50 protein-coding genes are annotated in these 52226 nt (G+C 72.2%); 34 read left to right on the top strand and 16 right to left on the bottom strand.

Annotated elements, in window-relative coordinates; translation table 11 throughout:
- Nucleotides 1-96 precede the first annotated feature (96 nt).
- The 9 genes from cydC (at nucleotide 97) to folP (ending at nucleotide 8348) form a co-directional block, all read left to right on the top strand.
- Nucleotides 97-3834 carry a thiol reductant ABC exporter subunit CydC gene (cydC, locus tag Asi03nite_RS26740; RefSeq protein WP_239102943.1) on the top strand — a complete coding sequence of 1246 codons (3738 nt, stop codon included), beginning with the start codon at nucleotides 97-99 and terminating at the stop codon, nucleotides 3832-3834.
- 10 nt (nucleotides 3835-3844) lie between these two features.
- Entirely contained in the window at nucleotides 3845-4396 is a 552-nt protein-coding gene (locus Asi03nite_RS26735) for a TetR/AcrR family transcriptional regulator (RefSeq protein WP_239102942.1), read from the top strand.
- Between the two features lie 129 nt (nucleotides 4397-4525).
- Complete coding sequence (locus tag Asi03nite_RS26730; RefSeq protein ID WP_203683226.1) at nucleotides 4526-4960, top strand: hypothetical protein; 435 nt, start codon at nucleotides 4526-4528, stop codon at nucleotides 4958-4960.
- Nucleotides 4957-5289, top strand: a complete 333-nt coding sequence (locus Asi03nite_RS26725; RefSeq protein ID WP_203683225.1) for a type VII secretion target — start codon at nucleotides 4957-4959, stop codon at nucleotides 5287-5289. Before Asi03nite_RS26730 ends, Asi03nite_RS26725 begins: the two co-directional genes overlap by 4 nt.
- A complete protein-coding gene (locus Asi03nite_RS26720) occupies nucleotides 5286-5777 on the top strand; it encodes a WXG100-like domain-containing protein (protein WP_239102941.1) in 492 nt (163 codons plus the stop codon). Before Asi03nite_RS26725 ends, Asi03nite_RS26720 begins: the two co-directional genes overlap by 4 nt.
- The gene (locus Asi03nite_RS26715) at nucleotides 5770-6324 is read left to right on the top strand and encodes a nucleotidyltransferase domain-containing protein (protein WP_203683224.1); all 555 of its coding nucleotides are present in this window, start codon (nucleotides 5770-5772) and stop codon (nucleotides 6322-6324) included. The genes Asi03nite_RS26720 and Asi03nite_RS26715 overlap by 8 nt, the downstream gene beginning before the upstream one ends.
- Nucleotides 6325-6334: 10 nt before the next feature.
- Entirely contained in the window at nucleotides 6335-6691 is a 357-nt protein-coding gene (locus Asi03nite_RS26710) for a hypothetical protein (protein ID WP_203683223.1), read from the top strand.
- 9 nt (nucleotides 6692-6700) lie between these two features.
- A complete protein-coding gene (locus Asi03nite_RS26705; protein WP_203683222.1) occupies nucleotides 6701-7252 on the top strand; it encodes a 3'-5' exonuclease family protein in 552 nt (183 codons plus the stop codon).
- 238 nt (nucleotides 7253-7490) lie between these two features.
- A complete protein-coding gene (gene folP, locus Asi03nite_RS26700; protein WP_373872169.1) occupies nucleotides 7491-8348 on the top strand; it encodes a dihydropteroate synthase in 858 nt (285 codons plus the stop codon).
- 263 nt (nucleotides 8349-8611) lie between these two features.
- Here folP and Asi03nite_RS26695 read toward each other — a convergent pair whose 3' ends face one another.
- Nucleotides 8612-9388: an LLM class F420-dependent oxidoreductase gene (locus Asi03nite_RS26695; protein WP_203683220.1), complete on the bottom strand. Its 777-nt coding sequence runs from the start codon at nucleotides 9386-9388 to the stop codon at nucleotides 8612-8614.
- A 9-nt stretch (nucleotides 9389-9397) separates the two neighbouring features.
- Nucleotides 9398-9838 (bottom strand): hypothetical protein, encoded by a 441-nt coding sequence (locus tag Asi03nite_RS26690; protein ID WP_203683219.1) that lies wholly within the window; start codon nucleotides 9836-9838, stop codon nucleotides 9398-9400.
- 118 nt (nucleotides 9839-9956) lie between these two features.
- Between Asi03nite_RS26690 and Asi03nite_RS26685 the strand changes: the two genes are divergently transcribed.
- A complete protein-coding gene (locus tag Asi03nite_RS26685) occupies nucleotides 9957-11714 on the top strand; it encodes a LamG domain-containing protein (protein ID WP_239102940.1) in 1758 nt (585 codons plus the stop codon).
- Between the two features lie 29 nt (nucleotides 11715-11743).
- The gene (locus Asi03nite_RS26680; protein WP_203683217.1) at nucleotides 11744-12373 is read left to right on the top strand and encodes a DUF4241 domain-containing protein; all 630 of its coding nucleotides are present in this window, start codon (nucleotides 11744-11746) and stop codon (nucleotides 12371-12373) included.
- Between the two features lie 430 nt (nucleotides 12374-12803).
- Here the strand turns inward: Asi03nite_RS26680 and Asi03nite_RS26675 are convergent, their stop codons facing one another.
- Nucleotides 12804-14201 carry an MFS transporter gene (locus Asi03nite_RS26675; RefSeq protein WP_203683216.1) on the bottom strand — a complete coding sequence of 466 codons (1398 nt, stop codon included), beginning with the start codon at nucleotides 14199-14201 and terminating at the stop codon, nucleotides 12804-12806.
- 71 nt (nucleotides 14202-14272) lie between these two features.
- Between Asi03nite_RS26675 and Asi03nite_RS26670 the strand changes: the two genes are divergently transcribed.
- Nucleotides 14273-14836 (top strand): TetR/AcrR family transcriptional regulator, encoded by a 564-nt coding sequence (locus Asi03nite_RS26670; RefSeq protein ID WP_203683215.1) that lies wholly within the window; start codon nucleotides 14273-14275, stop codon nucleotides 14834-14836.
- Between the two features lie 165 nt (nucleotides 14837-15001).
- Here Asi03nite_RS26670 and Asi03nite_RS26665 read toward each other — a convergent pair whose 3' ends face one another.
- The 3 genes from Asi03nite_RS26665 to Asi03nite_RS26655 form a co-directional block, all read right to left on the bottom strand.
- A complete protein-coding gene (locus tag Asi03nite_RS26665; RefSeq protein ID WP_203683214.1) occupies nucleotides 15002-16444 on the bottom strand; it encodes a GntP family permease in 1443 nt (480 codons plus the stop codon).
- Nucleotides 16445-16614: 170 nt separating this feature from the next.
- Nucleotides 16615-17220: an acyl-CoA-like ligand-binding transcription factor gene (locus Asi03nite_RS26660; protein WP_203683213.1), complete on the bottom strand. Its 606-nt coding sequence runs from the start codon at nucleotides 17218-17220 to the stop codon at nucleotides 16615-16617.
- Nucleotides 17217-18728: an MFS transporter gene (locus Asi03nite_RS26655; protein WP_203683212.1), complete on the bottom strand. Its 1512-nt coding sequence runs from the start codon at nucleotides 18726-18728 to the stop codon at nucleotides 17217-17219. Before Asi03nite_RS26655 ends, Asi03nite_RS26660 begins: the two co-directional genes overlap by 4 nt.
- Before the next feature lie 124 nt (nucleotides 18729-18852).
- Here Asi03nite_RS26655 and Asi03nite_RS26650 point away from each other — a divergent pair, with 124 nt between their 5' ends.
- Both Asi03nite_RS26650 and htpG read left to right on the top strand, forming a co-directional pair.
- Nucleotides 18853-19011: a hypothetical protein gene (locus Asi03nite_RS26650; RefSeq protein ID WP_203683211.1), complete on the top strand. Its 159-nt coding sequence runs from the start codon at nucleotides 18853-18855 to the stop codon at nucleotides 19009-19011.
- Nucleotides 19012-19149: 138 nt separating this feature from the next.
- Nucleotides 19150-20994: a molecular chaperone HtpG gene (htpG, locus tag Asi03nite_RS26645; protein WP_203683210.1), complete on the top strand. Its 1845-nt coding sequence runs from the start codon at nucleotides 19150-19152 to the stop codon at nucleotides 20992-20994.
- A gap of 82 nt (nucleotides 20995-21076) precedes the next feature.
- Here the strand turns inward: htpG and Asi03nite_RS26640 are convergent, their stop codons facing one another.
- Entirely contained in the window at nucleotides 21077-21340 is a 264-nt protein-coding gene (locus tag Asi03nite_RS26640; RefSeq protein ID WP_239102944.1) for a hypothetical protein, read from the bottom strand.
- A gap of 191 nt (nucleotides 21341-21531) precedes the next feature.
- Here Asi03nite_RS26640 and Asi03nite_RS26635 point away from each other — a divergent pair, with 191 nt between their 5' ends.
- Nucleotides 21532-21897 carry a hypothetical protein gene (locus tag Asi03nite_RS26635; protein WP_203683208.1) on the top strand — a complete coding sequence of 122 codons (366 nt, stop codon included), beginning with the start codon at nucleotides 21532-21534 and terminating at the stop codon, nucleotides 21895-21897.
- A 458-nt stretch (nucleotides 21898-22355) separates the two neighbouring features.
- A complete protein-coding gene (locus Asi03nite_RS26630; protein ID WP_239102939.1) occupies nucleotides 22356-23222 on the top strand; it encodes an alpha/beta fold hydrolase in 867 nt (288 codons plus the stop codon).
- Here Asi03nite_RS26630 and Asi03nite_RS26625 read toward each other — a convergent pair.
- Nucleotides 23219-23431 (bottom strand): hypothetical protein, encoded by a 213-nt coding sequence (locus tag Asi03nite_RS26625; RefSeq protein ID WP_203683207.1) that lies wholly within the window; start codon nucleotides 23429-23431, stop codon nucleotides 23219-23221. The genes Asi03nite_RS26630 and Asi03nite_RS26625 overlap by 4 nt on opposite strands.
- A 125-nt stretch (nucleotides 23432-23556) precedes the next feature.
- Between Asi03nite_RS26625 and Asi03nite_RS26620 the strand changes: the two genes are divergently transcribed.
- Nucleotides 23557-24441: an ABC transporter substrate-binding protein gene (locus tag Asi03nite_RS26620; RefSeq protein WP_203683206.1), complete on the top strand. Its 885-nt coding sequence runs from the start codon at nucleotides 23557-23559 to the stop codon at nucleotides 24439-24441.
- Here Asi03nite_RS26620 and Asi03nite_RS26615 read toward each other — a convergent pair.
- Nucleotides 24425-25171 carry a CDP-alcohol phosphatidyltransferase family protein gene (locus Asi03nite_RS26615; protein WP_203683205.1) on the bottom strand — a complete coding sequence of 249 codons (747 nt, stop codon included), beginning with the start codon at nucleotides 25169-25171 and terminating at the stop codon, nucleotides 24425-24427. The two genes, Asi03nite_RS26620 and Asi03nite_RS26615, sit on opposite strands and share 17 nt — an antisense overlap.
- 81 nt (nucleotides 25172-25252) lie before the next feature.
- Here Asi03nite_RS26615 and Asi03nite_RS26610 point away from each other — a divergent pair, with 81 nt between their 5' ends.
- From Asi03nite_RS26610 to Asi03nite_RS26590, 5 genes are read left to right on the top strand one after another with little or no spacing between them, the layout of a single operon-like run.
- Nucleotides 25253-26227 carry a zinc-dependent alcohol dehydrogenase gene (locus Asi03nite_RS26610; RefSeq protein WP_203683204.1) on the top strand — a complete coding sequence of 325 codons (975 nt, stop codon included), beginning with the start codon at nucleotides 25253-25255 and terminating at the stop codon, nucleotides 26225-26227.
- 58 nt (nucleotides 26228-26285) lie between these two features.
- Complete coding sequence (locus tag Asi03nite_RS26605; protein ID WP_203683203.1) at nucleotides 26286-26687, top strand: 6-pyruvoyl trahydropterin synthase family protein; 402 nt, start codon at nucleotides 26286-26288, stop codon at nucleotides 26685-26687.
- Nucleotides 26684-27769, top strand: a complete 1086-nt coding sequence (locus Asi03nite_RS26600; RefSeq protein WP_203683202.1) for a glycosyltransferase family 4 protein — start codon at nucleotides 26684-26686, stop codon at nucleotides 27767-27769. Before Asi03nite_RS26605 ends, Asi03nite_RS26600 begins: the two co-directional genes overlap by 4 nt.
- Entirely contained in the window at nucleotides 27766-28518 is a 753-nt protein-coding gene (locus Asi03nite_RS26595) for a class I SAM-dependent methyltransferase (RefSeq protein WP_203683201.1), read from the top strand. Before Asi03nite_RS26600 ends, Asi03nite_RS26595 begins: the two co-directional genes overlap by 4 nt.
- Nucleotides 28519-28578: 60 nt before the next feature.
- The gene (locus Asi03nite_RS26590; protein ID WP_203683200.1) at nucleotides 28579-29688 is read left to right on the top strand and encodes a lysylphosphatidylglycerol synthase transmembrane domain-containing protein; all 1110 of its coding nucleotides are present in this window, start codon (nucleotides 28579-28581) and stop codon (nucleotides 29686-29688) included.
- A gap of 8 nt (nucleotides 29689-29696) precedes the next feature.
- On the opposite strand, the gene Asi03nite_RS26585 is transcribed toward Asi03nite_RS26590, so the two are convergent.
- On the bottom strand, nucleotides 29697-30386 hold the full coding sequence (locus Asi03nite_RS26585; RefSeq protein WP_203683199.1) for a RibD family protein: 690 nt from the start codon (nucleotides 30384-30386) through the stop codon (nucleotides 29697-29699).
- 83 nt (nucleotides 30387-30469) lie between these two features.
- Between Asi03nite_RS26585 and Asi03nite_RS26580 the strand changes: the two genes are divergently transcribed.
- From Asi03nite_RS26580 to Asi03nite_RS26565, 4 genes are read left to right on the top strand one after another with little or no spacing between them, the layout of a single operon-like run.
- Nucleotides 30470-31111, top strand: coding sequence for a GTP cyclohydrolase II (locus Asi03nite_RS26580; RefSeq protein ID WP_203683198.1), 642 nt, complete (start codon nucleotides 30470-30472; stop codon nucleotides 31109-31111).
- A gap of 49 nt (nucleotides 31112-31160) precedes the next feature.
- The gene (locus Asi03nite_RS26575) at nucleotides 31161-33065 is read left to right on the top strand and encodes a SpoIIE family protein phosphatase (protein WP_239102938.1); all 1905 of its coding nucleotides are present in this window, start codon (nucleotides 31161-31163) and stop codon (nucleotides 33063-33065) included.
- A 52-nt stretch (nucleotides 33066-33117) separates the two neighbouring features.
- Nucleotides 33118-35031, top strand: a complete 1914-nt coding sequence (gene recQ, locus Asi03nite_RS26570; RefSeq protein ID WP_203683196.1) for a DNA helicase RecQ — start codon at nucleotides 33118-33120, stop codon at nucleotides 35029-35031.
- A 16-nt stretch (nucleotides 35032-35047) separates the two neighbouring features.
- Nucleotides 35048-35314: a hypothetical protein gene (locus Asi03nite_RS26565; protein WP_203683195.1), complete on the top strand. Its 267-nt coding sequence runs from the start codon at nucleotides 35048-35050 to the stop codon at nucleotides 35312-35314.
- Nucleotides 35315-35534: 220 nt separating this feature from the next.
- On the opposite strand, the gene Asi03nite_RS26560 is transcribed toward Asi03nite_RS26565, so the two are convergent.
- From Asi03nite_RS26560 to Asi03nite_RS26550, 3 genes are all read right to left on the bottom strand, one after another.
- The gene (locus Asi03nite_RS26560) at nucleotides 35535-35945 is read right to left on the bottom strand and encodes a VOC family protein (protein WP_203683194.1); all 411 of its coding nucleotides are present in this window, start codon (nucleotides 35943-35945) and stop codon (nucleotides 35535-35537) included.
- 266 nt (nucleotides 35946-36211) lie between these two features.
- Complete coding sequence (ppdK, locus tag Asi03nite_RS26555; RefSeq protein ID WP_203683193.1) at nucleotides 36212-38890, bottom strand: pyruvate, phosphate dikinase; 2679 nt, start codon at nucleotides 38888-38890, stop codon at nucleotides 36212-36214.
- A 360-nt stretch (nucleotides 38891-39250) separates the two neighbouring features.
- Nucleotides 39251-39940: a hypothetical protein gene (locus Asi03nite_RS26550; RefSeq protein ID WP_203683192.1), complete on the bottom strand. Its 690-nt coding sequence runs from the start codon at nucleotides 39938-39940 to the stop codon at nucleotides 39251-39253.
- Between the two features lie 239 nt (nucleotides 39941-40179).
- Between Asi03nite_RS26550 and Asi03nite_RS26545 the strand changes: the two genes are divergently transcribed.
- The 7 genes from Asi03nite_RS26545 to Asi03nite_RS26515 all read left to right on the top strand — a co-directional run bounded on the left by Asi03nite_RS26545 (nucleotide 40180) and on the right by Asi03nite_RS26515 (nucleotide 47883).
- On the top strand, nucleotides 40180-41640 hold the full coding sequence (locus Asi03nite_RS26545) for an FAD-linked oxidase C-terminal domain-containing protein (protein ID WP_203683191.1): 1461 nt from the start codon (nucleotides 40180-40182) through the stop codon (nucleotides 41638-41640).
- 46 nt (nucleotides 41641-41686) lie between these two features.
- Nucleotides 41687-42865 carry an FAD-binding oxidoreductase gene (locus Asi03nite_RS26540; protein WP_203683190.1) on the top strand — a complete coding sequence of 393 codons (1179 nt, stop codon included), beginning with the start codon at nucleotides 41687-41689 and terminating at the stop codon, nucleotides 42863-42865.
- Nucleotides 42865-44241 carry a (Fe-S)-binding protein gene (locus Asi03nite_RS26535; protein WP_203683189.1) on the top strand — a complete coding sequence of 459 codons (1377 nt, stop codon included), beginning with the start codon at nucleotides 42865-42867 and terminating at the stop codon, nucleotides 44239-44241. Before Asi03nite_RS26540 ends, Asi03nite_RS26535 begins: the two co-directional genes overlap by 1 nt.
- 278 nt (nucleotides 44242-44519) lie before the next feature.
- Entirely contained in the window at nucleotides 44520-45587 is a 1068-nt protein-coding gene (locus tag Asi03nite_RS26530) for a cellulose binding domain-containing protein (protein WP_203683188.1), read from the top strand.
- 487 nt (nucleotides 45588-46074) lie between these two features.
- Nucleotides 46075-46350 carry a hypothetical protein gene (locus Asi03nite_RS26525; protein WP_203683187.1) on the top strand — a complete coding sequence of 92 codons (276 nt, stop codon included), beginning with the start codon at nucleotides 46075-46077 and terminating at the stop codon, nucleotides 46348-46350.
- Nucleotides 46351-46384: 34 nt separating this feature from the next.
- Nucleotides 46385-46864, top strand: a complete 480-nt coding sequence (smpB, locus tag Asi03nite_RS26520) for an SsrA-binding protein SmpB (RefSeq protein WP_203683186.1) — start codon at nucleotides 46385-46387, stop codon at nucleotides 46862-46864.
- An 11-nt stretch (nucleotides 46865-46875) separates the two neighbouring features.
- A complete protein-coding gene (locus Asi03nite_RS26515) occupies nucleotides 46876-47883 on the top strand; it encodes an LLM class flavin-dependent oxidoreductase (RefSeq protein WP_203683185.1) in 1008 nt (335 codons plus the stop codon).
- Between the two features lie 52 nt (nucleotides 47884-47935).
- Here Asi03nite_RS26515 and Asi03nite_RS26510 read toward each other — a convergent pair whose 3' ends face one another.
- Nucleotides 47936-49093 (bottom strand): sugar ABC transporter substrate-binding protein, encoded by a 1158-nt coding sequence (locus tag Asi03nite_RS26510; protein ID WP_203683184.1) that lies wholly within the window; start codon nucleotides 49091-49093, stop codon nucleotides 47936-47938.
- Nucleotides 49094-49356: 263 nt separating this feature from the next.
- The gene (locus tag Asi03nite_RS26505; protein ID WP_203683183.1) at nucleotides 49357-50796 is read right to left on the bottom strand and encodes an NAD-dependent succinate-semialdehyde dehydrogenase; all 1440 of its coding nucleotides are present in this window, start codon (nucleotides 50794-50796) and stop codon (nucleotides 49357-49359) included.
- Here Asi03nite_RS26505 and Asi03nite_RS26500 point away from each other — a divergent pair.
- Complete coding sequence (locus Asi03nite_RS26500; protein ID WP_307834030.1) at nucleotides 50769-51782, top strand: NAD(P)-dependent oxidoreductase; 1014 nt, start codon at nucleotides 50769-50771, stop codon at nucleotides 51780-51782. The two genes, Asi03nite_RS26505 and Asi03nite_RS26500, sit on opposite strands and share 28 nt — an antisense overlap.
- On the opposite strand, the gene Asi03nite_RS26495 is transcribed toward Asi03nite_RS26500, so the two are convergent.
- On the bottom strand, nucleotides 51748-52206 hold the full coding sequence (locus tag Asi03nite_RS26495; protein WP_203683229.1) for an NUDIX hydrolase: 459 nt from the start codon (nucleotides 52204-52206) through the stop codon (nucleotides 51748-51750). The genes Asi03nite_RS26500 and Asi03nite_RS26495 overlap by 35 nt on opposite strands.
- Between the last annotated feature and the right edge of the window lie 20 nt (nucleotides 52207-52226).

Below are 52226 nucleotides of genomic sequence, written 5' to 3'. Positions count from 1 at the left end.
GGCGCATCGTCGCCGCCCTCCGTGGCTTCGTCGCCGTCCTCCTCCCAGCCGGCCGGCCGGCGACGGGTCGCGAAGGGGCCGATCGATCCACGGCTGTTGCGCCACGCCCGGAGCGCGCGGGGCGGCGTCGCGCTCCTCGCCGCGATCGGAACCGGTCAAGCCGCGGCGACTCTGGCCATCGCGGTCGCTCTCACCCGGATCGTCGCGCCGTCCGCGCCCTTCCTCGGCGCACTGTCCGCGGCGGTCCTGCCCGGAGCGCCGCGGACCGCTGCGACCGCCCTGCTGGCCGGGGCGTTCACGGCGCGCGGCCTGCTGTCCTGGGCCGAGCAGGTGCTGGCCCGGCGGACCGCCGCCCGGGTCACCGACGAGCTGCGCCGTTCCCTGCTGGCCGCGGTGGTCCGGCGCGGCCCCGCGTGGGTGGCCTCCTACGGCGCGGGCCGCCTCACCACGATCCTCGGCACCGGGCTGGACTCGCTGCGGCCGTGGTTCTCCGGCTACCTGCCGTCGCTGGTCCTCGGCGTCCTGCTGCCACCCGCGGTGATCGCCGTGATGGCCCTGGCCGACCCGGCCTCCGCGGTCATCGCCCTGCTCACCCTGCCGCTGATCCCGCTGCTCGGCGCGCTGATCGGCTGGGCCACGCAGGCCCGGGCCAGGCAGCGCTGGGCCGCCGACGCCCGGCTGGCCGGCCACTTCCTCGACGTCGTACGCGGCCTGGGCACCCTGAAGATGTACGGCCGGGCCGAACGCCAGACCGGGGTCATCGCCGACCTCACCGACCGGCACCGCCAGGCGACGCTGCGCGTGCTGCGGGTCGCCTTCCTCTCCTCCACCGCCCTGGACCTGGTCGGCACCCTGTCGGTGGGGCTGATCGCGGTCCAGGCCGGACTGCGCGTGGCCGGCGGCTCGATGCCGCTGGCCCCGGCCCTGCTGGCCATCCTCCTGGCGCCGGAGGCCTACCGGCCGCTGCGCGAGATGGCCGCCCGCTACCACGCGGCGACCGATGCCACCGCGGTGATCGCCGACGTGGACGAGATCCTGACAGCTCCCGCCCCGCGGCCACCGTCCGCGCAGCCGTTCCCCCTGACCCCGGAGTGGACCGCCCTCGCCCAAGGCACCATCACTCCCCTCGGTGCCGGCCGGGAGGTCGCGGCCGGCGCTGGGAGCCGTCCCGCGGCCGTTGCGGCACCTCTGGGGACCAGCCGGAGTGTTCCGGCTGGGGCTGAGGCGTGTGACGCGGGTCTGGAGGTCGCGCCGAGTGGTGAGTGGGCGGCGCTCGCCGAGGCGGCCCGGTGGGGTGTGCTCGTGTCCGGGCTGCGGGCTTCCTACCCCGGTGCCAGCCGAGGCGCCTTGTGGCTGCCCGAACTCTCGGTGCGCGCGGGTGAGCTGGTAGCGCTGCGCGGACCGTCCGGGGCCGGCAAGAGCACCGCGCTGCGGGTACTCGCCGGCCTGCACCCGGCCGACACCGGCGCGGTCGCCGTCGGACGGGCCTTCCACCTGTCGCAGCGCCCGGCTCTGCCGCACGCCCGGACGGCGGGCGAGGCCTTCGCCGCGGACGCCACCCCCGACGAGATCCGGTCCGCGCTGCACCTGGTCGGCCTGGACACCGAGGTCACCGCGGAGACCCCGCTCGGCGAACACGGCAACGGCATCTCCGCCGGCCAGCGCCAGCGCCTGGCCCTGGCCGCCCTCCTGCACCGGGCCGGCCGCGCCGCCGCCCTGATCCGCCGCGCCGCCGAACGCCCGGCCCGCGACGAGCCCGGCCCGAAGCGCCGCCCGCTCCCGGTGGTCACCCTGCTGCTCGACGAACCGACCGCGCACCTGGATCCGGCCGCCGAGCGGCTGGTGGTCGCGCGCCTGCGCGAGTTCGCCCAGCGCGGTTGCGCCGTCCTGGTGGTGGCACACCGTCCCGCCCTGCTGGCCGCCGCCGACCGCACCGTCGAGGTGCACCCGCCATCCGCGACGGGCCGCCTCCGGCCGCCGCTTTCGAGCGGCGAGCACAACCCTCCCGCCCGGTCGCCGCTGCCGGCTGGCGCTGAGGAGCGCCTCCCGGCGTCCGAGACACCTCCCGGCGCCAGCCGGAACGTCTCGGCGGGGAGTGCGGGGCGGCTCCCGGCTTCGGGTGGGGGTTGGTGGCGGCGGCCGTGGGTGGCCGTCGTGCTCGGGGCGGGGTCCGCGCTGGGCGGGATCCTGCTGACCGGGTCGGCGGCGTGGCTGCTGGTCCGGGCCGCGACGCTGCCGCCGGTGCTCACGCTGTCGGCGGCTGTCGTCCTGGTGCGCGGGAGCGCGGTCGCCCGGCCGCTGCTGCGGTATCTGGAGCGGCTGGTCGCGCACGACGTGGCGTTCGCGCGGCTGGGGAGCCGGCGGGCCCGGGTGTACGCGGATCTGGTCCCGCGGGTGCCGGGGCCACGGCTGCACCGGCGCGGGGACCTGCTCACCCGCCTCGTCGACGATGTGGACGCCCAGGTGGACGGGCTGCTCCGCGGCTGGCTGCCGGCGCTGACCGCCGGGGTGGCGGTCCTGGTCGCCGGGTGCGCCGCGGTCGGGATCGTGCCCGGCGTGGCGGGGACGCTCGCGCTCGGGGCGCTGATCTCCGGGGTGATCGCGCCGGTGGTCGCCGGGTGGCAGGCGGACCGGCAGGACGCCGCTACCGGGGTGGCCCGGGCGGCGCTGCGGGACGCGATCGTGGAGACGGTCGACGGCGTGGAGGAGATCGGGGCGGGGGCGGGGCGTTCCGGCGTACCCGAGGAACGGAGCCGGACCCTCGCCGGCCTGGAGGCGCGGGCCGCCTGGACCGGCGGGCTCGCCGCGGCCCTCGCCCATCTCGGCTGGACGGTCGCGGCGGCCGGGACCGCGCTGGTCCTGCGGGACGCCGGAATCTCCGCGGAGTGGAGCGCGGTCGTGCTGCTCGGCGTGATCGCCCTGGGCGAGCCGCTGGTGGCGCTGCCGGACGCGGCCGTCGCCCGCCGCCGAGCGGCCGGCGCCGAACGCCGCGTCGCGGCCCTGACGGCGGAGACCCCAGCCGCCGGCGCCCCCCTCGCGGCCACGGAAACTCCCACCAGCGGCGCCGCGACGTCAGCCGCGGAAACCCCGACCGCGCACCCGGTGGCCCGGACCGCGGAAGGCGATGCCCGACGGAACAGCACCACGTCACTCCGCGTGCGCGACGCGGAAAGTCCGGAGGGCGTCGCGGACGGGGCGGTGCGGGTGGCCGGACTGGTGGCGGGCTGGGATCCGGCCGCCGAGCCGGCGCTCGACGGGGTCGACCTGGAACTCGCGCCCGGCGCCCGGGTGGCGGTGACCGGACGCTCGGGGTCCGGGAAGTCGACGCTCGGCGCGGTCCTCGGCGGACTGCTGCGGGCGCGCGCCGGCACCGTCCGGGTCGGTGGCCGGGCGGTGCTGGTCGGGGACGAGACCGGGCACGTGTTCGCCTCGACCGTACGGGAGAATCTCCGGCTCGCATCGCCGGCCGCCGGCGATCCGCAGCTGGAAGCGGCCCTGCGCCGGGTGGGTCTCGGCTCCTGGCTGGACGGCCTGACGGACGGCCTGGACACGTGGCTGGGAACCGGGGGCAGCACGATGTCCGGCGGCCAGCGGCGACGGTTCGCGACCGCGCGGGCGCTGCTGGCGGATCCGGCGCTGCTGATCCTGGACGAGCCGACCGAGGGGATCGACGAGGCCGGGGCCCGCGAGCTGATGACGGACCTGCTGGATGCGGCGTCCGGGCGGACCGTGCTGATCTTCGCGCACCGCGCGGAAGGCTTGGACCTGGTGGAGGAAATCTACGACCTGTCCAACGGCAACCTGAATGTCGGATTGGACCGATCGGTCCTCTAGTCTGGGGATCATGGCACGTACGCCGGTCACGGGCACCCGCGACACGATCCTGACCGCGGCCGCCGGGCTGTTCTACCGGTACGGCGTCCGCGCGGTCGGGATGGCGCAGGTCGTCGAGGCGGCCGGCTGCGGAAAGAACCTGCTGTACCGGCACTTCCCTAGCAAGGCCCAGCTGTGCGCGGCGTATCTGCGGCTGGCCCGCCGGGAACGGGAACAGGCCACCGCGGAGGCGCTGCGCTGGGCGCACGGGCCGGCCGAGCAGCTGATCGCGCTGGTCACCGAGATCGCCGAGAGCACGCGGCGGCCGGGGTACCGGGGGTGCGCGTTCCGGAACTACCTGACCGAGTTCCCGGGCGCGACGGACGAGCCGGCGCAGGTGGCCCGGGCATACCTGGCGGACAGCCGAGCCCTGGTCGACCGGCTGGTCGCCGAGCTGGGCGGGGACCAGCTGCTGGCGGACCGGATCTGGCTGATCGTGGACGGTCTGCACAGCGGCCCGCCGGAGCAGGCCCAGGTGGCGGTCGACTGGGTCACCGAGCTGGTCCGGGCGCGCCACACCTGAGGTCAGATCAAGGACAAAAACGCTCATCGATACGGTTGCGGTACCAGCATGGCGAGATGCCGATCCGCGGCGCCCGTCATGATCCGTTTCGCCCGGCGTGCCGCACCAACCGCACCCCGGGGGGACGCGATGACATACGACGCAGGCGGCGTCGAGCGGCTCGATGCGTTACTCACGCGCGCCACCCATGCCTTGAGAGACGTCGGCACGGTCGGGAACAGCACAGATCCGCCTTCGGCCGAAGGCGCGGCAGCGGACAACCTGGTACGGGTACGGGTCAGCCCGAACCGGATCGAGGCATTGACGATCGACGGCCGGGCCATGCGTCTCGGATCGGCCGAGCTGGCCGCCCGGATCAGCCAGGCCCTCAACGACGCGTTCTCCGCCCTGAGCCGCACCGAACGGCAAACCTCGGACCTGGCACGCGAGGCCCGCGCGGCGAGCCAGGCCCTTGCTGAGCGGGTCAGCGCGATCCAGGACGAATCAGCACGGAGCATGACGATGTTCGTCCACGCCATGCAGCAGCTGACGGACCGGATCGAGCAGAATGGGCGCAGGTCGTGAGCACCCCCGGAAAGGCGGTCCAGGTCCACCCTCCCGCGTTACGCGATTCCGGCGACCAGTTGCGGATTGTTGCCGAGAATCTGGCTGCCGCTCGGCGGCAACATGGCGACTGCACGGGCGCCAGAGACATCTTCGGAACAGATCCGGTCGGGTCGATCATCGGCGCCTCCTATGCGATGGCCCAGGAGATCGCGGCATCCGCTTACGCCTCGGTGAGCCGGAGCTTCGCCGGATTCGGCGACATACTGCGCGAAATAGCTGATGAATTCGAGGAGACCGACGAAGCGAACGGCGAACAGATCTCCGGCACGACAGCCGGCGTGACATGAGTATCGAGATCCCACACCAACTGGCGGAGCTGCTCAACGAACTCGGCTACCTCTGGCCGGAGTCGGACGAGAACCGGATCCTCGAGCTCGGCCATTCCTGGCTGCGCTTCTCGGACACTGTCGACCAGCTTCACGAGACTGCGACGGTCACCGCGACCCAGGTCAGCCGCGATCACCAGGCCGAGGCGATCGACGCCTTCCGTAGCGCGTGGGCAGCCGAGGACGCCGGGGCCGCCGTCCTGGCCCGTGGCGGCAGCGGCGCAACCGCGATCGGCAGCGGACTCGTCATCTGCGCCGGCGTTGTCATCGCGCTGAAGGTCAACGTGATCACGCAGTTGACACTTCTCGCCATCGAGATCCTCCAGGCCATCGCAACCGCCGAGATCACCTTGGGCGCCTCGCTGCTGGAAATACCGGCGTTCAAGGAGATCACCAGCCTCGCGCTGAACTTCTTGATCAGCAAGGCGACGGAGGCGGTCCTTGGTTGAGGCAGGCGCCGCCGGGCGCAGGGCCGCCGGGGAGGCCGCGGGCGTCATCGCCAGATTGGCCGCCAGGCACTTCGGCGAGGAAGCCGCAGAGGTGACCGCCAGGGACATGGTCCGGGCCGCAGCCGGCGAAGTCCGACAGATTCCGCAGGGCTTCACCGAGCGACAGTTCGGCAGGTTCGCCCGCGGAGCGCGGCAACTGCGCAAACAATCCGGGCTTCCCGAAGGCGATCTGGTCGTCCAGGGAAGCCGGGTGCGCGGCACGGCGCGGTCCACTTCCGACATCGACGTCGCCCTCCGCCTGGACGAAAGGTCCTTCTTCGAGCACGCTGAACTCATGCTCGGCCGGGCACCGATCGGCACGAGATTACGCAAATCCATGTTGCGCGATATCAGGCAGAACGGCCAGCTGCGGAGTTTCACCCTCGGCCACGAATTTCAAGTCCTCCGGAGGAGGTTACTTGATTCGGAGTCACCCTTCGAGGTCCAATTTTCCGCTATTCGCATCGGCGGTAGGCTGGATACCGGGCCGTTCATCCCGCTAGGCTGAGGAGATTCCGGTGGAACCCATGCTTCAGTTCTTCGTCATGGTCGACAGCGAGATGAGCCGCGAACGGATGATAGCCGGGGTGCTGGAAGCATTTCCGGAGGCGAGGCCCCACAAGGCCTATTCCTGCGACATCCGCGGCAATCTGCTCCAGGTCGTCGCCAATCGTGACGCGGACCCGAGCCTGGCCGACGATCCCGAGGACGGCTTCCTCTACTTCACGTGGGAGGTCGACTGCATTCCGCAACGCGGCGATCTGGACGAGGACCATCAGCTGGTGCTCGCCCGCGACTTGCAGCGGCATTTCGCGGCCACGGGCGCGAGAACGGCTGTCGGCGCCAGCTTCGAGGATCGTCTCCAGACCGGCTAGGCTGCCCGGATGGCCCGCTTGCCCGAGCTGTACGTCGCCGTCGACGTCGAGGCGGACGGCCCGATTCCCGGGCCGTACAGCATGTTGTCACTCGGTATGGCCGTCGCGGGCCGGCCGGATCTGACCTTCTACACCGAGCTGCGGCCCATCTCGGAGGAGTTCGTGCCCGCCGCGCTGGCCGTCTCCGGCCTCGACCGGAATCGGCTGCTGCGCGAGGCCCCGACCGCCGAGGACGCCATGCGGGCGGCCGCCAAGTGGGTCAACGGCCTGCGCCGGATCGGCCGCCCGGTGTTCCTCGCGGCTCCGGCCGTCTGGGACGGCATGTTCGTGCACTGGTATTTCACCCGCTTCGCCGGGCACAGCCCGTTCGGGGCGACCGGCTCCGGCGTCGACCTCCGCAGTTACTGGATGGGGCTGACCGGCAGCGAATGGGTGGAGACGCGGAAAGGTGTCATCAAGCACCGGCTGGGGCTGGTCGACGTGCCGCACACCCACCACGCGGGTGAGGACGCCGCCGAACTCGCCCAGGTCTTCGACGCGGTCAGGCGGGTGGGGCGGTGAGGCCGCACAGGTCCAGGGCGTACATCAGCTTGTCGGAGCGGTCCGCCCCGAAGGCCACGAACGCTCCAGCGTCCCGTATCTCCGGAAGCCGAGCGACTTCTACAACGCCGGCGCGCGCAGATTGTCGCCGCGCAGCCGCACCTCCGAACATCGCGCCCGGGAAATTCGATCAGCCGGGACCGGGCGGTACCGGCGGGGCGTGGCCCGGCCGCTGTTAGGGTCGCCGATTGTGAGCGACATCAGCGGTGCCCGGGTGATCGGCGGCCGGACCTTCGATTTCTCCCGCCGGGCCGTCGTGATGGCGATCGTGAACCGGACTCCGGACTCGTTCCACGACAAAGGCCGCACGTTCGCGCTGGAGAAGGCCACCGAGGCGGTCCGGCGGGCGGCGGCCGACGGCGCCGACTGGATCGACATCGGTGGCGTGCCGTTCGCGCCCGGCCCCGAGGTCTCCGCGGCCGAGGAGTTGGACCGGGTGCTGCCGGTCGTGGAGGCCGCCCGGGACCTGGCCGTCGTCTCGGTCGACACGTTCCGGCCGGAGGTCGCCGCCGAGGTCATCCGGCACGGCGCCGCCGTCGTCAACGACACCTCCGGCCTGCGCGATCCCGCGATGGCCGACGCGGTCGCCGGCACCGACGCCCAACTGGTGATCTGTCACAGCCTGGCCGCCCCGCGCACGCCCTACCCGAGCCCCCGGTACGAGGACGTGACCGCCGAGGTCGCCGCCTTCCTGCGGGAGAGGGTGGAGGTGGCGTTCTCCCGCGGCGTACGCCCGGATCAGATCATCATCGATCCCGGTCACGACCTGAACAAGAACACCCTGCACTCGCTGGAGCTGACCCGCCGCCTGGACGAGATCGCCGCCCTCGGCTACCCGATGCTGGCCGCTCTGAGCAACAAGGACTTCATCGGCGAGACCCTCGGCCGCCCTCAGCAGGAGCGTCTGGCCGGCACGCTGGCGACTGTCGTTTTCAGTCTCCTGCGCGGTGCGCGCATCATGCGGGTCCACGACGTCCGGGCCGCGCACGACGCGATCCGGATGACCGAGGCGATGCTGGGCTGGCGCGAGCCCGCCTATCTCCAGCACAACATCTGATTCACGTGCGATCGCTGGACCGGCCGCTGCTGCGCCAGGTCGAGGGGTGGGCGTTCCGGAGTCCACCAGGGACGCGCGGCCGATCCTTCTGGCCCTGCCGCGCTCTCTCTGCCCGCGCCGGACGGCTCAGGAGATGATCCGCGAGGTCGCCGCCTGCACAACGGGGTGAGCAGCTTCCGGAGCCAGCTCTTCCTGGCCGTGGTCGCGGTGACGGACCAGCCGGCGGGACCCTGGCGCCGCCGGGGCTCCAGGGTCCGGCGACCCTAGCTCCTGCCGTTGATCTCGTCGCGCCAGGCGAGCGCGTCGCGCAGCTCGCCGAGGTCCGGCTTGGGACCGCCCACCCCGATGGTGAACAGCCGCGCGCCCAGTTCGTGGGTCCGCTCCCGGGACTTGGCGTCGCCGGCCACCGAGACCTCGATCTCGGACGGGTCCCGGCCGATCGCCTCGCAGTGCCCCCGCAGCACGCCCAGCTTGTGCTCCAGGGTCTCGGCGTCGGCGAACGAGTGCCAGATGTCCGCGTGCCTGGCGACCAGGCGCAGCGTCTTCTTCTCCCCGCCACCGCCGATCAGCACCGGGATCTTGCGGGTGGGCGGCGGGTTCAGCTTGCCGAACCGCGCCTCGATCCGGGGCAGGGCGCCGGCGAGGTCGTCGAGCCGGCCGCCGGCGGTGCCGAACTCGTAGCCGTACTCGGTGTAGTCGCGCTCGAACCAGCCGGACCCGATGCCCAGGATGAGCCGGCCCTCGCTGATGTGGTCGACGGTGCGGGCCATATCAGCGAGCAGCTCCGGGTTGCGGTAGCTGTTGCAGGTCACCAACGCGCCGATCTCCACCCTGGAGGTGGACTCGGCCCAGGCGGCGAGCATGGTCCAGCACTCGAAGTGCAAGCCGTCGGGCTCGCCGTAGAGCGGATAGAAGTGGTCCCAGTTGAACAGCACGTCGGCGCCGGCCTCCTCGGCCTCGGCGGCGGTGCGCCGGATGGTGGCGTAGTCCATGTGCTGTGGCTGCAGCTGCAGCCCGATGCGTACCGGCCTGTCGGTCATGCGCCCACCCTACGGGCAGGTGCCGTCGATCTTCTGTCCGATAGTGGTGAATTCTCCGTTGAGGAACGCTTTCGGGTCGGCTGACGTGCTGGCCTCGGTGAGCGCGGCGGCCACTTCGTCGACGGCGGCCCGCTGGGCGGTGTCCTCGCTCTTCGCGCCGGCCGCGGTGACGTCGGCGGCCATCTCGCCGAACGTCTTCTGCAGGCCGGTCCGGACGGCGTCGCCCGAGCCGGTCGCGTAGGCCGCGGCCTTGACCGCGCCGTCGGTGAGGATCTTGTAGACCGCGGTGCAGACGTACATCGGCTGGCCGGCCGAGGCGGACGGCACCGGCGCGACGCTGAACGGCGCGGGCATCGACTCAGGGTTCACCTTGATCTCGCAGCCCGCGGCGAGGGCCGCGGTGGTGAGCAGGGCGACGGTCATGGCGGTGCGACGGCGGCGCAGCGGCACGGCATTCCCCTCTCTCGATCCGGTACGCAGCATAGTTTCCCCCGCCACCTTTATCGAGCCGACGAAGTTAACTACCAGTGTGGCCAATCTCCTGAAAAAGGCGCTTATTGCGATTATAGTGATCAGCCTCGTGACGGCCGGTGGCGCGGCCCACGCCGAGACCGTCTCGCCCAGCCCCGCGACGTCGCCCTCCTTCAACGGCTCGGTCTACGCGGTGGCCTACCGCGGCAGCACCGTCTTCGTCGGCGGCAACTTCACCCGCGCCATCGTGGACGGCCGCAACGTGGAACGCACCCGGCTGGCCGCCTTCGACTCGCGCACCGGCGCCCTGCTGGACTGGAAGCCGAGCGCCGACGGCAACGTCCGGGCGCTCGCGGTGGACGGCGACACGGTCTACGTGGCCGGCGACTTCGACCACGTCGACGGCGAGGTACGGGACGCGATCGCCGGGATCGGGGCCGGCGACGGTGCCCTCACCGCGCTGCGGCACACCGTCGCGGGTCAGCCCAACGCGCTCGCCGCCGACCACGGCCGCCTCTACGTCGGCGGACGGATCACCGCGGTGGACGGGGTGCCACGCGGGAATCTGGCCGCGTTCGACACGGCGACCGGGGCGCTCGACGCGTGGGCGCCGACCACCGACGACACGGTCCACGCCCTGGCCACCGGGAACGACCGCGTCTACCTGGGCGGGAGCTTCCATCGTACGAACGATGTCCGCTCCTCCCTGCGACTGACCGCTGTGGACCCGGTCAGCGGGGCCCTCGACCAGACGTTCCTGCCGAAGCCGGTCTCGCAGGTGTTCGCGCTGGCCGCGGCCGCCGACGGGCTGTACGCGGCGCTCGGCGGGCAGGGCGGCCGGGCGGTGTCGTACACCTGGGACGGCGCGACCCGCTGGACCCGCGTCTTCGACGGCGACGCGCAGGCGATCACCGTGCTGGGCGGCACGGTCTACGTCGGCGGTCACTTCGACAAGGCGTGCATCACCACGAACAACGGCGCCAAGGGCGTCTGCACGGACGGCTCGGTGACCCGCGGCAAGCTGGCGGCCGTCGACCCGCAGGGCAACCTGCTGGAGTGGGCGCCGCAGGCCAACGGCGTCGCCGGGACGCGCTCGCTGGCGGCCAACCCGGAACTCAGCGCGATCAGCGCGGTGGGCGACTTCACCCAGGTCGGCGGGCTGCCACGGAAGCGCTACGCGGAGTTCGGCGCGGCGGTCGAGCCGACCGAGGACGCGCCGGCCGGGCCGCGGTTCGTGGCGTCGTACAACTTCGACTCGACGATGGCGGACGGCACCTTCGACGACGGCTCGGGGCTCGGCCACCTGCTGCGGGCCGTGACCCGCAACGGCGGCGCCCCGGTGCTGGTACCGCACGGCCCCGGACAGGCGCTGCGCTTCCCGGCCAGGTGCACCGGCGCCTCCTGCCCGCGCCTGGTGCTGCGGAGCGAGCCGGAGAAAGATCTCAACCCGGGGACCGGGCCGATCCGGTACGGCGCGGCCGTGCTGCTCCCCCCGGCCCGGACGTCCAGCGGCGAGAACATCCTGCAGAAGGGCTACTCGACCGGCGGCGGCCAGTACACGCTGCGGGTGGACGGCATCTCCGGCAGGCCCAGCTGCGGCTTCGGCGACGGCACGGTCCGCCTGGCCCGCAGCCGGGTCCCGGTGTCCGACGGCGACTGGCACAGCGTGGAGTGCCGGCGCAGCGGGCCCAGACTGTCCATCCTGGTCGACGGCGTGCCGCGGGCCAGCGTGCCGGTGCCGGTCACGCTCGGCGTCGACACCGCGGCGCCGCTGACCGTCGGCGGCAGAGGCGCGGGCGCGCACAACGACCAGTTCCACGGGTCCCTCGACGACGTGTGGGTGCACATCGGTTAGTTGTCGTACCGGTCCGGTACCTTGCCCGCATGCCTGATCTCGACCGCCTGCTCCAGGCCGGTTCCCGTCACGTCCAGGACGATGTGACCTACGTCGTCGAGCCGCACCCGCTGGGTGCTCTCACGTTGCCCACCGGGCAGCTCGCCGCGTTCGACCCGGGGGTCACCGACGAGGAGGAGGAGCCGTTCTCGGTGCGCCTGGCGCCCGGGGCCTACCAGGTCACCGCCTGGGTCGCGGTGCTGGAGAAGGAGGACCGGGAGTGGCAGCGCCGGGTGGCCGCGCTGCAGCTGGTGGTGCGCGACGAGCCGGTCGTGTCGTGGGAGCTCGCCCTGATCGACAGCGACGAGCCCGATCAGCTCGAGGAGGGCGAGTTCTTCGGGTACGGCGTGGACACCGGCACCGGCGCGTTCGCCGACCTGAGCGTGTCGCGGATCCTGGCCGGCTGGGACTCCGACGACTTCGAGGAGGCGTTCGACCCCGACGAGTTCCCGGAGGCGCCGGTCCCGGGCCATGTCGACGAGGTCGTGGACGAGGACTCCGGCGCCAACCTGATCATGGTGGAGTCGGGCTGGGGCGACGGCTACTACCCGACGTATCTGGGCCGCACCGGGTCGGGCGAGGTGGCCTGCTTCGTCACCGACTTCCTGGTCGTCCCCTGACCGTGGGGCGCCCGCCTCGGCATCGGCCCGGCGGACATCGCGATGTCCGCCGGGACCGGCCCCGGCCGTCCACTCACGCTGGTCCCGGCGCCGGCTTCGCAGATCCGGGCGTACGTGGTGAGCCGGCCCGGCACCCTGCCAAGTGCGCCCCGGCGACACCGAAGCCCCGGCTGATCCGGCCCGCGCGGGATGGGTGGAACGCACAGCGTGTGCCGGTCGGAGGTCCGGCACACGCTGTCTTCGCTCCGCCTGGGGCCGGCGGGCGGTGCTCTCCGGGCTGTGGACCGCCGCGGGGTGGGGTCCGACCGGCCGGACGTAGCCGGCGGCCCCGCGGCGACCAGGGTGCTCGAATTGATGGACATCGTTGCATTCGGGTTGCGCGAGTGCAACAGTTCACGCCCGATTGTTTCGGAATGACCAACGGCCGCCGTCAGGCGCGGCGCGGCAGCCGGAGGGCGACGGCCGCGCCCACCGCGATCACCGCGGAGCCGGTCAGCACCGCCGGCCGGGTGCCGTCGAGGAACGAGTCGAAGCTGGTGAAGCCGCCCAGCGAGCTGAAGATCGAGGAGAGCGCGGCCACCCCGGCCGCCACCCCGAACTCCCGGATCGTGTTGTTGGCCCCCGCCGCCACCCCCTGACTGTGGACGTCCACACTGGCCAGCACCATCGTGCTGACCGGGGCGAAGGTCAGCCCCATCCCGATCCCGGCCAGGACGAACGCGCCGACCAGCGAGGAGTACGGCGCGGTCACCGAGAGCCCGAGCGCCACCCACAGCAGCCCGGCCGCCAGGAACACCTGACCGGCGACGATCAGCGTGCGCTGCCCGATCCGGGCTGCGAAGACGCCGGCCAGCGGCGCGACGATCATCGGCGCCGCGGTCCACGGGAGCGTGCGCAGCCCGGACTGCAGCGGACTCAGCCCTTGCACCACCTGGAAGAACTGGGCGAGCAGGAACACCGACCCGAACGCGCCCGCGGAGAACGTCAGCGTCACGATGTTGACCAGGCTGAACCCGCGGCTGCGGAACAATCGGAGCGGCAGCATCGGCGCCCGGTTGCGGGCCTGCCAGAACACGAACCCGGCGAGCATCACGACCGCGGCGCCGAGCATGACCGGCACCCGGCCGGAGGTCCAGCCGCGGTCCGGGCCGTCCACCACACCCCAGATCAGCAGGAGCATGCCGCCGGCCGAGAGCACCAGGCCGATCGGGTCGAGCCGGCGCCCGTCGCCACGGGACTCGTCGAGCACCGTCGTGGCCAGGACCACCGCGACCACCCCGACCGGCACGTTCAACCAGAAGATCCAGGACCAGTGCAGGCCGTCGACCACCGCGCCGCCGACCACCGGGCCGACCGCGATCCCGAGGCCGGTGATGCCACCCCAGATGCCGACCGCCGCGTTGCGGAGGTTGTCCGGCACGGCCCGGGCGAGCAGCGTCAGGGCGAGCGGGGTGATCGCCGCGCCACCCAGGCCCTGCACCGCCCGGGACGCGGTGAGCTGCCAGGCCTCGGTGCAGAGGGCGGCCGCCGCGGAGGCGATCGTGAAGATGACGATGCCGCCCAGGAACATCCGCCGCCGGCCCAGCCGGTCGCCGAGCGCGGCCGCGGTGAGCAGGAACGCCGCGAAGGGCAGCGTGTACGCGTTGACGAACCACTGCAGATCGGTGATGGAGGCGTGCAGCTCGGTGCGGATCACCGGCAGCGCCGTGCTGACCACCAGGTTGTCCAGCGACACCATGAAGGTCGGGATGCCGACCGCGGCCAGCACCGCGGCGAGCGGCCGGGCTCTCCGCCGGACGGCGGGTTTCTCCGCTACGAGACTGGTCACGACTTCCCCCTGAAGAAGTTGTTATCGGCTGATAACTAAAGACGGTAAGCATCAACTGATAACCTGTCAACATGACTCGGAGCCGCCTCACCGCATCGGAACGCCAGGAGCAGATCGTCCAAGCCGCCCTGACCGCCTTCGCCCAGGGCGGATACGCCGGTACGAGCACCGATCAGGTGGCCCGGCTGTCCGGCGTGTCACAGCCGTACGTCATCCGGATCTTCGGCTCGAAGCAGGAGCTGTTCCTCGCCACCCTCCGGTTCGCGAGCAAACGCATCGAGGCCACCTGGCGGGCCGCCGCCGAGCGCGAGCCCACGCTGGCCGGGCTGGGCGGGGCCTACGAGGACCTGCTGGCCGAGCGCGAGCTGCTGGTCGTCCTGCTGCACGGGTTCGCCGCCAGCGAGGACCCGGCGGTCGGCGACGCGGTCCGCGCCTCGTACGGCAGCCTCTACGACACCGTCCGCGAGCTGACCGGCGCCACGGCCGAGGAGGCCCGCGACTTCTTCGCCATGGGCATGCTGATCACCGTCCTGGGCGCGATGCGGGTGATCGGCCCCGACCCGGTCCCGCGACAGCCCTGGATGACGTCACTGACCGACACCTTCGACGATCACCAGCCGGTGAACGGCGGGTGAAGACGTCCGGACCGGGCCGCCGGAGCGCGCCCGATCCGAGGCCGCCGGTCTTCATCGGGCGCGCGTGAGATCGATACCGCGCGCGGCGCTGTCCCGCGCACCGCTCGCCGGCGCAACCATCGTCGTCAACGCCGTGACCCCGGCCGACCGGCTGGTGCTTTCCTCTCAGACGACCAGGCTGAGCAGCATCACGCAGGCGAACCCCACCACCGAGATGATCGTCTCCATCACCGACCAGGTCTTGATGGTCTGCCCCACGGTCATCCCGAAGTACTCCTTGACCAGCCAGAACCCGGCATCGTTGACGTGCGAGAAGAACAGCGAGCCGGCGCCGATCGCCAGCACCAGCAGGGCCACCTCGGACTGGCCCAGGGTGCCGGCGAGCGGCGCGACGATCCCGGCCGCCGTGATGGTGGCCACCGTGGCCGAGCCGGTCGCCACCCGGATCCCGACCGCGACCAGGAAGCCCAGCAGCAGCGCGTTGATGCTGGCGTCCTTGGCCGCGTCGGCGACCACGTTGCCCACCCCGGTGTCGACCAGCACCTGCTTGAAGCCACCACCGGCGGCCACGATCAGCAGGATGGCGGCGATCGGCGGCAGCGAGCCGCCGACCACCGCGGACGTCTCGCGGCGGTCGAAACCGGCCCGGTACCCGAGCGACCACATCGCCAGCAGGACACCGGCGAGCAGCGCCACCACCGGCGTGCCGAGAACCTCCAGGACGGACCGGACGCCGGTGCCCTCGGCCAGCGTCAGCTCGGCGACCGCGCGGGCCAGCATCAGCACGATGGGCAGCAGGACGGTGAGCACCGCGGGCCAGAACCCCGGGTTGCGGCGGCGGCCCTCGGCCCGGTCCGGCGTGCCGTCCGCGTCCAGGTCCGCCGGATTCCCGCGCCCGCCGGCGGCGCGGTCCGCGTCCGCGTCCGGGCCGCCGGCCCGGCCACGATCAAGACCGCTTGCCGGTACGGCCAGAGGCACGCGCGCCGCGATGAAGTCGCCGAACAGCGGACCCGCCACGATCACCGTCGGGATCGCACAGATCAGGCCGAACAGCAGCGTCAGCCCGAGGTCCGCGTGCAGGCTGTCGATGGCCACCAGCGGGCCGGGGTGCGGCGGCACCAGACCGTGCAGCACCGACAGCCCGGCCAGCGCCGGGATCCCGATCCGCAACAGCCCCACGTCGGTCCGGCGGGCCACCAGCAGCACGATCGGCACGAGCAGGACCACGCCGATCTCGAAGAACAGCGGCAGTCCGACGAGCGCCGCCACGCCGGCCATCGCCCACGGCAGCGCCGTCCCGGACACCCCGGTGACGATGCGCTGCACGATCCCGTCCGCCCCGCCCGACTCGGTCAGCAGCGCGCCGATCATCGATCCGAGCGCGATCAGCACGCCGACGCTGCCGACCGTGCTGCCCAGTCCGCTGGTGAACGACGTGACGATCTTCGCGGGGTCGGCGCCGGCCACCAGGCCGAGGGCGGCGGTGCCGAGGATCAGGGCGAGGAACGGGTGCCACTTGGCCCAGGCGATGAGCAGGACGACCACCGCGATGCCGAGCACCGCGGCGGCGACTAGCTGAGTGGTGCCCGCATCGGTGATGGTCGTCATGACGCGGCGTTACCCGATCAGAGCGGTTTTCACGCCTGTTCCGGAATCCCCCGCACCCTCCCCCGCCTCCCGGCGGCCGGCCGAAGCCGCGCGGCTGGCACCGGGGACGACCCTCGAAGCGCGGCGCGAACCGGCCCGCGGGGGGCCGGCCGGACGCGGCGGGACGGGCGTCAGGTGAGCGGCAGGCCCCGCTGCAGCAGGTCCAGGGCCTCCAGCAGGCGATCGAAGTCGGCGGCGTCGAGAGCCGACTCGCCGGTCATCCGGCCGGGGGGCAGCACCGCCATCACCACCCCGGTGACGGCCCCGCCCAGGGTCCGGATGCGCAGGTCGTCGGCCGGCAGCCCGCACCGCTCGCCGAGCACCTCGGCGATCAGGTCCAGAGCGTCGCCCAGCTGGTGCATCGCGCGGGCGCGCAGCTCCGGGACCTCGGCGAACAGTTTCTGGCGGCGGCGCTCGCTCTCCCAGATCTCCGGGGTGAGACCGGCGAACACCTCGCGCATGGCGCGCCGGACGGCCTCGATGGGCGGGACCTCGGCCGGCTGGGCGCGGACCGCGGCGGCGATGACCGGATCGTAGTCGTCGACCAGTATCACGTCTTCCTTCGCGGGGAAGTAACGGAAGAACGTGCTCGGCGAGACCTCGGCCGCCTCCGCGATCTGGTCCACGGTGGTCGACGCGTACCCCTGCTCCTCGAACAATCGCATGGCGTGCTCGCGGATGGCGGCCCTGGTCTTCGCCTTCTTGCGCTCGCGCAGGCTGGTCGGGCTCGCAGTCATGCCCCCGATTCTGCCAGCACGTCCGCGGCGGGATCGGGGGCCGGGCGGCGCGCGTGCCGGGGCAGGATCAGCGCGAGCAGCACCCCGGACGCGGCGACCACCCCGGTGATGACCAGCGCGGTGTCCATGCCGTGGGTGAACGCGTGCCGCACCGTCTCGAGCATCCCCGGGTCACCGGACTGCCGCGCGATCGCGACCCCGGCGGCGGCGCTGTCGCCGGTGGCGTCCGGCAGGCCGGCGGCGCTCACCTCGTCGCGATACCCCGAGTTCAGCACGGTGCCCAGCACCGCGACGCCGATCGCGCTGCCGACCTGCCGCATCGCCTGGATCAGCCCGGAGCCGACCCCGCTGCGCTCCGGGCTGAGCGCGGCGAGTGCCGCGTTCATCGACGGCGGCAGGGTGAACCCGAGCCCGATGCCGGCGACCGACACCCAGGCGGCGAGGTAGCCGTAGGACGTGTCCGCGCCGGTGCGCGCGCCGGCGAGCAGCGCCCCGGCCATCAGCGCCAGCCCGGCTCCGACCACCCGGCGCGCGCCTACCCGCTCGACCATCGGGTCGGCCAGCCGGGCGCCGACCATCAGGCCACCGATCACCGGGAGCAGGCGCAGGCCGGTGCCGAACGCGTCCTGCCCGCCCACCGCCTGGAACAGCTGCGGCAGCGCGAAGAGCAGCCCGAAGAACGCGAAGCTGGCGATCGTGGCGAGCACCGAGCCGCCGGTGAACCCGCGCGAGCGGAACAGGCCGAGATCGATCAGCGGCGCCGCGGCCCGGCGCTGCCAGATCGCGAGCGCGGCCAGCGCGGCCACGCCGCCGGTGATGGTCAGCAGCGACAGCGGGTCGCCCAGGCCGCGTTCACCGGCTTCGATGATCCCGTAGGTCACGCCGGTCAGGCCCGCCCCGGACAGGACCACGCCGGGCAGGTCGACCCGGCGCTGCCGGTCACCGTGCGACTCGGGCACCCAGGCGGTGACCGCGAGCAGCCCGAAGGCCACGATCGGCAGGTTGATCAGGAAGACCGACCCCCACCAGAAGTGGTCGAGCAGCCAGCCGCCGAGCAGCGGGCCGAGCGGGATGCCCAGCGCGTTCGCGGTGACCCAGATGCTCAGCGCGCGGGGCCGCGTCCGCTCGTCGAAGACCACTGTCAGCACCGCGCCGATCAGCGGCATGATCACCGCGGACGCGAGCCCGAGCACCGACCGGGCCACGATCAGCTGGCCGGTGGTCGTCGCCCAGGCGCACCAGGCGGACGCGGCCCCGAACAGCACCAGCGCCCCGATCAGGAACTTCTTGCGACCGAACCGGTCACCGAGCATCCCGGCCGGCAGCAGCGCGGCGGCCAGGACGAGCAGGTAGGAGGTGGTGAACCACTGCAGGTCACCGGTGGAGGCACCGAGGTCGTGGGCCAGTGTCGGCAGCGCCACGCTGAGCACCGTGCCGTCCAGACCGACCGCGAGCGTGCAGAACGCCAATGCGGCGAGCGCGAACCAGCGCGCTGGGGAGGTAGTCATGAAATGAGAGTAAGTATCAAAAGACAGCTGCTATCAGATTTCTCAGACTCCTCTCAGGTTCGGGCGCGCCTTTCCCCCGGTTCTGCCCGGACTGTGTGAGGATCATGGATGGGGGGTGGAGGCGATGAAGAAGGTGCTGGGCTCGGTGCTGCTGGTCCTGCTGGTCTTCTGGATCGGCACGAACCCGGGTCCGGCCGCCGACGTCGCCCGCGGCATCGGCGACGGCGTGGCCGAGATCTTCACCAACATCGGCACGTTCTTCGTCGACCTCTCGCGCGGCTGATCCCACCGCCGGCGATCACGCCGCCCGCCCGGAAGATCCGGATTCGCGGCCGACGACGGGCCGATCCCGTGGTGCCCTCCACGCGGGGCGGGCCGCGTCATACGATCGGCCTGGAACACCGGACAAGGACGGAAACGGGTGACGATGGAGACGTTGGAGTTCCAGGCCGAGGCGCGCCAGCTGTTGCAGCTGATGGTCCACTCGATCTATTCGAACAAGGACATCTTCCTGCGTGAGCTGATCTCGAACGCGTCCGACGCGCTGGACAAGTTGCGCCTGGCCAAGCTGCAGGACGGGCTGGAGGCGGACACCTCCGACCTGCACATCGAGATCGAGGCGGACACCGAGGCGCGGACGCTGACGGTGCGCGACAACGGCATCGGCATGACCCGCGAGGAGGTCGTGGCGCTGATCGGGACGATCGCCAAGTCCGGCACCGCCGATCTGCTGGCCAAGCTGAAGGAGGCGTCCGAGAAGAAGGGCGACGCCGAGCTGATCGGCCAGTTCGGTGTCGGTTTCTACTCGACGTTCATGGTCGCCGACAAGGTCACGCTGGTGACCCGCAAGGCCGGCACCGAGGGGCACGGCACGCGCTGGGAGTCCGCGGGGGAGGGCACGTACACGATCGACGACGAGCCGGACGCGCCGGTCGGCACCACTGTCACGCTGCAACTGCGGCCGAAGGACGAGGAGGACGCGCTCTACGACTACGCCGACGAGTGGCGGATCAAGCAGATCGTCAAGCGGTACTCGGACTTCATCTCGTTCCCGATCCGGATGGGCGACGAGACGCTGAACTCGCAGAAGGCGCTCTGGGCCCGCCCGCGCAGCGAGGTCTCCGACGACGAGTACCACCAGTTCTACCGGCACATCAGCCACGACTGGTCGGACCCGCTCGAGATCATCAACATGAAGGCGGAGGGCACCTTCGAGTACGAGGCGCTGCTCTTCATCCCGTCCCGGGCCCCGCACGACCTGTTCCAGCGGGACGCCCGCCGGGGCCTGCAGCTCTACGTCAAGCGCGTCTTCATCATGGACGACAGCAAGGAGCTGATCCCGGACTACCTGCGCTTCGTCAAGGGCGTGGTGGACGCGGCCGACCTGTCGCTGAACATCTCGCGCGAGATCCTGCAGCAGGACCGGCACATCCAGATGATCCGCCGACGGCTGGTGAAGAAGGTCCTCTCCACCATCAAGGACCTGATGACCAGCAACCCGGAGAAGTACGCGACGTTCTGGCGCGAGTTCGGCCGCGCGGTCAAGGAGGGCCTGCTCAGCGAACCCGACAACCACAAGCCGATCCTGGAGATCGCCTCGTTCGCCACCACCCACGGGACCGAGCCCACCACGCTCGCCGGCTACGTGGAGCGGATGAAGGAGGACCAGGAGGAGATCTACTACCTGACCGGCGAGAGCCGTTCCCAGGTGGAGAACTCGCCGCACATGGAGGCGTTCCGCGAGCAGGGGTACGAGGTGCTGATCCTGACCGACCCGGTCGACGAGATCTGGGTCGACGCGGTCCCCGACTTCGACGGCAAGAAGCTGCGCTCGATCGCCCGCGGCTCGGTCGACCTGAAGAAGGACGAGGAGGTCAAGGAGCCGGAGGGCGACTTCGCCCCGCTCCTCGGTTTCCTCAAGGAGAAGCTGGACGAGCAGGTCAAGGAGGTACGCCTGTCGCACCGCCTGACCACGTCGGCGGCGTGCCTGGTCAGCGACCAGGACGACATCACTCCGGCACTGGAGAAGATGTACCGCGCGATGGGCCAGGAGGGCCCGCGGGTCAAGCGGATCCTGGAGCTCAACCCGAACCACCCGCTGGTCGCCGGGTTGCGCTCGGCGCACGAGCGCGGCGCCGACGACGCGGCGCTGCCGGAGACCGCGGAGCTTCTCTACGGCACGGCGCTGCTGGCCGAGGGCGGCGACCTGGAGGACCCGGCCCGCTTCGCCAAGCTGCTCGCCGACCGCCTGGCCCGCACGGTCTGACCAGCTGTTCTTCTCTCCGGAGCGCGGCCCTTCGGGGCCGCGCTCCCCTTTTCGCCGCCGGCTCGGGCCGGCCCGCCTCCGCTCAGGCCGGATCGCATCCCGGGCCGGCGGCACGTCCGCCGACGATCCGGTAGCGCGAGATGTCCCCGTCGAGGAACGGCTGCAGCTGCGTGACCGAGGTCGGGTCGGCGTCGTTCAGCGCGATGAACCCGACGATCGCCGTGTCCACCGTCCGGCAGGTGGCCCTGTCCGCCACCGCCTGCGCCTCGGCCTTGATCTTGTCGGGCCTTAACGCAGCGTAAGAAGCGCCACCGATACTGAGGGTGAGCGCACAGGCCACGGTCATCTCGATCAAACGCACCAGAGCAGGCTAGCCACCATTACCTAGGGTCACAGTAGCCCGTTCAGACAAGATCACAAGTACGGAAAGCGACTGTGCCATTCGAGGGAATGAATCGTCGTGAGGCTTTACGGGGCCGCTGCCGCCTTTATACCGTGGTTACACGGAGCAACGGTCTGATAACGCAGGAGGATCCCATGCGTCGTGCCGCTGTCGTTCTCGCCGTCCTCGTCGCGGGTCTCTGGATCGCCGCGCCGGCTCAGGCGTTCGCCCACAACAATGTTCACAACGTCTACTTCCACACCCTGCTCGACGGCCTGACCCTGCTCGTGGTCTCGGCGCCGGTGTGGACGGCGATGCTGTGGAGCGGCCGGCGCAAGTGGCTGATGGCCGCACTGATCGCGGTGGTGCAGATCCCGGTCGCGGTGATCGGGTTCGTGCCGATCGTGAACCCGTACCTGCACCTCACGCTCTTCCTGCTGGCGATCGCCCTGACCGGGGTCTCGCTACGGGCCGTCCGCGACCGGTCGCGCGCCGCCGCCACGGCGCCCGCCTCCCGCTGAGTCGCGGGACGCCGGCTCGTCCCCTGCCGGCGGACGCGGTCAGCAGGCGACTCGCCGCCCGCCGGCTGCCGCACCCGCCGCGCAGGACGCGCACCCATTCGCCCGTGGATGCGCCAACGGCCAGGCCGATCACGGCCTGGCCGTTCTTCGTCCACGGCCCGGCCAGTGGCAGGTCGGCCACTGGAACGGCGTCGCGGACCTCGAGCGTCTCGCGCGACCTCCGGCACCCGGCCGCCGCGGAGATCGGATTCCACCCCGATCCGGCCCTCGAATTCCGACATATCCGGCAGCCGCCACGGGGCGTCGATCACCGGACCGAACCGGGCCTGGCAAGAATCCGTACCACCGGCGTTTGATCGCCATCGGACCGGATCGGCGCGGGCGGCTCACATCGATCTCGTCATCCGTTGTGATCCGGTTTTAACCTGACTGTCGGTGAGCGCCGCCACAATGACCTGGTGGTGACCGAGACGATGATGCCGGTCAACGGCATCCAGGTGTGCCTGGAAACCTTCGGTGAACGGGCCGATCCCCCTCTCCTGCTGCTCGCCGGTGAGGCGAGCTCGATGGACTGGTGGGACGACGAGTTCTGCCGCCGGCTCGCCGCCGGCGGCCGGTTCGTGATCCGCTACGACCATCGCGACACGGGACGGTCCACCGCGTTCCCGGCCGGCGCGGCGTATTCCGGCGTGGACCTGATGAACGACGCGCTCGGCGTGCTGGACGCGCTCGGCGTGCCCGCCGCGCACCTGGTCGGCCTGTCCCTGGGCGGCGCGCTCGCCCAGCGGATCGCCGTCGGGCAGCCACACCGGGTGCTGAGCCTGACCCTGATCGCGACCAGCGCCGGCCTCGGCCCGGACGCCACCCCCGTGCTGGCCGGCGTCACCGCGCTCGCGGCCCGCGCCGGGCCGGGAGCCGAGGTCCGCGTCCGTGCCGCGACCGACGGCGTCGACTGGTCCGACCGTCGCGCGGCGGTGGCCGGCCTGATCGCCGAGATCCGCGCGCGGGGCGGCCCGTTCACGCCGGACGAACCGCAGCTGCGCCGGCTCGCCGAGCGCGTCTACGACCGGTCGGCCGACCTGGGCGCCGCCCGGGAGAACCACAGGCGGGCCGGTTACGGTCCCCCGGTCCGCGACCGCCTGCCCGCGATCGAGGCGCCCACGCTGATCCTGCACGGCACGCTGGACCAGCACTTCCCCGCCGAGCACCCGCGCGAGCTGGCCCGGGTGATCCCGGGTTCGCGGCTGGTCTGGCTGGAGGGGGTGGGCCACGAGGTCCCGCCCCGCGCCGTCTGGCACCAGGTGCTCACGGAGATCCTCGGTTAGGTCCGCTGGCGCACGCCGGCCAGCAGGGACAGCCCGGCGACCACGGAACCGGCGCAGGTGGCCAGGTAGCCGAAGATCAGGACCGGTCCGGCGGCCACGCTGAGGCCGGCCAGCACCAGGACGGCCAGGAACGCGACAGCCACGGAGCCCGCGGTCAGCACCCAGCCGGCCGCCTTCGTATCGGCGTGGGCCAGCGGCGCGGTCGTCATCCCGGTCCCCCTTCACGAGACAGCAGCGATGGCGTCCAGCATCGACCTCTGCCGTGCCGGGCACATCCGACCGCGGTTGGAATTCCAAAGCCCCGATATCGGCCTTTCGGCCTACTGTCACAGGTATGCGTCTGGTGTCCCTGCTGCCGTCCGCCACCGAGATCGTGTACGCCCTGGGACTCGGTGACGACCTGGTCGGTGTGACGTTCGAGTGCGACGAGCCGGCCCACGTCCGCTCGTCGAAGACCGTGGTGGTCGGCGGCCGGGACACCCGGGACATGACGCCGGCCGAGATCGACGACTACGTCCGCACGCGGATGGCGGCGGGTGGCGACCTCTACACCCTGCACGCCGGCGCGCTGGCGGAGCTCGCGCCGGACCTCATCCTCACACAGGACCTGTGCCGGGTGTGCGCGCTGCCCTCCGGGCACGTGGACGAGGCGCTGGCGCACCTGGGCTGCCGGGCCGGCGTGCTGAGCCTCGACCCGCACTCGCTGGCCGACGTGCTGGACACGTTCGTCGAGGTGGCCGTGGCCGCCGGCGTACCCGAGAGGGGCCGGAGGCTGGTTGCTGAAGGGGAGCGGCGCCTGGCCGCGACAGCGGCGGCGGTGGCCGGGCGGCCACGGCCGCGGGTGGCCGTGGTGGAGTGGGTGGACCCGCCGTTCACCGGTGGGCACTGGGTGCCGGATCTGATCGCGGCGGCCGGCGGCGAGGCGGTGGCCGCGATGCCCGGGAAGCGGTCGGTGCAGGTGTCCTGGGCCGAGCTGACGGCGCCGGACCCGGACGTCGTGCTGGTCACCCCGTGCGGCTATCACCTGGACGGGGCGGTGCGGCAGGCGGAGGCGGTGCTGCCGCACTTCCCGGACGCCCAGGTGTGGGCGATCGACGGGGACGGGCTGGTGGTGCGCCCGGGGCCGCGGCTGGTGGACGGCGTGGAGGCGATCGCCGCCATCCTGCACCCGGACGCCGTGCCCGCGGCACGTCCGGAAACGATCAGACGCGTCCAGTGACCAGCCGGAACCGGCGCACCACAGCGGATTCCCGGTGGAGCCACGCGATGTCCCGCCCGAACGACCAGCTCAGCGAGCCGAGCGCGAACGCCAGCACGACCACCGACGCCCGGTGCGGCAACAGGCCGCTGGCCACCAGCGCGAGCAGGACGCCCTGCTGAGCGGCCACCACCTTGCGGGAGAACCGCGCCGGCAGCGCGGCGTTGAGCCAGGGCAGCGCCCAGGACGCGGCGACGAAGGCGTACCGGAACCCGCCGATGGCCAGCGCCCACCAGCCGTGGTGCAAGCCCGCGTAGACGCTGAGCACCAGGATCAGGAACGCGTCCACCTCCATGTCGAAGCGCGCCCCGAGCGCCGACGACGTCCCGGTGCGGCGGGCCACCTGCCCGTCCACGCCGTCCATCGCGAGGGCCACCGACGCGATCGTGACCAGCAGCCAGACCGGGATCCGGTGGCCCAGGACCGAGCTGGTGACCAGGGCGGTCACCCCGCCGGTGAGGATGGCACGGCTGAAGGTGACCAGGTTGGCCCAGCCCAGGAACGTCATCCCGGCGCGATCCAGCGCGGCGCCGAGCAGGACGCAGAGGACCACGCCGTACGCGATCCCGGCGATCCCGCCGGCCGGCGTCAGTCCGGCGGTCACGGCCAGCAGCGCGATCAGCGCGAGCTGGGCCGCGAACCCGGCGAAAGGCGCCCGGGACGGGGTCGTCGTGGCGGTCGTGATGGTCACCGTGCCTCCTGGACTTAGGGTCTAACCGCTGTCCTCCACCAACACGCTTGTCGAGGACTTTCGGTTCAGAGGAGTTGGTCTGTGTTCGACGCAAGGGCCTTTTGGGTGCCTTTCCCCGGGTCAGGGGAGATACGCACGGAATCGGTCCCGGATCCCGGTCCGGGCGAGGTGCTGGTGCGCACGCTGCACTCCGGGGTGAGCCGGGGCACCGAGACCCTGGTGTTCTCCGGGCGGGTGCCGGAGAGCCAGTGGGCCACCATGCGGGCGCCGTTCCAGGCGGGGGACTTCCCGGGGCCGGTGAAGTACGGCTACCTGAACGTCGGGGTGGTCGAGGCGGGCGACCCCGAGCTGACCGGCCGGACCGTCTTCGCGCTCTTTCCGCACCAGACGCGCTATGTGGTGCCGAAGACCGCCGTCACCGTCGTCCCCGACGACGTCCCGGCGGGCCGGGCGGTGCTCACCGGCACCGTGGAGACCGCTGTCAACGCCGTCTGGGACGCCGCTCCCCAGCTGGGCGACCGGATCACCGTCGTGGGCGGCGGCATGGTCGGCTCGTCGGTGGCCGCGATCCTGGCCGGCTACCCGGGCGCCGACGTGCAGCTGGTCGACGCCGATCCGGCCCGCGCCGGGACCGCCGAGCGGCTGGGGGTGGCGTTCGCCCTGCCGGACGACGCGGACACCGGCCGCGACCTGGTGATCCACGCCAGCGCCAGCCCGGCCGGCCTGGCCCGCTCGCTGGAACTGCTCCGGACCGAGGGCACAGTCGTGGAGCTGAGCTGGTACGGCGACCGGGAGGTGCCGCTACGGCTCGGCGAGTTCTTCCACTCCCGGCGGCTCACCATCCGCAGCAGCCAGGTCGGCGGCATCCTCCCGCAGCGCGGCCGCGACTACGCCGAACGTCTGGCGCTGGCCCTCCGGCTGCTGCGCGACGACCGCTTCGAGGCGCTGCTGACCGGCCGGTCCGCCTTCGACGAGCTGCCCGCGGTGCTGCCGCGGCTGGCCGACGGCAGCCTGCCCGCCCTCTGCCACGTGATCGACTACCCCGCCGGGAATTGATCTTTACCGTCCGGGTAACCGTTGTGCTCGACAGATCCGCGAACCGAGGAGAGTGCCCTTGTTCAGCGTCACCGTCCGCGACCACATCATGATCGCGCACAGCTTCTCCGGCGAGGTCTTCGGGCCCGCTCAGCGGCTGCACGGCGCCACCTTCCTGGTGGACGCCACCTTCCGCCGCCCGGAACTGGACGAGGACAACATCGTCGTCGACATCGGCCTGGCCAGCGAGCAGCTGAAGACCGTCTGCGGCAGCCTGAGCTACCGCAACCTGGACGACGACCCGGAGTTCTCCGGCGTCAACACGTCCACCGAGTTCCTGGCCAAGGTGATCGCCGACCGGCTGGCCGTGCGGATCGGCGCCGGCGAACTCGGCCCGGGCGCCGCCGGCCTCACCGGCCTCCAGGTCACCCTGCACGAGTCGCACATCGCCTGGGCCAGCTACGAGCGAACCCTGCGGTGACCTCCGTGCTCCACGTGGTGCTGCCGGGCGGGATCGACGACCCGGCAGCACCCAGCGGCGGCAACCGTTACGACCGCCGCGTCCTGACCCGGTTCCAGGAGCAGAAGCTGCGATCGGACGTACGCGAGGAAGCCGTCCCCGGCGCCTGGCCCCGCCCCGCCCAACCCGATCGCGACCGCCTGTCCCGCCTCCTCACCGAGATCCCGGACGGCGCCACGGTGCTGTTCGACGGCCTCGTCGCCGGCGGGATCCCGGAGGTCCTGGAGCCACACGCCACCCGGCTGCGCCTGGTGATCCTGGTCCACCTGCCGCTGAGCGACGAGACCGGCCTCTCCCCCGCGCAGGCGGCCGAGCTGCGCGCGCTGGAGGGCCGGGCGCTGCACCTGGCGGCTGGCGTGATCGCGACCAGTACCCGGGCGGCCGCCCACGTGGCCGCGATGCACGGCCTCCCCAAGGTCCACGTCGCGCCGCCGGGTGTCGACCCGGCCACTCCGGCGACCGGGTCCCGCACCGGCCACCGCCTGCTCTGTGTGGCGTCGCTGACCCCGCGCAAGGGCCAGGACCTGCTGCTGACGGCGTTGTCCCGGCTGACGGACCTGTCCTGGGAGTGCACCTTCGCCGGCGCCGGCACGATCCCGCCGATCCCCGCGGGCCTGGCCGGGCGGGTCGCCTTCCCGGGGCCGCTGACCGGCGCGGAGCTGGACGCCGCCTACACGAACGCCGACCTGTTCGTGCTCCCGTCACGCGCCGAGACGTACGGCATGGTCGTCACCGAAGCCCTGGCCCACGCCCTGCCGGTGGTGGCCACCGAGGTCGGCGGCGTGCCGGAGGCGCTCGGGACGGTCACCATGAGCGATACCGCCCACGGCGACCCGGCACCGGCCGTACCACCGGGCCTGCTTCTGCCTCCGGAGGATCCCGGAGCGCTGGCAGCGGCCCTGCGCGGCTGGCTCACCGACCCGGACCTGCGCACGCGCTGGCGGGCTCGGGCACGAGCGCGCCGCGAGACCCTGACCGGATGGGATCAGACCGCCGAACGCCTGGCCGGCATCCTGCGACAGATCGAGGAAGGAACCGCATGACCGGAGAATTCAGCGCCGACTGGCTGGGCCTGCGTGAGCCCGCCGACACCGACGCCCGCTCCCTGGAACTGGCCGGACTGCTGCCCAGGCCGGTCAAGGTGATCCGGGACCTGGGGTGCGGCACCGGCTCGCTGGGCCGGTGGCTGGCGCCGCGGCTGCCGGTCCCGCAGCTCTGGATCCTCACCGACCGCGACCACGACCTGCTGGAGATCGCCGCCGACCGGATGCCCGAGGGCGTCAACGTGGCGATCGACGAGCGGGACGTGACCGAGCTGACCCGGGACGACCTGACCGGCGCCGACCTGGTCACCTGCTCCGCGCTGCTGGACCTGCTCACCGCCGCCGAGGTGGACCGGCTGGTCGAGGTGTGCGCGCAGGCCCGGGCGAACGCGCTGTTCACGCTCTCGGTGACCGGCCGGGTCCGGTTCACGCCGGCCGACCCGCGCGACGGCCTGATCCAGGACGCGTTCAACGAGCACCAGCGCCGGGACGCGAAGCTCGGGCCGGACGCCCCGGACCACGCCGCCGCCGCGTTCGAGAGGGCCGGCGCGCGCGTCGTCGTCCGGGACAGCGCCTGGCAGCTCGGTTCCCGGCGGCCGGACCTGACCGCGCAGTGGTTGCGCGGCTGGGTCGGCGCGGCCGCCGAGCAGCGCCCTGACCTGCGCTTCGACGACTATCTGGCGGCCCGCACCGCGGATCTGCCGGAGGTCACGGTCGGGCACAAGGATGTTTTGGCGATCTTCGACTGAACCGCGGCGCGGCGGTCGGGCGTACTAGTCCCTGAGGAAGCGACGAGGGGACGAGACAAAGTGAGCCGATCGTTCTGGGCCTGGGCCCGCCTGCTGGGCGGCGCCGCGATCATCGCGCTGGTGCTGTGGCGACTGGGCACCGGCGCGTTCCTGGACGGGCTGCGGGTGCTCGACGGCGGCACGCTGGCGCTCGCCTTCGGGATCGGGGTGGTGACCACGGTGCTCAGCGCCTGGCGCTGGTGCCTGGTCGCCCGCGGCCTGGGCCTGCGGTTGTCGCTGCGGGACGCGACGGCCGACTACTACCAGGCGCTGTTCCTCAACGCGGCCCTGCCGGGCGGGGTGCTCGGCGACGTGGGCCGGGCCGTCTCGCACGGCCGCGAGGAGGGCGACGTGGGCCGCGGCGTCCGCGCGGTCGTCCTGGAGCGCACCGCCGGGCAGGTCGTCCTCGTCGTGGTCGGCGCGGCGGTGCTGTTCACGGTGCCGTCGCCGGTGCTGAGCGTGCTCGGCGAGCACGGGCGCACGGTGGCCGTGGCGGCCGCCGGCGCGGCGATCGCCGCGCTGCTGGCCCTCGGCCTGGCCCGGCGGGTGCGGCGGAGCGGCTCCAAGCTGGCCGGAGCTGCCCGGACCGGGGCCGCGGAGATCCGTTCCGGGCTGCTGGCCCGGGGGAACTGGCCGGGCGTGCTGTTCGCGTCGGCGATGGTGCTGTTCGGGCATCTGGCCACGTTCCTGGTCGCCGCCCGGGTGGCCGGCAACCACGTCTCGTTCCTGGCGCTGGCGCCGATGCTGCTGCTGGCCCTGCTGGCGATGGGGATCCCGCTGAACGTGGGCGGCTGGGGACCCCGGGAGGGCGTCATGGCGTGGGCGTTCGGCGCCGCCGGGCTGAGCGCGGAGCAGGGGGTGACGATCGCTGTGGCGTACGGCATCTGTGCCTTCGTCGCGGCCGCGCCGGGCGCGGCCGTGGTCGCCGCGCGCGCCGCGCGCAAGCTGCGGCCGGCCAAGGACGCCGAGGTCACCGTGGTCGTGCCGGTCGCGGCCCAACCCACTTTCCGGGTACGCATCACCGCCCCGGTCTCCCCCGCGGTGGTCGCCGCCTCGCCGGCGCCGGTGCCGGTGCGGATCCGCCGGACGGTGCGGCGACCCGCGTACAGCTCGAGCGGGGTCGCGGCTTGATCCAGCCGTCAGTCCTCGAATCGGTCGGAGAGCGCGTAGCGCAGCAGCACCACGTCGCCGATCTGGCGGACCTCCGCCAGCCGGGCCCGGTTCTTCGGCCCGGCCGGGAAGTCCCCGTCGTGCACGAAGCGCGGCGCCCGCGAGTCGCCGACGAAGAACGGCGCGACCACCAGCTGCAGCTCGTCCGCGAGATCGCGGGTGAGGAACTGGGTGTGCATGGTGCCGCCGCCCTCGACCATCAGCCGGCGCACCCCGCGCGCGGCCAGGTCCGCCGAGACCAGGTGCACGTCGACCGGGTCGCCCCCGTCGACGACGGTGGCCACCTCGCCGATCCGTTCCCGGGCCGCCGCCACCGCCGGCGTGGGGCAGTACACCAGCTTCTCCGGGGTGCCGGCGGTGAAGAACGCCGCCGCCGGGTCGAGATCGCAGCGGCTGGTCACTGTCACCTTGACCGGGCTCTCCGGCACGCCCCGGGCGACCCGGTCGGCCCGGCGCAGCGCCGAGCGCACCAGCAGGCGGGGGTTGTCCTGCCGGATCGTGGCCGCCCCGACCAGGATGGCGTCGCAGCCGGCGCGCACCTCGTCGACGCGGTCGAAGTCCGCGTCGTTGGACAGGAGCAGGCGCTCCTGCGTGGTGTCGTCGAGATAACCGTCGATCGACATGCCACAACTCAACAAGGTGTACGGACGCTCAGCCATCGTGCGTCCACGATAATCCGCGGTGTACGGCAGCCGATCTTCGGGCAGAGCTTCCGCCACCGGCGTCACAACGAGGAGGACCCATGTTGAAGGCCACCGTCCGACGGCAGGTGACCGTGCCGCTGCGGTTTTCCGACGGATACGTCACCACCGCTCAGGTGATGACCTTCGATGGGCTCGCCGACGGCCGCGAGCATCTGGCGCTGGGCCTGGGCGACTGGCGGCGGGCGCTGACCAAGTCGGCGGCCGGCGGCCGGGCGCCACTGGTCCGTCCGCACAGCGAGTGCCTGACCGGCGACGTGTTCGGCAGCCAGCGCTGCGACTGCGGGCCGCAGCTGCGCGAGGCCGCCGAGCGGATCACCGAGCAGGGCGGGTTCCTGCTCTACCTGCGCCAGGAGGGCCGGGGCATCGGGCTCTACGCCAAACTGGACGCGTACGCCCTGCAGGACGACGGCCTGGACACCTACGAGGCGAACGTGGCGCTGGGCCGGGGCGAAGACGAGCGGGACTACACGGTGGCCGCGCAGATGCTGCTGGCCGTCGGCGCCGACCGGATCCGGCTGCTCAGCAACAATCCGGACAAGTGCCACCAGCTGGACGGGCTGGGCATCGAGGTGACCCAGCGGATCCCGACCGGGGTGCACGTGTCCGCGGCGAACGTCCGCTACCTGCGCGCCAAGGCCTCGCACACCGCGCACACCATCGAACTGCCCCTGGCCGAGTGACCCGGGTTCCGCCTCGCGGGGTTTCCGGCACGATGGCATGGTGACGGGCGTGAACATTCCGGAGACGGGCGACCTGGACGCGATGCTGACCGCGGTCGACCAGCTGCCGTTCATCGTGGCCGTCTTCGAGGGGCCGCAACTGCTGCTGGTCGGCGCGAACGCGGCGACCCGGGCGGTGCTGCCCGGGCGGGAGGTGATCGGCCGCCCCTGCCGGGAGGTGCTGTCCGACCTGGCCGGGCAGCAGTTCGTGGACGCCTACTTCGAGGTGTACCGGACCGGCGAGCCGATCACCGGCCGGCAGTGGCGGGCACATCTGGACCAGCCGGACGGCTCGGTGCACGAGATGTTCGCCACGTTCACCATCGTGCCGTGGCGCGACCCGGACGGCTCGGTGCGCGGGGTGGTCGGCGCCGCGTTCGACGTGACCGAGATGGCCCGTACCCGGCAGGCCGCCGAGGCCGAGGCGGCCCGGCTGCGGCGGCGTTACGACAAGAGCCGCGACGTGATCACCGAGCTGCAGCGCGAGCTGCTGCCGCCCGGGCTGCCGGTGCTGCCCGGGCTGCAGGTGGCGGCCAGCTACCTGCTGGCCGACGAGGACACCGCGGCCGGTGGGGACTGGTTCGACGCGGTGGCCCGGCCGGACGGGCGGATCGCGCTGGTCGTCGGCGACGTGGTCGGGCACGGCATCACCGCCTCCGGGGTGATGGGCCAGCTGCGCGCGGTGCTGCAGGAACGCCTGGACTCACAGGCCACGCCGACCGAGGCGCTGGCGGCCGCGGACCGGTTCGCCGGCCGGGTACGGGCGGCGCACGCGACGACGGTGTGCCTGGCGGTGCTCGATCCGGGCACCGGGGAGTTGACGTACTGCACGGCCGGTCATCCGCCGCCGCTCGTGGTCGGCGCGGACGGGTCGGCCCGGTTCCTGCCGGCGACCGGGGCCACGCCGCTGGGCACCGGCGGGATGTTCCCGGTGCGCACGGACCGTCTGCGGCTGGGCGATCTGCTGCTGCTCTACAGCGACGGCATCCTGGAGCGGCCGCTCGCCGGTCCGGCGCCGGCCGCCGAACTGGCGCGGGTGGCCGCGGACGCGGCGGCCGGGCGGGCGCTGCGGGAGAGCGGGACGACAGCGGTCGAGCGCGTCTGCGGGCAGGCCGTCGAGCTTCTGGTGCGGGCCGGCGGGCACGCCGACGACATCACGCTGCTCGCGGCTCAGCGGGTCGCCGCCGTACCGGAGCTGGTCCTGGAGATGCCGGCCCGGCCGGGCGGTCTGCGCTCGGCCCGCGCCCGGCTGGGCGACTGGCTCGGCGCGCTCGGCGCGTCGGAGCAGGACGTGTTCGTGCTGCAGCACGCCCTCGGCGAGCTGGCCACCAACGCGATCGAACATGCCAGGAGCCAGGACCCGATTGTGGTACGGGCGGTGCTGACGCCCGCCGGACGGGTCGAGGCGAGCGTGTCCGACCGCGGCGGATGGCGCGCCCCGCGGCGGCAGCCGGTCCGCGGCCGGGGTCTGGCGCTGACCGCCCAGCTGGTGGAGAGCCTGCGCGTGGAGCCGGGCGAGCACGGGACGGTGGCCACCGTCCGGCATCCGCTCAGCCGGCCGGCCCGGCTGCTGTCCCGCTTCGACGACGCGCCTGCCGCATCGGGTGACGCGCCGGAGATGTCGATCTCGGAGTTCCCCGGGGGCGACGAGGCGCACGTCCGGGTGGCCGGGCCGGTGGACGCCACGTCGGCCGCCCGGATGCGGCAGGAGCTGCTGCGGCGTAGCCGCGGCGGGACCGTGCCGATGACCGCCGACCTGACCGGGGTGACCCATCTGGCCAGCGCGGGGGTGTCGGCGCTGTACCAGATCGCCGAGCACCACCACGAGCAGAAGGCGCCGCTGACGCTGATCGCGTCCCCCGGTAGCCCCGCACGGCAGATCCTGGACCTGGTCGGGCTGCCGGTCACCCCTTAGGGTGGTGCACAGGGCTGGGCAGAATGTCGGTCCGGCTCTCTACTATCGCTGGGTGACTTCCGCTCCCCCGATCCCTGTGTCCGACGCCGTCGACGCGCTCAACCGCGTCTTCGGCTATCCGGAGTTCCGCGGGCAGCAGCGCGACATCGTCGAGCACGTGATCGGCGGCGGCGACGCGCTGGTGCTGATGCCCACCGGCGGCGGCAAGTCGCTGTGCTATCAGATTCCGGCGCTGGTCCGGCCCGGCACCGGCGTGGTGATCTCCCCGCTCATCGCGCTCATGCAGGACCAGGTCGAGGCCCTGCGCACGCTCGGCGTCCGGGCCGGCTTCCTGAACTCGACGCAGGACTTCGAGGAGCGGCGCCTGGTCGAGGCCGAGTTCGCCGGCGGCGAGCTGGACCTGCTCTACGTCGCGCCCGAGGGCCTCGGCACGCCCGGGGTGCAGCGGCTGCTCGACCGCGGCAAGATCTCGCTGTTCGCCATCGACGAGGCGCACTGCGTGTCGCAGTGGGGCCACGACTTCCGGCCGGACTACCTGACGCTGTCGATGCTGCACGAGCGCTGGCCGGACGTGCCGCGCATCGCGCTGACCGCGACCGCCACCACGGCCACCCGCGACGAGATCGCCCGCCGGCTGCGGCTCACCGAGGCGCGGCACTTCACCGCCAGCTTCGACCGGCCGAACATCCAGTATCGGATCGTCGCGAAGAACGATCCCAAGAAGCAGCTGCTGGAGCTGCTGCGCACCGAGCACCCCGGCGACGCCGGCATCGTCTACTGCCTGTCCCGGGCCTCGGTGGAGAAACACGCGGAGTACCTGTCCGCCCACGGAATCCCCGCGCTGCCGTACCACGCGGGTCTCGACGCGCGTACCCGCGCCACCAACCAGGCCCGCTTCCTCCGCGAGGACGGCCTCGTGATGGTCGCCACGATCGCGTTCGGGATGGGCATCGACAAGCCCGATGTGCGCTTCGTCGCCCACCTCGACCTGCCCAAGTCCGTCGAGGGTTACTACCAGGAGACCGGCCGCGCCGGCCGGGACGGGCTGCCGTCGACCGCCTGGCTGGCGTATGGGCTGCAGGACGTGGTCCAGCTGCGCAAGATGATCGACAGTTCGGAGGGCGACGCCGCCTTCCGCCGCAACGCCGCCGCGCACCTCGACGCCATGCTCGCCCTGTGCGAGACGGTGTCCTGCCGCCGCGCGCAGCTCCTGGCGTATTTCGATCAGGAGGCGCCGGCCGCCTCCTGCGACAACTGCGACACCTGCCTGACCCCGCCGGAGTCGTGGGACGGCACGGTGCCGGCACAGAAGCTGCTCTCCACGGTGCTGCGCCTGCAGCGGGAACGCAACCAGAAGTTCGGCGCCGGCCAGTCGATAGACATCCTGCTCGGCAAGCGCACGGAGAAGGTGATCCAGTTCCGCCACGACGAGCTGACCGTCTTCGGCATCGGCACCGACCTGCGCGAGGCGGAGTGGCGCGGGGTGGTCCGGCAGCTGCTGGCCGGCGGCTACCTGGCGGTCGAGGGCGAGTACGGCACGCTCGTCCTGACCGACCGCAGCGCTTCCGCCCTGCGCGGCGAGGTCACCCTGATGATGCGCCGCGAGGTCGCGGTCCAGCGGTCCCGCTCGTCCACCCGTTCCCCGTCCTCGTCGCCGTCCGCCCGCACCCCGGCCCCCGACCTGGCCGACTTCCCGGCCGAGGCGGCGTCGCGGTTCGAGCGGCTCCGCGCGTGGCGGGCGTCGATCGCCAAGCAGCAGGGCATCCCGCCCTACGTCATCTTCCACGACAAGACGCTGCGTGCGATCGCCACGCTGGCGCCGTCCTCGTTGGACCAGCTGGGCACGGTGAGTGGCGTCGGCCAGAGCAAACTCGCCAAGTTCGGCGACGACGTCCTGGCGGTGATCCGTGGGGAGGACCCCGGCGCCGAGGACCCGGCCGACGAGGAACCCACCGAGGAGCAGTGACGAATAGCCTGACCCGATGGACATCGACGAGGCCGATCAGCGACGGATGGCCGTGATCGCGGCGAACGAGGCGACCACCAGCTTCGAGTGGGAGCACGGGCTCGGCGAGGTGGTCTCCGCCCTGGTCGGCGCCGGGATCGCCATCCGAAGCCTGCGGGAGAGCGACGAGCTGCCCTGGCCGCGCTGGCCACAGATGCTCCCCGCCGGCAACGGCTTCTGGCGCCTGCCGGACAACCAGCCACGACTCCCGATGTTCTACGCCCTCCTCGGAGAGAAGGCGTAGGCTCGGCCGCCCGGTTCCGCGGGAGCGTCTGCGGGGGAAACCGGGTCGGAGCGGCCGGGGTCGCAGCCGGCGAGGCAGCCCGGCACCCGGCGGCCCGGCAGGTTCCGGACCATCGTGCGACCGGGCCCGCGCGCACGCGGCCCACCGGCTGGTACAGCCCAGCACGCGGCAACCCGGCCGGCGCGGCCGGGCCGGGCCGGTGCGCGCGGCGGTGGAGGCGTTACTGGCCTGCAGTGACGTTCACCATCCACGGCACGCCGAACCTGTCGACCAACTGGCCGAACTCGTCACCCCACATCTGCTTCTCGAAGGGGACGTGGACGGTCCCGCCGTCGGCCAGCTTGTCCCAGAACTCGCGCAGGTTGTCCTCGGCGCCGCCGCTGATGCTGACCGTGTTGGTGTTGCCCGGGGTGAACGGCATGCCGGGCGCGGTGTCCGACGCCATCAGCGTGTAACCCTGCGGCGTCTCCAGCATCGCGTGCATCACCTTGTCCCTGATCGACTCGTCCGGGGCGCCGAACTCGCCGAACGTGCTGATCCGCAGGTCGCCGCCGAAGATCGACCGGTAGGTCTCCATGGCCTCGCGGGCGTTTCCGTCGAACGTCAGGTACGGGTTGAGTCGGGACGTCATCACAGGCTCCCTCGCTGTCGAACGCTGTCCCCCGGCACGCTAGACGCACCCCCTGACAATTTCCGCCGCGCCGCCGCGCCACCACCCGGACGAGCACCTCGGGCCGGACCGGCTCCACTGTGGCCGCCCGCCGATGACCTCGGCCAGGTGTCATGGAACTCCACCGCCGGCGCCGCGCCCTCCGGCCACCTGGTGTGCCGCGCGACGAGGACCTGCCTGCCCGGGATCGACGGGGCGTTCGCCGCCGCCGATCCCGGACAGCTGGGTCAACGGTGGTCCGAGCCCTCCGACTCGATCGCCGCGCGGCCGGCCTCCAGCCGGGCGATCGGCACGCGGAACGGTGAGCAGGACACGTAGTCCAGGCCGACGTCGTGGAAGAAGTGCACCGAGTCCGGGTCGCCGCCGTGCTCTCCGCAGACGCCCAGTTTCAGGCCCGGCCGGGTGGCGCGCCCCTCCTCCGCGGCGATCCGCACCAGCCGGCCGACGCCCTCGGTGTCGATCGACTCGAACGGGCTGATCCCGAAGATGCCCAGTTCCAGGTAGCGCCAGAAGAACGCGCCCTCCACGTCGTCCCGGGAGAACCCCCAGCCCATCTGGGTGAGGTCGTTGGTGCCGAAGGAGAAGAACTCCGCGGCCTCGGCGATCTGGCCGGCGGTCAGCGCGGCGCGCGGCACCTCGATCATGGTGCCGATCACGACTCGTACGCCGCTCTCCCCGGTCACCTCGGCGATGATCTTCTCGGCCTCCGCCCGTACCGTCTCCAGTTCCTGCACCGCGCCGACCAGCGGCACCATGATCTCCGGTCGCGGGTTGCCGCCCTCGGCGGCGAGCGCGACGGCCGCTTCCACGATGGCTCGCACCTGCATCGCGAAAAGACCGGGAATGACCAGACCGAGGCGTACGCCGCGCAGGCCCAGCATCGGGTTCTGCTCGTGCATCCGGCGGACCGCGGCCAGCATCCGCTCGTCGTGCTCGACCCGCTGGCCGTGCTCGTGCGCGACGGCTACCTTGACCGCCAGCTCCTCCAGGGACGGCAGGAACTCGTGCAGCGGCGGGTCGATCAGCCGGATCGTCACCGGCAGGCCGTTCATCTCCCGCAGGATCTCCAGGAAGTCGGCCCGCTGCAGCGGCCGCAACGCCGCCAGGGCGTCGTCGCGGTCCGCCTCGGTGCGCGCCAGGATCAGCCGTTCCACCAGCTCCCGGCGGTCGCCGAGGAACATGTGCTCGGTCCGGCACAACCCGATGCCCTGCGCGCCGAAGCGCCGCGCCCGGGCCGCGTCGGCGCCGGTGTCCGCGTTGGTGCGCACGTTGAGGCGGCGCTTCTCGTCGGCGTGCGTGAGGATCCGGTGCACCGCGGCGACCAGCGGGTCGTTGGCCCGCTCCGGGTCCAGGTCGCCCTCGAAGTACTGCACCACCTCGCTCGGGCGCACCGGCACCTCGCCGGGGTAGACCCGGCCGGTGGTGCCGTCGACGGAGATGACGTCGCCCTCGCGGATCGTTCGTGAGCCGATCGTGAGGGAGTCCGGCCCGACGGTCATCTCGTCGGCGCCGCAGACGCAGGTCTTGCCCATCCCGCGGGCGACCACCGCGGCGTGCGAGGTCTTGCCGCCGCGGCTGGTCAGGATGCCCCGCGCCGCGATCATGCCGGGCAGGTCGTCGGGGTTGGTCTCGCGCCGGACCAGGATCACCGGCCGGCCCTGCGCGGACACCTCGACAGCGCGCTGCGAGGTGAAGACGACTTCGCCGTACGCCGCGCCGGGTGACGCGCCGACGCCACGGGTGAGCGGGACCGGGTCGCCGGACAGGTCGAAGCGCGGGAACATCAGCTGGGCGAGCTGGCTGCCGGTGACCCGGGTGAGCGCCTCGTCCAGGTCGATCACGCCCTCGTCGACCAGCTGCGCGGCGATGGTGAACGCGGCGGCCGCGGTGCGCTTGCCGACCCGGGTCTGCAGCATCCACAGTTTGCCGCGCTCGATGGTGAACTCGATGTCGCAGAGGTCGCGGTAGTGGCCCTCCAGCGTGGCCATGATCCGCAGCAGCTCGTCGTAGCTGCGCTTGTCCAGCTTCTCCAGCTCGGCGAGGGCCAGGGTGTTGCGGATGCCCGCGACGACGTCCTCGCCCTGCGCGTTGGCCAGGTAGTCGCCGTAGACGCCCGGCTCGCCGCTGGCCGGGTCGCGGGTGAACGCGACGCCGGTGCCGGAGTCGTTGCCCAGGTTGCCGAAGACCATGGCGACCACGTTGACCGCGGTGCCCAGGTCGGCCGGGATGCGCTCCTGGCGGCGGTAGAGCACGGCGCGGTCGGCGTTCCAGGACCGGAAGACCGCCTCGACGGCCAGGTCGAGCTGCTCGCGCGGATCCTGTGGGAACTCGTGCCCGGTGTGTTCGACGAACACTTTCTTGTACGCGGTGACCAGCGCCTTCAGGTCGTCCGCGTCGAGCTGGACGTCGTCCTCGACGCCCTTGGCCGCCTTCGCCTCGTGCAGCGCGTCCTCGAACGCGGCGCCGGGCACGTCGCACACGGTCTTGCCGAACATCTGGATCAGCCGGCGGTAGGAGTCCCAGGCGAACCGGTCGTTGCCGCCGGCCTGCCGGGACAGGCCGGCCACCGACGCGTCGGTCAGCCCGACGTTGAGGACGGTCTCCATCATGCCGGGCATCGAGAACCTGGCGCCGGACCGCACCGACACCAGCAACGGGTCGTCGGAGTCGCCGAGCCGGCGGCCGATCGTCTGCTCCAGAGTGGCCAGGTGCGCATCGATCTCACCGGCCAGCTCGTCGGCGTGCCGGCCGTCGCGCAGGTACCGCCGGCACGCCTCGGTGGTGATGGTGAAACCGGGAGGGACGGGGAGGCCGAGGTTCGTCATCTCCGCGAGATTGGCGCCCTTGCCACCCAGCAGGTCTTTGAGGTCCTTGTTGCCTTCGTGGAAGTCGTAGACGAACTTCATGCCGCACCTACCTCCGCCTAAGAATCCGCGGCCGAATAGGTTCAGTGCCCCGGAATTCGTAAGGCTAAGCACGGTTACGGCGAATAGTTAACAGTGCCGTGGCTTTTTCCACACCGGCGTGAGGACGCGTGCCCGGATCGCGCTCTCTTCGCGCAGTTACGCGCACCGCGCGTTCGACGAACTGTCGGTCATCAATTGATCACTGATCTGAGGTATGGTTGAGCGGCGCTCAAGGACGGCTGCCGGGGCTGGTCACCGGCGCCTGAAGTGGTGCGGAAAATAAGGGCGCCGCTGCGAATTCCACGGGGGAAGAACTCGCAACGGCGCACCGCGAACATTAGACCACCCGCGACCGGCTGTCTATCCCACCCGCTGGACGACCGTGCCGACCAGCCTCTTCCAGTCCGTCTCGAAGCCGGCGGCCGCCTCGGACCTGTTCAGCTGATAGATCGCGTAGGTGTCCACCAGCACCACGTTGCGCGTGGTCAGCACGGCCACCGCGGTGTCCGCCGTGCCGGGGTGCTTCGCCTCGTACTTCTTGTGGCGGACGAGCACGAACCCGGACCAGCCGCTCTCGTTGAGCTCACGCACCTCGACCGTCTCGTCGTAGGCCGGCTCGGACTTGTCCGAGGTGACAGTGGCCGGCACGGAGACCGCGGGCGCGCACCCGTCGGCCACCGCGCGCAGCAGCGACTGCCCGGCCTTGGCCGCCTTCTCGTCCGGGTAGACCAAGGCGAGCTGCTCCAGGGTCTGCGCGCCGGTCTGCCCCTCGTCGGCGAACGACGAGGAGACCGTGTCGGCCCCGGGCGGTGGGGGCGGCGGCGTGGACGTGCCGCCGCAGAAGCTCACCATCTGCTGCGGATCGGCGCTGGTCTCGGGCGCGGCCCAGGTCGGGCCGATCTCGGCGGCCTGCAGGAACGCGCCGCGCATGGTGGTCACGTCGATCCGGCCGGCGTCCGGCTTGTCGTCGTCCGAGCTGCAGCCGGCCACCGCGAACGCGGCGAGAGCAGCGGCGACGGCGAGCCGGAGCGGTCTGGCGGTCACGAGCATCGGGCCATCTTGGCAGACTCCCGCCCCCGGGCGGAAAGCCTGTCCACGGGATCGACGCGGTGTGATCCCGCGCCCACCCACGGCTGCGGAGCGCCGGACGGCGGCGCCTCGCCGGACCACGTTCCGGCTCGGGGCGCCGCTGCCCACAGCGACCGGTTTTCCACAGGCCGTGAGTTGGCCGTCGCGCTTCGCGCCGATCGCCGATAGCGTGGTGGCAGGCGTCAACGAGGAGGCCCGCGATGACCAGCATCGATGCATTGGCGGCTCGGCTGAGGGCCGAGATCGGTCCGCGGCGGGTGCTCACCGACCGGCAGGAGCTGCGCACCTACGAGTGCGACGGCCTCGCCCACTACAAGGTCATCCCCGCGCTGGTCGCCCTCCCGGGCACCGCCGACCAGGTCGCCGCTGTGGTCCGGGCGTGCGCGGAGACCGGCACGCCGTTCGTCGCGCGCGGCTCCGGCACCGGCCTCTCCGGCGGCGCCCTCCCGCACGCCGACGGGGTGCTGATCGTGACCTCGCAGCTGCGCGAGATCGTCGAGGTCCGGCCCGAGGACGAGCGCGCCGTGGTCCAGCCCGGTGTGATCAACCTGCAGGTCACCAAGGCCGCCGCCCCGCACGGTTACTACTACGCTCCCGACCCGTCCAGCCAGCAGATCTGCTCGATCGGCGGCAACGTCGCGGAGAACTCGGGCGGGGCCCACTGCCTGAAGTACGGCTTCACCACCAACCACGTGACCGGCCTCGAGGTGGTCACGCCGGACGGCGAACGGATCCGGCTGGGCGGCCCGGCGCCCGATGCTCCGGGATACGACCTGCTCGGCGCGTTCGTCGGCTCGGAGGGCACGCTGGGGGTGGCCACCGAGGTCACCGTCAAGCTGACCCGCCTGCCCGAGACGGTCCGCACCCTGCTGGCCGGCTTCCGCTCCACCGACCAGGCCGGCGCGGCAACCTCGGCGATCATCGCGGCCGGCGTGGTCCCGGCCGCTGTGGAGATGATGGACGTGCTGGCCATCGAGGCCGCCGAGGCGGCGGTGGGGTGCGGCTATCCGGCCGGCGCCGGCGCGGTGCTGATCGTCGAGCTGGACGGCCCGGCGGCCGAGGTGGAGGCGCAGTTCGCCGAGGTGAGCGCGCTCTGCGAGGCGAACGGCGCGTTCGAGACCCGGATCGCGGCCGACGACGAGGAGCGGGCGCTGATCTGGCGCGGGCGCAAGTCGGCGTTCGCCGCGGTCGGGCGGATCAGCCCCGACTACATCGTCCAGGACGGGGTGATCCCGCGGACCGCGCTGCCGTCGGTGCTGCGGCGCATCGGCGAGGTGGCCGCCGAGCACGGGATCCGGGTGGCCAACGTGTTCCACGCCGGCGACGGGAACCTGCACCCCCTGGTGCTCTTCGACGACGCGGTGCCGGGCGAGTCGGCACGCGCCGAGACGGTGTCCGGGGCGATCCTGGACCTGTGCATCGAGCACGGCGGATCGATCACCGGCGAGCACGGGGTCGGGGTCGACAAGGCGAGATACCTGCCGCGGATGTTCAGCGACGACGACCTGGACACCATGCAGCTGGTGCGGTGCGCCTTCGACCCGGACGGGATAGCCAACCCGGGCAAGGTCTTCCCGACGCCACGTCTGTGCGGGGAGCGGCCGGCGCGGCGGCGGGGCGCCCACCCGCTGCAGGAGTCCGGCGTCGCGGAGGTCTTCTGATGACCGCCTCGCTCTCCTGGGCGACCGCCCGGCGCGGGAGGCTCTGATGGGTGTGCTCGACGAGCTGACCCGCCCGGCCGGTGACGCCGATGTGGTCTGCGGGGTGCCGGCCCGGCTGGTCGCGGCGCCGCGCGACACCGCGGAGGCGGCCGCGCTGATCAAGGCCGCCCAGGGCCGGTCCGTGGTGATCCGGGGCGGCGGCACCAAGCTGGACTGGGGGCCGCCACCCCGCTCGCTGGATCTGATCATCGACACGCGGCGGCTGGCCGGGGTGGTCGAGCACGCCGCCGGCGACCTGATCACTGTGGTCCGGGCCGGCACGCCCATGGCGGACCTGCACGGCCTGCCCGGTCAGCAACTGGCGCTGGACGCGCCGGCCACGGCGACGGCCGGCGGCACGGTCGCGACGAACGCCTCCGGGCCCCGGCGCCTGCGTTACGGCACGGCACGGGACCTGCTGATCGGCATCACCGTGGTCCGGCCGGACGGGACGGTCACCCGGGCGGGCGGCCGGGTGGTGAAGAACGTCGCGGGGTACGACCTGGGCAAGCTCTACACCGGCGCCTTCGGCACCCTCGGGCTGATCACCGAGTGCGTCTTCCGCCTGCATCCGGTGCCGGCCGCCACCGCCTTCGTCCGGGCGACAACCCCGCCCCTGCACGCCGCCAAGGTGCTGGCCGGCCAGTTCGCGGCCAGCGCTCTGGAGGTCAGCGCCGCGCCGGGCGCCGAGCCCGAGTTGGCCGTGTTGCTGGAGGGTACGCCGGCCGGGGTCCGCGAGCGCGCCGCGACCGTGGCCAGGCTGCTCGGCGGCCGGGTCGGCGAGCGGCCGCCGGAGTGGTGGGATGTGCCGCCCTGGTCCCCCGGCGACGTCGGCGTCAAGCTGACCGGCACGTTGTCGCAGGTCCCGGCGTTGCTGGCGACCGCTGTCGGAGCCGGCGCCACGGTCCGCGGCTCGGCCGGCGCCGGGGTGCTGTACGCGGGCTTCCCGGCTGGCCCGGACGCCGCCCCGGACGGCGCCGTGGGGGCCGGCCGGGCGGTCGAGCTGCTGCGGGCGGCAGCGGTCCGGGCCGGCGGGCACGCGGTGGTGCTGACCGCGCCGGCCGGGGTGCGGGAGACCCTGGACATGTGGGGACCGGTGTCCGGGCTGGCGTTGATGCGCCGGGTCAAGGAGCAGTTCGACCCGGATCACCGGTTCGCCCCGGGCCGTTTCGTGGGAGGTATCTGATGGCCGACCTGGACGCCACCCGGGGCGCCGGGCCGACGCCTCCGGACGCGCTGCGAGCCGCGGAGCACGGGAGCGGCGCATTCGACGATCGGCACCCGCCGCGCGCCGACCTGGTGTCGGACTGTGTGCACTGCGGGTTCTGCCTGACCACCTGTCCGACCTATGTGCTCTGGGGCGAGGAGATGGACTCGCCGCGCGGACGGATCCACCTGATCGCGCAGGGGCTCGAGGGTGAGCCGCTCAGCGAGTCGATGGTCAGCCACTTCGACAGGTGTCTCGGCTGCATGGCGTGCGTGAGCGCGTGCCCGTCCGGGGTGCGGTACGACCGCCTGATCGAGGACACCCGCGCGCAGGTGGAGCGGCGGCATCCGCGCGACACCCGGGACCGGGCTCTACGGGCGGCGATCTTCGCGGTGTTCCCGTATCCGCGGCGGCTGCGCCTGTTGCGGGGGCCGCTGTGGGCGTACCGGAAATCGGGTCTGCGCGCGCTCCTACGCCGCACCGGACTGCTGGACCGGCTCGCGCCCACCCTGGCCACCCTGGACTCGCTCGCGCCGCGGGTGCGCGGCGTGCCGCGCCCGCCGCGGCGGGTCGCCGCCCGGGGCCCCCGGCGCGCGGTGGTGGGGATGCTCACCGGATGTGTGCAGTCCGCGTTCTTCCCGGACGTCAACTCCGCGACCGTGCGCGTCCTCGCCGCCGAGGGCTGTGAGGTTCTGATCCCTTCCGGTCAGGGCTGTTGCGGGGCGTTGAGCGTGCACAACGGTCGCCGCGCCGAGGCCGAGGGGTTCGCGCGGCGGCTGATCGACACGTTCGAGCAGACCGGGATGGACCGTTTCGTGGTGAACGCCGCCGGGTGCGGCTCGTCGCTGAAGGAGTACGGCGAGCTGCTCGCCGACGATCCGGTGTATGCGTCGCGGGCGGCCGCGTTCGCCGCGAAGGTGCGTGACCTGGCGGAACTGCTCGCCGAGCTCGGCCCGGTCGCGGAACGGCACCCGCTGCCGGTCACCGTGGCCTATCACGACGCCTGTCATCTCGGCCATGCCCAAGGCATCCGAGCGCAGCCGCGGGCGCTGCTGCGCGGCATCCCGGGACTGGAGCTGCGGGAGATCGCCGAGGCGGAAATCTGCTGCGGGTCGGCCGGCGTGTGGAACGTGCTGAATCCCGGCCCGGCTGCGGAGCTCGGCGACCGCAAGGCCGCCGCGGTCCTGGACACCGGGGCGTCGTTGCTGGTCACCGCGAATCCGGGCTGCCTCATGCAGGTCGCCGCGGCGGTCCGGCGGCGGGGCGGGGAGATCGCGCTGGCACACACCGCTCAGGTGCTGGACGCTTCGCTCCGCAACCTCGGCCTCGCCGCCCTCACCGACCGCCCGGCTTGACCCGGCGCCGGCCCAGCCCTTCCCGTCCGGCCCTCTTTCCCCGGCCTGACCGTGTCCGGCCCTCTTTCCCCGGCCTGACCGTGTCCGGCACAGCGCTCCTCGCGCGGCCTGATCCGCGCCCGCCCGGCAGCCCCCGCCTCGTCGCCGCCTTCGCCCTGCCCGGCTCCACATCCCGCACAGCGGGCCCCTCGTGGTCGGGTCGGCGACAGCGACTACCCATCGAAGTCAATGTATGTTATGGGAGCGCTCCCAACACTCCCTCGAAGGAGGCGAATCCCATGCACCGACGAAAGCCGGCCGTCCTCGCCAGCGTCTGCGCACTCCTCACCGGCTTCCTCTTCACCACTGCCACCAGGGCGAACGCGGCCGCCGGATGCTCCGTGAAGTACACCGTCGCAAGCCAGTGGCCGGGCGGCTTCGGCGCCGCTGTCGACATCACGAACCTCGGCGACCCGGTCAGCTCGTGGTCACTGTCGTTCACGCTCGCCGGCGGCCAGAGCATCACCCAGCTGTGGAACGGCTCGGTCACCCAGTCCGGCTCCGCGGTCACCGTCCGCAACGCGGCCTGGAACGGCGCGATCGCCACCGGCGGCAAGGCGTCGTTCGGCTTCAACGGCTCGTCGACCGGCTCGACCCCGGCGCCGGCCGCTTTCGCCCTCAACGGCGTGGCCTGCACCGGAGGCACGACGAATCCGAGCAGCCCGAGCAGCCCGACGCCGTCGGCCAGCACCCCGGCGACCCGGAAGACCAGGATCATGGCGCTCGGCGACTCGATCACCGGCTCCCCCGGCTGCTGGCGCGCCCTGCTCTGGCAGAAACTGCCAGCCGACCGGGTCGACTTCGTCGGCACCCTGCCCGGTCAGGGCTGCGGCTTCCCCTACGACGGCGAGAACGAGGGACACGGCGGCTACCTGGTCACCAACGTGGCCGGTCAGAACCTGCTGGCCGGCTGGCTCGCCACCACCGACCCGGACGTCGTGCTGATGCACTTCGGCACCAACGACGTGTGGAGCAACCTGCCCACGTCGACGATTCTCTCCGCCTACACCACGCTGGTCGGCCAGATGCGGGCCAGCAACCCGACCATGCGGATCCTGGTCGCGCAGATCATCCCGATGAACCCGGCCACCTGCGCCGAGTGCGCCCAGCGCGCCGTCAATCTGAACGCCGCCATCCCGGCCTGGGCGGCGGGCTTGAGCACCACCGCGTCGCCGATCACCGTGGTCGATCAGTGGTCCGGCTTCGACACGGCCACGGATACGTACGACGGCGTACACCCGAATGACGCCGGGAACGCGAAGATCGCCAACCGCTGGTATCCCGCGGTCGCGGCCGCCATCTCCTGATCACCGGGCCCGGCCTTCCCGGCCGGGACCGGCCCACCCGGCCGGCACCCGGGCGGCAGCCCGGCCCACTACGACAGACGCCGGTCCGCGCGGCTCAGTCCGCTCCGGGAAGCGGCTGGCCCTCAGCGGTGTCTCGCCACCCGCGAAGCACCTCTGGTGGCCAGCCGGCTCCCACCAGCCAGCGCCGAGCGGTGTCTCACGCACCGCGGGACACCTTTGACTGCCGGCCCGCACGGGCCAGCAGGGCGGCGCGGGCGTGGGGCGCAGACGGCCGGGTGGCGGCGACCCTCAGGACGGTCAGGGCCGCGCGGCCGGGGAGCGGCGGCGACGGCGCGTGGTGGCGCAAGCGGGGCAGCGCAAGCACGCGGGCAGCGCAAGCACGCGGGGCGGCGGGTAGGTGAAACATCGATCGGAATCCCGGGCGTGGCGGGGGATGGATAGGTCAGGGGCAGTGTGTGCCATACCCCGTAAGGGCATAATCATCCGGGTGACCAATTGGGAGTATGCGCGGTTGGAGTACCGCTCGGCCGGCACGCTGGGCACCGACCGGTTCATGGACTGGACAGCGACGTTCCATCACCCGGGCGGGGTGCTGCGCTGGGGCACCGACGAGCGCTTCGACGATCTGCGCCATCTGAACCGGGCGGGGGCGGCCGGCTGGCAGGCCTACGACCGCGCGGTGATCCATGTGAAGGACGAGCCGCACCGGCTGAGCAGCGTCACGTACTCGATGCGCCGCCCGATCCCGGTCGAGGGCGTCTGACCGGCTCCACCCGCCGCTTGGCTAGTCTCTCCTGGTGGCCAAGGAGACCGGGACCAAGCTGATCGCCTCGAACAAGAAGGCTCGTCACGACTACGCGATCCTGAGGACCTACGAGGCGGGGCTGGTGCTGGCCGGCACCGAGGTGAAGTCGCTGCGCCTGGGCCGCGCGTCGCTGGTCGACGCGTTCGCCCAGGAGCACGAGGGCGAGATCATGCTGTACGGGCTGCACATCGCGGAGTACGGCTTCGGCAGCTGGACCAACCACGCCCCGCGCCGCACCCGGAAGCTGCTGTTGCACAAGACCGAGATCGTCAAGATCCTGAACACGCTGCGGGACGGCACCGGCCTGACCCTGGTGCCGCTCTCGATGTACTTCAAGGACGGCTGGGTCAAGGTCGAGCTGGGGATCGCGCGCGGCCTCAAGTCCTGGGACAAACGGCAGGTGCTGGCCGAGCGGGACGCCAAGAAGGAGATCGCCCGGGAGATGGGACGACGTCTCAAGGGCCGCCGATAGACTCCTTGATCATGAAGTTCGGTCTGGACACGTTCGGCGACGTCACCGCTGACACCCCGTACGCCCACGTCATCCGCAACGTGGTGGAGCAGGCCGTGCTGGCCGACCGCCTCGGCGTCGACGCCTTCGGCATCGGCGAGCACCACCGCGACGACTTCGCGATCTCGTCGCCCGAGATCGTCCTGGCGGCCATCGCCGCCCGGACCGAGCGGATCTCGGTGGGCACTGCCGTCACGGTGCTCAGTTCCGACGATCCGGTACGCGTGTACGAGCGTTTCGCCACGCTGGACGCCGTCTCGAACGGCCGGGCGGAGATCATCCTGGGCCGTGGCTCGTTCACCGAGTCGTTCCCGCTGTTCGGCTACGACCTCGGCGACTACGACCGGCTCTTCGAGGAGAAGACCGAGCTGATGGCCGAGCTGCTCAAGGAGAAGCCGGTCACCTGGTCCGGCACGGTGCGCCCGCCGCTGACGAACCAGGACGTGTTCCCGAAGACCGAGTCGGGCCGGATCACCACCTGGATCGGGGTGGGCGGCAGCCCGGAGTCGGTGGTCCGCGCGGCGGGGTACGGCCTGCCGCTGGTCCTGGCGATCATCGGGGGCGAGCCGGCCCGCTTCGCGCCGTACGTCGATCTCTACCACCGTGCTCTCAAGGAGTTCGGCAACCAGACGCAGCCGATCGCGGTGCATTGCCCCGGCTTCGTGGCCGGCACCGACCAGGAGGCGGCCGACCTGCTCTGGCCGCACGCCCGGCGGATGCTGGACCGGCTCGGCCGTGAGCGCGGCTGGCCGGCGATGACCAGGGCCCGCTTCGAGGCCGACATCGCGGACGGCGCCTGGCACGTCGGCTCCCCGGAGACCGTGGCGCAGAAGATCGCCGCGACGGTGAAGGCGCTCGGCATCCAGCGGTTCGACCTGAAGTTCGCCCACGGCACGCTGCCGCACGAGCACCTGATGAACACCATCGAGCTGTACGGCACCCGGGTGATCCCACGGGTCCGCGAGATCCTCGGCGAATAAAAGGGCGAGGGCCGGCTGGACAGCCGGCCCTCGCCTCCGATCAGCCCCCGGGTCAGCCGGCCGAGTCGGCGCCCGTGGCGGCGAGGCCGTACTGCTGGCACTTGGCCAGGTACTTCGCGGTGCAGATCTCCTTGGTGGTGACGAAGCCGTCCTTCACCACGGCGGCCATCATGTTCTCCGCGGTGACCGGGATCGGGTCGAGCAGCTCGGCCGCGATGTAGGCGCCCGACTCCGGGTCCTTGACCTTGTCCCTGGGGTTCCTCTTCTGCCCCTTGACCAGCGCGATCGCCAGCTGGGCGGCCGCGTCGGCCTCCTTCTTGGTGGGCTTGTAGACGGTCATGCACTGGTCGCCGGCGAGGATGTTCTGCAGACCCTGCACGGTGGCGTCCTGACCGGTGACCGGGACCTTGCCGTTCAGCTTGTTCTTCTTCAGCACCTCGATCGCGGCGTTGCCGAGACCGTCGTTGGCCGACAGCACACCGGTGATGTCCGGCCACTGCTTCAGCATCTGCGTGAAGATCTCTTTGCCCTCGTTGTTGTCCCACTTCGGGACGAACTGGTCGGGACCCTTGATGTACTCGGAGTTGTCGTACTTCGGCTGCAGGATCGAGTCGTAGCCGTCCTTGAACAGCTTGGCGTTGTTGTCCGTGGACGAGCCGTTCAGCTCGGCGATCACCGGCTTGGTGACGTTGCGCTCCTGCAGGCACTGGGCCAGGCCCTGTGCCTGGAGCACCCCGACCTTCTCGTTGTTGAAGCTGACGTAGTAGTCGGCGCCGCCGTTGAGGGTGAGCCGGTCGTAGTCGATGACCGGCACCTTCTTGGCCTTGGCCAGGTCGATGACGAACTTGCCGCTGACCGAGTCCAGGTTCGCGATCAGCAGCACCTTGATCCCGCTGTCCAGCATCGCCTTGGCGATGCCCTTGAACGCCTCCGGGTCGTTCTCGGCGTTCTGGATCTCGACCGGCACGTTCGCCGCTTTGAAGGCCTGCTTCAGGTACTTCGGGTCGTCGTTGCTCCACCGGGTGGAGCTCTGCGTGTCGGGCAGCACCACGCCGACGCCGCCCTTGCCCTCGCCCGAGGAGGTCGCCGTCGAATGGATGCCCGAACCGCTGTCGCCGGAGTCACCGTCGTCCGAGCCGCCGTCACAGGCCGTGAGGGTGACCGACGTCATCAGGCCGGCAGCGGCAAGCGCGATCAGTGCCTTGCGCATGGCAGTTGAAGTCCTCTCAGGGGTCGATCCCGACCTGCGTGGGGGGTGCCGGGAAGCCCGCCAAGTATCGGCCAGGGCGCCTCGGCCGCAACATCGGGTGTAGGCCTGAGTGCAAGATTATTCACTTGGCTCGGTGTCACCGGCAAGGCATCACCCACGGTATTGACGACTTCCTTTGTCCGAAACCGCACATTCGGGCGCGGACCCTGCCGCCGGGCGGGGGGAATGGCTGGTCAGGACCGAGCCGTTCCCCCGCCGGTGAGCTACCAGTTCACCGCGATGTACTTGGACTCCAGGTACTCCAGCAGGCCCTCGTGGCCGCCCTCCCGGCCGATCCCGCTCTGCTTGACGCCGCCGAACGGGGCGGCCGGGTCGCTGACCAGGCCGCGGTTCAGGCCGACCATGCCGGCCTCGATCTTCTCGCTGACCCGCAGCCCGCGGGCCAGGTCGCCGGTGTAGACGTAGGCGACCAGGCCGTACTCGGTGTCGTTGGCCAGCCGGACGGCCTCGTCCTCGCCGGTGAACGTGACGATCGGCGCGACCGGGCCGAAAATCTCCTCACGCAGGATGGCGGAGTCCGGGTCGACGCCGGTGAGCACGGTCGGCGGGTAGTAGAAGCCCGGCCCGTCCGGGCGGCTGCCACCGGTCACCGCTGACGCGCCGGCCTCCAGCGCACCTTTCACCAGCGCGTCCACCTTCGCCACGGTGTCCTCGTTGACCAGCGGCCCGACCTGCGTCTTCTCGTCCGTGCCCGGCCCGACCACCAGCTCCGACATGCGCTGGGCCAGCCGCCTGGCGAACTCGGTGGCGATGCTCGCCTCGACGAAGAACCGGTTCGCCGCGGTGCACGCCTCGCCGCCGTTGCGCATCTTGGCCAGCATCGCGCCCTCGATCGCGGCGTCCAGGTCGGCGTCGCCGAAGACGATGAACGGCGCGTTGCCGCCCAGCTCCATCGACGTGTTCACGACGTTCTCCGCGGCCTGGGCCAGCAGGATCCGGCCCACCTCCGTGGAACCGGTGAACGACAGCTTGCGGACCCGGGCGTCGCGCAGCATCGCCGAGACCACCTTGCCGGAGCTGCGCGAGGGCAGCACGTTCACCACGCCCTCGGGCACGCCGGCCTCGGCCAGGATGGCGGCCATGGCCAGCGCGGTCAGCGGGGTGTCGCTGGCCGGCTTGAGGATCACGGTGCAGCCGGCGGCCAGCGCCGGACCGATCTTGCGGGTGGCCATCGCGGCCGGGAAGTTCCACGGCGTGACGAGCACGCAGACCCCGACCGGCTGCCGTACCACCAGGATCTTGTTGGCGCCGGACGGCGCCGTCGCCACCAGGCCCTCGCCGCGCACCGCCTCCTCGGCGAACCAGCGGAAGAACTCGGCCGCGTAGGTCACCTCGCCCTTCGCGTCGACCAGCGCCTTGCCGTTCTCCAGACTGATCATCTTGGCCAGGTCGTCGGCCCGTTCGGTCATCAGCTCGAACGCCTTGCGGAGCACCTCGCCGCGGGTCCGCGGCGGCGTCGCGGCCCAGCCCGGACCCGCGGCGGCCGCCGCGTCCACCGCGGCGATCGCGTCGGCCTCACCGCCGTCGGCGACCGAGGCGACGGTGTCCCCGGTCGCCGGGTCGAGCACGTCGAACCGGTTCCCCGAGGACGCGGCCACCCACTTGCCGCCGATGAATAGTTCCGTCTCCACTACTGCCTCCATCAAGCTCCATCAAGGTCCGGTTACGCCCCCAGCATTCTCCGGATCACCGCGTCGCGCCACGCTTCCCGGATTGGCTCCTCCCGCAGAGGCCGGCGGCGTCTAGCGTGAGCCGGGTGACTGTGGGATTTCTCGGGCTCGGCGTGATGGGTCGGCCGATGGCGCTGAACCTGGTCCGGGCCGGGACCGGCCTGATCGTGTGGAACCGCTCGCCGGCCGCGAGCGACGCGCTGCGCGCCGCCGGGGCCACCGTCGCCGGCAGCGTGCCCGAGGTGTTCGCCGAGGCCGACACGGTGCTGATGATGCTGGCCGACGACCGGGTCGCCGACCAGGTGCTGGCCCGCGACAGCGCCGGGTTCGCCGGGATGGTCGCCGGGCGGACGCTGGTGCACATGGGCACCACCGCCCCGGTCTGGTCCCAGGGGCTGGCCGAGCAGGTCCGCGACGCCGGGGGCCGCTACGTCGAGGCGCCTGTCTCGGGTTCCCGGGTGCCCGCCGAGAACGCCGAACTGGTCGTGATGCTGGCCGGCGACGACCCGGACCTGGACCGGGTGGCGCCGCTGCTGCGCCCGATGTGCCGGGACGTGGTGCGCTGCGGCCCGGTTCCGAACGGGCTGCTGATGAAGCTGTCCGTGAACACTTTCCTGATCAGCCTGGTCACCGGGCTGGCCGAGGCGTTCCACTTCGCGCAGCGGCACCACCTGGCCCCGGGCACGCTGCTGGCCGCGCTGGACGCCGGGCCGATGGCCAGCCAGGTCTCCCGGATCAAGGGCCGCAAGCTGCTCGACCGGGACTTCGCGGTGCAGGCCTCGATCCGGGACGTGCTCTACAACAACCGTCTGGTGGTCGAGGCCGCCGAGGCGGCCGGGATCTCCTCCCCGCTGCTGGACACCTGCCTGGAGCTGTACGCGGAGACCTCCGCCGCCGGGCACGCCGCCGAGGACATGGCCGCGGTCATCCGGGCGCTGGAGTCGCGAACCGCGCGATGACGGCGGCCAGGGCCGGCGGTTCCAGCGGGTCGGGCAGCCGCGACAAGTCGCCGGGCCGGACCCAGGAATGACCGAGCAGTTCCGCTTTCTCGTACGGCAGCAGACCGTCCCGCGCGACGACCGGCTCCGCCACCGGGTACCACGCGGCGAAGAACTGCTCGGCGCCCACGAAGTGCCGGCCCTTCCACACGGTGTCCCGCTCGACCAGCAGGAACCCGGGCGCGATGGCGTCCGGGTCGAGGCCGGTCTCCTCGGTGAGCTCGCGCCGCGCGGCCTCCAGCGGCGTCTCCCCCGGGTCGATGCCGCCGCCCGGCGGCTCCCAGAGGCGGTGCCCGTCGTGCGGGTCCCGCCAGTTCAGCAGCAGGACCCGGCCAGCCGCGTCGAAGCAGAGGATGCGGACCGCCGGACGATGGACGGGTTCCATGATCGGCCTCCCGGTGGGGT

Source organism: Actinoplanes siamensis (assembly GCF_016862395.1).
GTDB classification, from domain to species: domain Bacteria; phylum Actinomycetota; class Actinomycetes; order Mycobacteriales; family Micromonosporaceae; genus Actinoplanes; species Actinoplanes siamensis.
This window is presented reverse-complemented; position numbering and strand designations above follow the sequence as displayed.

What these genes read in the sequence shown, in the direction of transcription:
- Asi03nite_RS26735 (WP_239102942.1), top strand. Translation starts at nt 3,845, where the DNA reads ATGGCACGTACGCCGGTCACGGGCACCCGCGACACGATCCTGACCGCG.
- Asi03nite_RS26730 (WP_203683226.1), top strand. Translation starts at nt 4,526, where the DNA reads ATGACATACGACGCAGGCGGCGTCGAGCGGCTCGATGCGTTACTCACG.
- Asi03nite_RS26720 (WP_239102941.1), top strand. Translation starts at nt 5,286, where the DNA reads ATGAGTATCGAGATCCCACACCAACTGGCGGAGCTGCTCAACGAACTC.
- Asi03nite_RS26705 (WP_203683222.1), top strand. Translation starts at nt 6,701, where the DNA reads ATGGCCCGCTTGCCCGAGCTGTACGTCGCCGTCGACGTCGAGGCGGAC.
- Asi03nite_RS26695 (WP_203683220.1), bottom strand. Translation starts at nt 9,388, where the DNA reads ATGACCGACAGGCCGGTACGCATCGGGCTGCAGCTGCAGCCACAGCAC.
- Asi03nite_RS26680 (WP_203683217.1), top strand. Translation starts at nt 11,744, where the DNA reads ATGCCTGATCTCGACCGCCTGCTCCAGGCCGGTTCCCGTCACGTCCAG.
- Asi03nite_RS26670 (WP_203683215.1), top strand. Translation starts at nt 14,273, where the DNA reads ATGACTCGGAGCCGCCTCACCGCATCGGAACGCCAGGAGCAGATCGTC.
- Asi03nite_RS26665 (WP_203683214.1), bottom strand. Translation starts at nt 16,444, where the DNA reads ATGACGACCATCACCGATGCGGGCACCACTCAGCTAGTCGCCGCCGCG.
- Asi03nite_RS26660 (WP_203683213.1), bottom strand. Translation starts at nt 17,220, where the DNA reads ATGACTGCGAGCCCGACCAGCCTGCGCGAGCGCAAGAAGGCGAAGACC.
- Asi03nite_RS26655 (WP_203683212.1), bottom strand. Translation starts at nt 18,728, where the DNA reads ATGACTACCTCCCCAGCGCGCTGGTTCGCGCTCGCCGCATTGGCGTTC.
- Asi03nite_RS26650 (WP_203683211.1), top strand. Translation starts at nt 18,853, where the DNA reads ATGAAGAAGGTGCTGGGCTCGGTGCTGCTGGTCCTGCTGGTCTTCTGG.
- Asi03nite_RS26640 (WP_239102944.1), bottom strand. Translation starts at nt 21,340, where the DNA reads ATGACCGTGGCCTGTGCGCTCACCCTCAGTATCGGTGGCGCTTCTTAC.
- Asi03nite_RS26635 (WP_203683208.1), top strand. Translation starts at nt 21,532, where the DNA reads ATGCGTCGTGCCGCTGTCGTTCTCGCCGTCCTCGTCGCGGGTCTCTGG.
- Asi03nite_RS26625 (WP_203683207.1), bottom strand. Translation starts at nt 23,431, where the DNA reads ATGACGACCGCGCCGCTGGCCCACGCCGATACGAAGGCGGCCGGCTGG.
- Asi03nite_RS26620 (WP_203683206.1), top strand. Translation starts at nt 23,557, where the DNA reads ATGCGTCTGGTGTCCCTGCTGCCGTCCGCCACCGAGATCGTGTACGCC.
- Asi03nite_RS26595 (WP_203683201.1), top strand. Translation starts at nt 27,766, where the DNA reads ATGACCGGAGAATTCAGCGCCGACTGGCTGGGCCTGCGTGAGCCCGCC.
- Asi03nite_RS26585 (WP_203683199.1), bottom strand. Translation starts at nt 30,386, where the DNA reads ATGGCTGAGCGTCCGTACACCTTGTTGAGTTGTGGCATGTCGATCGAC.
- Asi03nite_RS26580 (WP_203683198.1), top strand. Translation starts at nt 30,470, where the DNA reads ATGTTGAAGGCCACCGTCCGACGGCAGGTGACCGTGCCGCTGCGGTTT.
- Asi03nite_RS26565 (WP_203683195.1), top strand. Translation starts at nt 35,048, where the DNA reads ATGGACATCGACGAGGCCGATCAGCGACGGATGGCCGTGATCGCGGCG.
- Asi03nite_RS26560 (WP_203683194.1), bottom strand. Translation starts at nt 35,945, where the DNA reads ATGACGTCCCGACTCAACCCGTACCTGACGTTCGACGGAAACGCCCGC.
- ppdK (WP_203683193.1), bottom strand. Translation starts at nt 38,890, where the DNA reads ATGAAGTTCGTCTACGACTTCCACGAAGGCAACAAGGACCTCAAAGAC.
- Asi03nite_RS26550 (WP_203683192.1), bottom strand. Translation starts at nt 39,940, where the DNA reads ATGCTCGTGACCGCCAGACCGCTCCGGCTCGCCGTCGCCGCTGCTCTC.
- Asi03nite_RS26545 (WP_203683191.1), top strand. Translation starts at nt 40,180, where the DNA reads ATGACCAGCATCGATGCATTGGCGGCTCGGCTGAGGGCCGAGATCGGT.
- Asi03nite_RS26540 (WP_203683190.1), top strand. Translation starts at nt 41,687, where the DNA reads ATGGGTGTGCTCGACGAGCTGACCCGCCCGGCCGGTGACGCCGATGTG.
- Asi03nite_RS26535 (WP_203683189.1), top strand. Translation starts at nt 42,865, where the DNA reads ATGGCCGACCTGGACGCCACCCGGGGCGCCGGGCCGACGCCTCCGGAC.
- Asi03nite_RS26530 (WP_203683188.1), top strand. Translation starts at nt 44,520, where the DNA reads ATGCACCGACGAAAGCCGGCCGTCCTCGCCAGCGTCTGCGCACTCCTC.
- Asi03nite_RS26515 (WP_203683185.1), top strand. Translation starts at nt 46,876, where the DNA reads ATGAAGTTCGGTCTGGACACGTTCGGCGACGTCACCGCTGACACCCCG.
- Asi03nite_RS26510 (WP_203683184.1), bottom strand. Translation starts at nt 49,093, where the DNA reads ATGCGCAAGGCACTGATCGCGCTTGCCGCTGCCGGCCTGATGACGTCG.
- Asi03nite_RS26505 (WP_203683183.1), bottom strand. Translation starts at nt 50,796, where the DNA reads ATGGAGGCAGTAGTGGAGACGGAACTATTCATCGGCGGCAAGTGGGTG.
- Asi03nite_RS26495 (WP_203683229.1), bottom strand. Translation starts at nt 52,206, where the DNA reads ATGGAACCCGTCCATCGTCCGGCGGTCCGCATCCTCTGCTTCGACGCG.